The 56,915-nt window shown below is 51.4% G+C and carries 58 protein-coding genes, 1 tRNA gene and 4 pseudogenes (1 of these 63 cut by a window edge); 41 read left to right on the forward strand and 22 right to left on the reverse strand.

What is annotated here, in order from left to right:
- Positions 1-264 precede the first annotated feature (264 nt).
- Complete coding sequence (locus DMB82_RS04790) at positions 265-657, forward strand: VOC family protein (RefSeq protein WP_116164759.1); 393 nt, start codon at positions 265-267, stop codon at positions 655-657.
- A 47-nt stretch (positions 658-704) separates the two neighbouring features.
- Here DMB82_RS04790 and hpxZ read toward each other — a convergent pair whose 3' ends face one another.
- Genes hpxZ through DMB82_RS04810 form a run of 4 tightly spaced genes read right to left on the reverse strand, consistent with a single transcriptional unit; the run spans position 705 to position 4,460 of the window.
- Positions 705-1,091, reverse strand: coding sequence for an oxalurate catabolism protein HpxZ (gene hpxZ, locus DMB82_RS04795; protein ID WP_116164761.1), 387 nt, complete (start codon positions 1,089-1,091; stop codon positions 705-707).
- A 43-nt stretch (positions 1,092-1,134) separates the two neighbouring features.
- A complete protein-coding gene (locus DMB82_RS04800; RefSeq protein WP_116164763.1) occupies positions 1,135-2,625 on the reverse strand; it encodes an AtzE family amidohydrolase in 1,491 nt (496 codons plus the stop codon).
- Complete coding sequence (hpxX, locus tag DMB82_RS04805) at positions 2,622-2,828, reverse strand: oxalurate catabolism protein HpxX (RefSeq protein ID WP_116164765.1); 207 nt, start codon at positions 2,826-2,828, stop codon at positions 2,622-2,624. The genes DMB82_RS04800 and hpxX overlap by 4 nt, the downstream gene beginning before the upstream one ends.
- A gap of 27 nt (positions 2,829-2,855) precedes the next feature.
- Entirely contained in the window at positions 2,856-4,460 is a 1,605-nt protein-coding gene (locus DMB82_RS04810) for a gamma-glutamyltransferase family protein (RefSeq protein ID WP_116164767.1), read from the reverse strand.
- A 197-nt stretch (positions 4,461-4,657) separates the two neighbouring features.
- Between DMB82_RS04810 and DMB82_RS04815 the strand changes: the two genes are divergently transcribed.
- From DMB82_RS04815 to hpxK, 7 genes are all read left to right on the forward strand, one after another.
- Positions 4,658-5,497, forward strand: a complete 840-nt coding sequence (locus tag DMB82_RS04815) for a MurR/RpiR family transcriptional regulator (protein WP_102119165.1) — start codon at positions 4,658-4,660, stop codon at positions 5,495-5,497.
- Between the two features lie 607 nt (positions 5,498-6,104).
- Entirely contained in the window at positions 6,105-6,911 is an 807-nt protein-coding gene (locus tag DMB82_RS04820; RefSeq protein WP_039504765.1) for a transporter substrate-binding domain-containing protein, read from the forward strand.
- Between the two features lie 12 nt (positions 6,912-6,923).
- On the forward strand, positions 6,924-7,589 hold the full coding sequence (locus tag DMB82_RS04825; protein WP_116164769.1) for an amino acid ABC transporter permease: 666 nt from the start codon (positions 6,924-6,926) through the stop codon (positions 7,587-7,589).
- Entirely contained in the window at positions 7,589-8,242 is a 654-nt protein-coding gene (locus DMB82_RS04830) for an amino acid ABC transporter permease (RefSeq protein WP_029368898.1), read from the forward strand. Before DMB82_RS04825 ends, DMB82_RS04830 begins: the two co-directional genes overlap by 1 nt.
- Complete coding sequence (locus DMB82_RS04835) at positions 8,223-8,966, forward strand: amino acid ABC transporter ATP-binding protein (RefSeq protein WP_010306965.1); 744 nt, start codon at positions 8,223-8,225, stop codon at positions 8,964-8,966. Before DMB82_RS04830 ends, DMB82_RS04835 begins: the two co-directional genes overlap by 20 nt.
- A 93-nt stretch (positions 8,967-9,059) precedes the next feature.
- The gene (locus DMB82_RS04840) at positions 9,060-10,304 is read left to right on the forward strand and encodes a pyridoxal-phosphate-dependent aminotransferase family protein (protein WP_116164771.1); all 1,245 of its coding nucleotides are present in this window, start codon (positions 9,060-9,062) and stop codon (positions 10,302-10,304) included.
- Positions 10,301-11,563 carry an allantoate amidohydrolase gene (hpxK, locus tag DMB82_RS04845; RefSeq protein WP_103943398.1) on the forward strand — a complete coding sequence of 421 codons (1,263 nt, stop codon included), beginning with the start codon at positions 10,301-10,303 and terminating at the stop codon, positions 11,561-11,563. The genes DMB82_RS04840 and hpxK overlap by 4 nt, the downstream gene beginning before the upstream one ends.
- A gap of 35 nt (positions 11,564-11,598) precedes the next feature.
- Here hpxK and DMB82_RS04850 read toward each other — a convergent pair whose 3' ends face one another.
- Together DMB82_RS04850 and DMB82_RS04855 are read right to left on the reverse strand one after the other, a co-directional pair.
- Positions 11,599-12,381: an amidohydrolase gene (locus tag DMB82_RS04850; RefSeq protein WP_116164773.1), complete on the reverse strand. Its 783-nt coding sequence runs from the start codon at positions 12,379-12,381 to the stop codon at positions 11,599-11,601.
- Complete coding sequence (locus DMB82_RS04855; protein ID WP_102119138.1) at positions 12,369-13,526, reverse strand: pyridoxal phosphate-dependent aminotransferase; 1,158 nt, start codon at positions 13,524-13,526, stop codon at positions 12,369-12,371. Before DMB82_RS04855 ends, DMB82_RS04850 begins: the two co-directional genes overlap by 13 nt.
- 180 nt (positions 13,527-13,706) lie before the next feature.
- On the opposite strand from DMB82_RS04855, the gene DMB82_RS04860 reads away from it, so the two are divergent.
- The 3 genes from DMB82_RS04860 to DMB82_RS04870 are packed head-to-tail and all read left to right on the forward strand — an operon-like array spanning position 13,707 to position 15,552.
- Positions 13,707-14,324, forward strand: coding sequence for a methylthioribulose 1-phosphate dehydratase (locus DMB82_RS04860; protein WP_102119139.1), 618 nt, complete (start codon positions 13,707-13,709; stop codon positions 14,322-14,324).
- A complete protein-coding gene (mtnC, locus tag DMB82_RS04865; RefSeq protein WP_116164775.1) occupies positions 14,321-15,010 on the forward strand; it encodes an acireductone synthase in 690 nt (229 codons plus the stop codon). Before DMB82_RS04860 ends, mtnC begins: the two co-directional genes overlap by 4 nt.
- The gene (locus DMB82_RS04870; RefSeq protein ID WP_102119141.1) at positions 15,007-15,552 is read left to right on the forward strand and encodes a 1,2-dihydroxy-3-keto-5-methylthiopentene dioxygenase; all 546 of its coding nucleotides are present in this window, start codon (positions 15,007-15,009) and stop codon (positions 15,550-15,552) included. The genes mtnC and DMB82_RS04870 overlap by 4 nt, the downstream gene beginning before the upstream one ends.
- Positions 15,553-15,942: 390 nt before the next feature.
- Here DMB82_RS04870 and mtnA read toward each other — a convergent pair whose 3' ends face one another.
- On the reverse strand, positions 15,943-16,971 hold the full coding sequence (mtnA, locus tag DMB82_RS04875) for an S-methyl-5-thioribose-1-phosphate isomerase (RefSeq protein WP_116164777.1): 1,029 nt from the start codon (positions 16,969-16,971) through the stop codon (positions 15,943-15,945).
- Positions 16,972-17,123: 152 nt separating this feature from the next.
- On the opposite strand from mtnA, the gene mtnK reads away from it, so the two are divergent.
- Complete coding sequence (mtnK, locus tag DMB82_RS04880) at positions 17,124-18,326, forward strand: S-methyl-5-thioribose kinase (protein ID WP_116164779.1); 1,203 nt, start codon at positions 17,124-17,126, stop codon at positions 18,324-18,326.
- A gap of 62 nt (positions 18,327-18,388) precedes the next feature.
- Here the strand turns inward: mtnK and yajD are convergent, their stop codons facing one another.
- Both yajD and fadE read right to left on the reverse strand, forming a co-directional pair.
- A complete protein-coding gene (gene yajD, locus DMB82_RS04885; RefSeq protein WP_010282592.1) occupies positions 18,389-18,739 on the reverse strand; it encodes an HNH nuclease YajD in 351 nt (116 codons plus the stop codon).
- Between the two features lie 264 nt (positions 18,740-19,003).
- The gene (gene fadE / locus DMB82_RS04890; protein WP_116164781.1) at positions 19,004-21,451 is read right to left on the reverse strand and encodes an acyl-CoA dehydrogenase FadE; all 2,448 of its coding nucleotides are present in this window, start codon (positions 21,449-21,451) and stop codon (positions 19,004-19,006) included.
- Between the two features lie 350 nt (positions 21,452-21,801).
- On the opposite strand from fadE, the gene lpcA reads away from it, so the two are divergent.
- Both lpcA and DMB82_RS04900 read left to right on the forward strand, forming a co-directional pair.
- Complete coding sequence (gene lpcA / locus DMB82_RS04895) at positions 21,802-22,383, forward strand: D-sedoheptulose 7-phosphate isomerase (protein ID WP_005975726.1); 582 nt, start codon at positions 21,802-21,804, stop codon at positions 22,381-22,383.
- Positions 22,384-22,433: 50 nt separating this feature from the next.
- Entirely contained in the window at positions 22,434-23,201 is a 768-nt protein-coding gene (locus tag DMB82_RS04900; protein WP_039547089.1) for a class II glutamine amidotransferase, read from the forward strand.
- Here the strand turns inward: DMB82_RS04900 and dpaA are convergent.
- Positions 23,172-23,927, reverse strand: a complete 756-nt coding sequence (gene dpaA, locus DMB82_RS04905) for a peptidoglycan meso-diaminopimelic acid protein amidase (protein WP_116164783.1) — start codon at positions 23,925-23,927, stop codon at positions 23,172-23,174. The genes DMB82_RS04900 and dpaA overlap by 30 nt on opposite strands.
- A gap of 267 nt (positions 23,928-24,194) precedes the next feature.
- Positions 24,195-24,479, reverse strand: a pseudogene (locus DMB82_RS04910) (SAM-dependent methyltransferase); the annotation flags it as partial.
- 43 nt (positions 24,480-24,522) lie between these two features.
- Here DMB82_RS04910 and dinB point away from each other — a divergent pair.
- Positions 24,523-25,581, forward strand: coding sequence for a DNA polymerase IV (dinB, locus tag DMB82_RS04915; RefSeq protein ID WP_116164785.1), 1,059 nt, complete (start codon positions 24,523-24,525; stop codon positions 25,579-25,581).
- Between the two features lie 67 nt (positions 25,582-25,648).
- On the opposite strand, the gene pepD is transcribed toward dinB, so the two are convergent.
- Positions 25,649-27,109 (reverse strand): beta-Ala-His dipeptidase, encoded by a 1,461-nt coding sequence (pepD, locus tag DMB82_RS04920; protein WP_102119153.1) that lies wholly within the window; start codon positions 27,107-27,109, stop codon positions 25,649-25,651.
- 330 nt (positions 27,110-27,439) lie between these two features.
- On the opposite strand from pepD, the gene gpt reads away from it, so the two are divergent.
- Together gpt and frsA are read left to right on the forward strand one after the other, a co-directional pair.
- Positions 27,440-27,898 (forward strand): xanthine phosphoribosyltransferase, encoded by a 459-nt coding sequence (gpt, locus tag DMB82_RS04925; protein WP_010282559.1) that lies wholly within the window; start codon positions 27,440-27,442, stop codon positions 27,896-27,898.
- Positions 27,899-28,139: 241 nt separating this feature from the next.
- Complete coding sequence (gene frsA / locus DMB82_RS04930) at positions 28,140-29,387, forward strand: esterase FrsA (protein ID WP_116164787.1); 1,248 nt, start codon at positions 28,140-28,142, stop codon at positions 29,385-29,387.
- A gap of 80 nt (positions 29,388-29,467) precedes the next feature.
- Here frsA and DMB82_RS04935 read toward each other — a convergent pair whose 3' ends face one another.
- A complete protein-coding gene (locus tag DMB82_RS04935; RefSeq protein ID WP_116164789.1) occupies positions 29,468-29,803 on the reverse strand; it encodes a 5-carboxymethyl-2-hydroxymuconate Delta-isomerase in 336 nt (111 codons plus the stop codon).
- 182 nt (positions 29,804-29,985) lie between these two features.
- On the opposite strand from DMB82_RS04935, the gene crl reads away from it, so the two are divergent.
- From crl to DMB82_RS05005, 14 genes are all read left to right on the forward strand, one after another.
- A complete protein-coding gene (gene crl, locus DMB82_RS04940; RefSeq protein ID WP_039542692.1) occupies positions 29,986-30,360 on the forward strand; it encodes a sigma factor-binding protein Crl in 375 nt (124 codons plus the stop codon).
- Positions 30,361-30,483: 123 nt separating this feature from the next.
- Positions 30,484-31,587: a glutamate 5-kinase gene (gene proB / locus DMB82_RS04945; protein WP_116164791.1), complete on the forward strand. Its 1,104-nt coding sequence runs from the start codon at positions 30,484-30,486 to the stop codon at positions 31,585-31,587.
- A gap of 10 nt (positions 31,588-31,597) precedes the next feature.
- Positions 31,598-32,851 carry a glutamate-5-semialdehyde dehydrogenase gene (proA, locus tag DMB82_RS04950; protein WP_116156034.1) on the forward strand — a complete coding sequence of 418 codons (1,254 nt, stop codon included), beginning with the start codon at positions 31,598-31,600 and terminating at the stop codon, positions 32,849-32,851.
- Positions 32,852-33,040: 189 nt separating this feature from the next.
- Positions 33,041-33,116 (forward strand) — tRNA-Thr (locus DMB82_RS04955).
- A 175-nt stretch (positions 33,117-33,291) separates the two neighbouring features.
- A complete protein-coding gene (locus DMB82_RS04960) occupies positions 33,292-34,506 on the forward strand; it encodes a tyrosine-type recombinase/integrase (RefSeq protein WP_116164793.1) in 1,215 nt (404 codons plus the stop codon).
- Positions 34,507-34,833: 327 nt separating this feature from the next.
- On the forward strand, positions 34,834-35,034 hold the full coding sequence (locus DMB82_RS04965) for a helix-turn-helix transcriptional regulator (protein ID WP_000213227.1): 201 nt from the start codon (positions 34,834-34,836) through the stop codon (positions 35,032-35,034).
- Positions 35,035-35,156: 122 nt separating this feature from the next.
- Positions 35,157-35,432, forward strand: a complete 276-nt coding sequence (locus DMB82_RS04970; protein ID WP_061155636.1) for a hypothetical protein — start codon at positions 35,157-35,159, stop codon at positions 35,430-35,432.
- A 1,438-nt stretch (positions 35,433-36,870) separates the two neighbouring features.
- A complete protein-coding gene (locus tag DMB82_RS04975) occupies positions 36,871-37,998 on the forward strand; it encodes an ISAs1 family transposase (protein WP_102119602.1) in 1,128 nt (375 codons plus the stop codon).
- Between the two features lie 96 nt (positions 37,999-38,094).
- Positions 38,095-38,262: a hypothetical protein gene (locus DMB82_RS04980; RefSeq protein ID WP_228400046.1), complete on the forward strand. Its 168-nt coding sequence runs from the start codon at positions 38,095-38,097 to the stop codon at positions 38,260-38,262.
- 11 nt (positions 38,263-38,273) lie between these two features.
- On the forward strand, positions 38,274-38,549 hold the full coding sequence (locus DMB82_RS04985) for a hypothetical protein (RefSeq protein ID WP_071883304.1): 276 nt from the start codon (positions 38,274-38,276) through the stop codon (positions 38,547-38,549).
- 482 nt (positions 38,550-39,031) lie between these two features.
- Positions 39,032-39,334 (forward strand): hypothetical protein, encoded by a 303-nt coding sequence (locus DMB82_RS04990; protein ID WP_116163938.1) that lies wholly within the window; start codon positions 39,032-39,034, stop codon positions 39,332-39,334.
- Between the two features lie 12 nt (positions 39,335-39,346).
- A complete protein-coding gene (locus DMB82_RS04995) occupies positions 39,347-39,517 on the forward strand; it encodes a hypothetical protein (RefSeq protein WP_167469169.1) in 171 nt (56 codons plus the stop codon).
- The gene (locus DMB82_RS05000) at positions 39,517-39,786 is read left to right on the forward strand and encodes a hypothetical protein (RefSeq protein ID WP_100122017.1); all 270 of its coding nucleotides are present in this window, start codon (positions 39,517-39,519) and stop codon (positions 39,784-39,786) included. The genes DMB82_RS04995 and DMB82_RS05000 overlap by 1 nt, the downstream gene beginning before the upstream one ends.
- Entirely contained in the window at positions 39,773-40,147 is a 375-nt protein-coding gene (locus DMB82_RS05005; RefSeq protein WP_042948916.1) for a plasmid mobilization protein, read from the forward strand. Before DMB82_RS05000 ends, DMB82_RS05005 begins: the two co-directional genes overlap by 14 nt.
- A 164-nt stretch (positions 40,148-40,311) precedes the next feature.
- Here the strand turns inward: DMB82_RS05005 and DMB82_RS05010 are convergent.
- Positions 40,312-41,825 (reverse strand): IS3 family transposase gene (locus tag DMB82_RS05010; RefSeq protein WP_116156697.1). Its coding sequence is split into 2 segments (ribosomal slippage): positions 40,312-41,372 and positions 41,372-41,825, totalling 1,515 coding nucleotides; the frame shifts between segments, so codons are not numbered across the junction.
- Between the two features lie 31 nt (positions 41,826-41,856).
- Between DMB82_RS05010 and DMB82_RS05015 the strand changes: the two genes are divergently transcribed.
- A complete protein-coding gene (locus DMB82_RS05015) occupies positions 41,857-42,501 on the forward strand; it encodes a relaxase/mobilization nuclease domain-containing protein (RefSeq protein ID WP_228400064.1) in 645 nt (214 codons plus the stop codon).
- A 34-nt stretch (positions 42,502-42,535) separates the two neighbouring features.
- Here DMB82_RS05015 and DMB82_RS05020 read toward each other — a convergent pair.
- From DMB82_RS05020 to DMB82_RS05030, 3 genes and pseudogenes are all read right to left on the reverse strand, one after another.
- Positions 42,536-43,129: pseudogene (locus DMB82_RS05020) on the reverse strand (integrase core domain-containing protein); the annotation flags it as partial.
- A 36-nt stretch (positions 43,130-43,165) separates the two neighbouring features.
- Positions 43,166-44,679 (reverse strand): IS3 family transposase gene (locus DMB82_RS05025; protein ID WP_116156697.1). Its coding sequence is split into 2 segments (ribosomal slippage): positions 43,166-44,226 and positions 44,226-44,679, totalling 1,515 coding nucleotides; the frame shifts between segments, so codons are not numbered across the junction.
- A gap of 25 nt (positions 44,680-44,704) precedes the next feature.
- A pseudogene (locus DMB82_RS05030) lies at positions 44,705-45,360 on the reverse strand (transposase); the annotation flags it as partial.
- 70 nt (positions 45,361-45,430) lie between these two features.
- Here DMB82_RS05030 and DMB82_RS05035 point away from each other — a divergent pair.
- Positions 45,431-46,201, forward strand: a complete 771-nt coding sequence (locus DMB82_RS05035; RefSeq protein WP_228400047.1) for a hypothetical protein — start codon at positions 45,431-45,433, stop codon at positions 46,199-46,201.
- A 52-nt stretch (positions 46,202-46,253) separates the two neighbouring features.
- On the opposite strand, the gene DMB82_RS05040 is transcribed toward DMB82_RS05035, so the two are convergent.
- The 5 genes and pseudogenes from DMB82_RS05040 to DMB82_RS05060 form a co-directional block, all read right to left on the reverse strand.
- Positions 46,254-46,667 carry a protein-export chaperone SecB gene (locus tag DMB82_RS05040; protein WP_167469151.1) on the reverse strand — a complete coding sequence of 138 codons (414 nt, stop codon included), beginning with the start codon at positions 46,665-46,667 and terminating at the stop codon, positions 46,254-46,256.
- Between the two features lies 1 nt (position 46,668).
- Positions 46,669-46,968, reverse strand: a complete 300-nt coding sequence (locus tag DMB82_RS05045) for a hypothetical protein (protein ID WP_125176117.1) — start codon at positions 46,966-46,968, stop codon at positions 46,669-46,671.
- A gap of 19 nt (positions 46,969-46,987) precedes the next feature.
- Positions 46,988-47,536 (reverse strand): hypothetical protein, encoded by a 549-nt coding sequence (locus DMB82_RS05050; protein ID WP_116163204.1) that lies wholly within the window; start codon positions 47,534-47,536, stop codon positions 46,988-46,990.
- 663 nt (positions 47,537-48,199) lie between these two features.
- Positions 48,200-48,488, reverse strand: a pseudogene (locus DMB82_RS05055) (tyrosine-type recombinase/integrase); the annotation flags it as partial.
- 65 nt (positions 48,489-48,553) lie between these two features.
- A complete protein-coding gene (locus tag DMB82_RS05060; RefSeq protein ID WP_226887605.1) occupies positions 48,554-48,760 on the reverse strand; it encodes a YhfG family protein in 207 nt (68 codons plus the stop codon).
- A 1,194-nt stretch (positions 48,761-49,954) separates the two neighbouring features.
- Between DMB82_RS05060 and tssB the strand changes: the two genes are divergently transcribed.
- The 8 genes in view from tssB to tssK are tightly spaced (at most 32 nt apart) and all read left to right on the forward strand, a layout consistent with a single transcriptional unit that may run on beyond the window.
- On the forward strand, positions 49,955-50,458 hold the full coding sequence (gene tssB / locus DMB82_RS05065; protein ID WP_010282535.1) for a type VI secretion system contractile sheath small subunit: 504 nt from the start codon (positions 49,955-49,957) through the stop codon (positions 50,456-50,458).
- 32 nt (positions 50,459-50,490) lie between these two features.
- Entirely contained in the window at positions 50,491-51,969 is a 1,479-nt protein-coding gene (gene tssC, locus DMB82_RS05070; RefSeq protein ID WP_095700369.1) for a type VI secretion system contractile sheath large subunit, read from the forward strand.
- A gap of 5 nt (positions 51,970-51,974) precedes the next feature.
- Positions 51,975-52,406 carry a type VI secretion system baseplate subunit TssE gene (gene tssE / locus DMB82_RS05075; RefSeq protein WP_010303156.1) on the forward strand — a complete coding sequence of 144 codons (432 nt, stop codon included), beginning with the start codon at positions 51,975-51,977 and terminating at the stop codon, positions 52,404-52,406.
- A 2-nt stretch (positions 52,407-52,408) separates the two neighbouring features.
- Positions 52,409-54,175: a type VI secretion system baseplate subunit TssF gene (tssF, locus tag DMB82_RS05080; protein ID WP_010303154.1), complete on the forward strand. Its 1,767-nt coding sequence runs from the start codon at positions 52,409-52,411 to the stop codon at positions 54,173-54,175.
- Positions 54,139-55,137, forward strand: a complete 999-nt coding sequence (gene tssG, locus DMB82_RS05085; protein WP_103862912.1) for a type VI secretion system baseplate subunit TssG — start codon at positions 54,139-54,141, stop codon at positions 55,135-55,137. Before tssF ends, tssG begins: the two co-directional genes overlap by 37 nt.
- A 2-nt stretch (positions 55,138-55,139) precedes the next feature.
- A complete protein-coding gene (tagH, locus tag DMB82_RS05090) occupies positions 55,140-56,360 on the forward strand; it encodes a type VI secretion system-associated FHA domain protein TagH (RefSeq protein ID WP_116163206.1) in 1,221 nt (406 codons plus the stop codon).
- Positions 56,360-56,881: a type VI secretion system lipoprotein TssJ gene (gene tssJ / locus DMB82_RS05095; protein ID WP_116163208.1), complete on the forward strand. Its 522-nt coding sequence runs from the start codon at positions 56,360-56,362 to the stop codon at positions 56,879-56,881. The genes tagH and tssJ overlap by 1 nt, the downstream gene beginning before the upstream one ends.
- Before the next feature lie 2 nt (positions 56,882-56,883).
- A protein-coding gene (tssK, locus tag DMB82_RS05100; RefSeq protein ID WP_010303141.1) for a type VI secretion system baseplate subunit TssK crosses the window boundary here: on the forward strand, positions 56,884-56,915 show its beginning. Its footprint extends 1,306 nt past the window's final position; 32 of the gene's 1,338 nt are visible here — the first part of the coding sequence; the start codon lies at positions 56,884-56,886; its stop codon lies off the right edge, out of view.

Here is a 56,915-nt window from a genome sequence, read left to right on the forward strand (position 1 = left end):
TTATCTGTCGGTATTTTATACAGTATAGCAAAGATATTGCAGGTAAAATGATTGCGTTAATTCCCACCAATAAATGAGAGTGTTCTGAATAATATATTTGTCATTTTTGCAGAGTAATAAAAGCGAGGGGCGGGACCAATGTGGTGAGAGGCTTCGTGCGCTATCGTGCATTTCTATTTTGCCGATCGCGATCGCATTATCATTATAAAGTACATGGTTATTATGGTCAAATATCATCCATAGTGATATTCGAAAGAGGCCATCGTGTTAGATCACCTGAGCATCCCGGTACGGGATATTGCCCGTAGCCGACAATTCTATGAAGCGGCGCTCAAGCCGTTGGGTTACTGCCTGATTAAGGACATGTCATTTGCCGTCAGTTTTGCTGTGCGGGAAGGCTATGGGCAGTCAAGCGATCCCGGTGGTGAATTCTGGATTTATCAGTCAAAGGGCGAGCCCTGCCCAGCCGTGCATTTTGCCTTCAGCGCCGCCTCGCGAGAGCGTGTTGATGCTTTTTTTGCTGCTGCTATTGCAGCGGGAGGCGAAGATAATGGTGCTCCGGGGCTGCGGCCGAATTACCATCAGGATTATTACGCCGCATTTGTGCACGACCCCGATGGGTTCAACATTGAAGCGGTGTATCACCGCCAGCCTTAACGTTCGGGGTGGTTAGATGGGGTAATCGTGGGGGAAATCCCCCGTTGTCATTCACTCATCAGGCTGACGTGGGCGGCGACAACGCGCCAGCCTTCGGGCATTTTTACCCAGGTTTGCATTTGGCGGCCGATCTTCGTACTGCCTGCGCGGGTAAACTCCGTGCTGGCGACGGCCATATCATGACCATAGGTGGTGATGACCGTATTACGCAGGGTTCTGTCCAGACCGGCAGAGGGGCGAGCGAGGCGAAAGGCGCGGATTTCCTCTATCCCGTACAAATTTTCTCCTGCACCGTAGCGCACCGTTTTTTCATCGTGCCAGAACAGTTCATCCAGCACCGCAATGTCATTACCTGTTAAGGCTTTCTCATAGCGATAGAACGCGTCAGTCACGTCGGCCAGTACATCCGGCTGATTGATATCGTCAGGCAACATATTTTCTTTCCTCATAAGATAACTACCCTAAATAATTCGAGTTTCAGGCAGGCGGCAAGGGAAGGCATCCCGATGAGCTTACACTGGTAAGTGATTCGGGTGACTGAGCGCAGCCAACGCACATGCAACTTGAAGTATGACGGGTATAAGTGATGCCCTGCTGCTCCAGCGCCCACGCCGTCCGCAGGCAAAGATCCTCGCGCCACGGTGCGGCAATAATCTGCACGCCTATCGGTAGGCCGCTGGCGGTTGCTACCGGCACTGTCACGACGGGCAGACCGACGAAAGAGATCGGCTGTGTCAGCATGCCCATGCTGGCGCGGACGGGCAGATCGGTATCATTAATGCGCATGGTTTCCTGCCCAATGAGCGTGGCGGAGCAGGGCGTCGCCGGTGCGATCAGCAGGTCGGTGTGCTCAAACAGCGCCAGCGTCTGTTGACGGAAGTAATTCCGGAAGCGCTGAGCCTGCACATACCAGGCCGCGGGGATCATTGCGCCTGCCAACAGCCGCTCGCGTGACAGGGGCTCGAAGCGCTCAGGCTGCGTGCGCAAGGCTGGCAAATACTGGTTTCCCCCTTCGCTGGCCGACAGAATAAAGGCGGCGCTACGTGCTAGTGCGGCATCGGTTAGCGTCAGGCTGTCCTGTGCGCCCAGCACCTGTGCGACCTGACGAACGGCGGTGTTGGCTTCCTCGCTGGCCCAGGTGGAGAAATAGCCGTCAAGCACCGCGTAGCGCAATCCGTCACTGCCCGCTTCCAACTGTGCGGCGGTATGCTGCGTTTCCCGCTTGGCTTGAAAACGATCGTGTTCATCACGGCCTTGTAAGGCATCGAACACTAATGCCAGATCGTCTGCGCTACGCGCCAGCGGGCCGATATGGTCGAGGCTGGCGACAAACGGGTGGCTGCCGTGACGTGATAAGCGGCCAAACGTCGGCTTTAGCCCGAAAATGCCGCAGAGCGACGACGGCACGCGGATCGAGCCATTGGTGTCGCTGCCCAGCGTGAAGTTAACCAAGCCTGCTGCGACGGCGGCGGCCGATCCGCCAGACGATCCACCCGCAATGCGCTGTGTATCAAGCGGGTTGCGCGTGGGGCCGTAATGGCTGTTTTCGGTGGTAAAGCCGTAGGCATAGGCATCCATATTCAACATGCCGGACAGCAGTGCGCCCTGACTGGCAAGCTGGCGGATGGCAAAGGCGTTCTGTGCCGCGGGTGGTCGCTGGCTGAAAAGCTCGGCACCTGCCAACGTGGTTTCGCCGCTGACGTCAAACAGGTTCTTGACGGCGTAAGGCACGCCGGCCAACGCGGGTAAGGTTTCTCCGCGTTGACGGCTTGAGTCGATGCGCTCAGCCTCTGCCAACATGCGAGTACTGGTAACCTGGGTATAGGCATTAATGGTGGGGTTGACCTGCTCAATGGCACCCAACGCCTGCTGCGCAAGCTCTCTGGCGGAGAACGTGCCAGCCTGTAAACCTTGCTGAATCTGCCGGATAGATAATGATGAGGACGCGCTTCTGGCGTATAAGCTCATAACGTATAAGCTCCTAGCGTATAAACCCCGGCAATTTCCTGATGCTCATCAAGAGGAAAAGCCATCAGCGGCTGTGCCATGGCGTGAATGCGGCTGAACTGCACAAGCAGCTCCTGACGCCGTTCCTGACTCAGTTGCAGCGCCAGCAGCGTTTCCATCTGTTGCAGATAGGCTGCCAGCGCATCGTGTTCGATCATCGTCATTCTGTTTTCTCCCGGTTAAATAAAAAACTAGAAACCTGCCGCGCTGCCGTTGCTGCGTGGATCGAACGCCCCTTCCAGCATGCCGTTGGTGTGGCGTACGATGGCACCCGCGTGGCCGACCGTTTCACTAAAGCTGCTCAAGAGTTCGACGTCGTGACCGAGCTGACGCAGTGCATCCACGGTCGCGGGTTTAAAGCGATCTTCGATCTTCAGCGTATCGGAGACCTGTCCCCAGGTACGGCCCAACAGCCAGCGCGGGGCGGTAATCGCCTGTTGCAGCGGCAGCCCTTGCTGGACGTGACGGATAAAGATGGCTGCCTGCGTCTGCGGCTGTCCGTCGCCGCCCATCGAACCGTAGACCAGGGTTCGCCCGTCGGACAGGCGTGCAGCGGCAGGGTTTAACGTATGAAACGGCTGCTTACCGGGTTCTAACGCCAGCAGGTGTGCCGGATCGAGGCTGAACGAGGCACCGCGGTTCTGCCAGAGCACGCCGGTTCCCGGCAAGACCACGCCGCTGCCAAACTCGTGGTAAATGCTTTGAATGAAAGACACACACAGGCCGCTGCTATCGCATACGCCCATCCAGACGGTGTCGCCGGGGCCTTTGCCTTCTCCCCACGGCGCGGCTTTGCGGGTATCGATTTGCCGAGCCAGCACGCCGAGCGCATCGTTTTCCAGCAACGCCTGCACGTCCTGCGTCATTTGCTTAGGATCGGTAATGAAGCGGTCGCGCAAACCAAACGCCAATTTGGTCGATTCGACAATGCGATGGATCGTCTGACTATCGTTCAGATCTTCCATGTCTAAATGATCGGTCAGGCCGAGAATGGCGAGCGACACCAGTCCCTGCGTCGGCGGCGCGAGGTTATAGATATCGCCTTTACTGTGCTTCAGCACCAGCGGTGTGGTTCGTTTGGCGCGGTAATTTGCCAGATCGTCCGCCGTTAGCGGCATACCGAGCTGCGCCATCTGTGCCGACAGCCGGGCGGCGACGGAGCCACGATAAAAACTGTCCAGTCCTTCAATACTGAGCGTCGTCAGGGTATCGGCTAAATCCGGCTGCGTGAAACGGCTGCCCGCGCGCGGGATATTCCCCTGCGGCATAAATAGCTGGCTAAAGGCCGGAAAATCGCTCAGCTCGTGATAGCGCTGGGTGAGCGCATCCTCCTGAGATTGTGTGACGGGAATGCCGTCAGCCGCATAGCGGATCGCGTCAGATAGCAGACGAGCCAGCGGCATCGGCGTGCTGTCTATTTCTTGTGAATAGGCCAGTTCTTGTGAATAGGCCAGCGCTTCCTGCCAGCCGCCGACGGTGCCTGCGACCGTCAGCGCCGCTTTGGGGCCACGGTGTGGAATGCGACTTTCACCTTGATACCACTCACGGCAGGCCAGCGACCCCGCTGCCCCGCTGGCATCAATAGCAACGGGTTCGCCGTGTGGGGGCACAATCAGCCAGAAGCCGTCGCCGCCGATCCCGTTCATATGCGGGTACACCACGGCAATCGTTGCCGCCGCCGCGACCATGGCTTCAATGGCGTTTCCACCTTCACGCAGAACGGCCAACGCGCTGGCACTGGCTAAATGATGAGGTGCTACCGCCATACCCAGCGGGGCGGTGTTGCTTTGCATCATCTCAGGATTCCTTGTTTAAATATTATGTAGGGTAAGAGTTATTAACCTTAGCTATAAGCAAACGGCGTTCCAGTTTTTCGGTGCGGTAGAAAGTCCGTATGCGGTGCCGGAAGGGGTATCTATATCATCCTGACAATCCTGTGCTATGTTCTGCGACATGAAACAAACGTTACAGCAAGCGCAATGGATGAGAGATGATGATGCAAATAGATGAACGATTACGGGATCGCTACGGCGAACTCTCACCGCAGGAACAGCGCGTCGCGGATTTCATCTTCGATCACTTTGACGATCTGATTAGCTACAACAGCGCCGAGCTGGCGCGGCTGAGCGGCGTCTCCAAAGCGACCGTCAGCCGATTGTTCAAACGGCTGGGCTACCCCAGCTACCGTGACATGCGCGATGAACTCAGAACGCTGCGCCAAAGCGGGATGCCGCTGGCGGATAACCGGGATGCCGTGCAGGGGAATACGCTGTTGGCGCGGCATTACAAGCAGGAAATGGCGAACCTGACGCAGTGGATAAACCAGATTGACCCCGTGCAATTTGGCGCGGTGATTCAGGCGCTGATGCAGGCGCAGCGCCTGTGTCTGATTGGGCTGCGCAATAGCTATCCGGTGGCGCTGCACCTGCGCCAACAGTTGCTCCAGATTCGCCAACAGGTCACGCTGCTGACGCAGCCGGGGCAGACGTTATCCGAAGAGCTGGTGGATCTTACCGCACAGGATGCCGTGATTGTGGTGGCGTTTCGCCGCCGCCCGCGTCTGATCCAGCCGCTGTTGGCACAGTTGCAAAAGCGCGGTGTGCCTGTGCTGCTGCTGTGCGAACCACAGGCCAGTACGCTAATGTCGCTGGCAACCTGGTCGCTGTGCGTCCCGCTGGACAGCGTCTCGGCGTTTGACAGCTATTCGTCCGCGATGAGTTTAGTGAACGTGATCAGCAATGCATTGCTGCATGAAATGCTGCGTGACGGACGCCAACGTATCCACCAGATCGTGGATCTTTATGGTGAACTGGATGAGCTTGAGCAACGCTAATGGTGCGTTGGGATGGTGCTAATGCACCAATTCAGTGCAGTATAGTTGATGTTTGGTGCTATTCTGATGCCCTTATGTGTCATGCCGTCATGTGGATCTGTCATATAGTCATGCAGATCGTTTCGGGCGTGATAGCACCGGATTATTTTTGTGACGCAGCGCCACGCCCGACATAGGGCAGCTCAAACGCCGCTTGCCCTATGAACCCAGGCTTTTTGCGAGGAATCACGCCGCTTCGCGGTACCTTCGGCGTTTATGCCCGCAACCCGGACCGTCAGCGACGCGCTCCCGACGCGGCGCTGACTTTCGCGGCGTCCATGCCGCTCATCCGGCGGTCATGCTCACCTCAGCGTAATTCTTGACGCGAATAAAGCATGAAAACCATAAGGTTCAGCCCTGAGTATTACGCACGAAATTTTTCACAAATATTTCATATCCATAGCTATGCCTTGTTTTAGCAAAATCATTTGACCTTCTACGCTGTTCCTCATCGCCAAGAGTACCCATGCGATCTGGCATGCTCCTTGCTTAATTCCTGCAACGATGGTTTCAATTTTTGTTTTTAAAGAATCTTTCGTTTCAATTATACTAACCGGGGGCAGAGACGATGTTGATCAATAAACTGGGCATCAAAAAAGGGTTACTGGCGGTGATGGGCGCGGCAATGTTACTGGTTCAGGCCGGTAGTGCGATGGCCGATCAGTTGCAGGATATCGAGAAGCGCGGCGTGCTGCGTGTCGCTGTCCCGCAGGATTTCCCGCCGTTTGGATCGGTGGGGACGGATCTGCAACCGCAGGGGTATGACATCGATATCGCTCGCTATCTGGCGAAAGAGATGAAACTAAAGTTGCAGTTGGTTCCGGTAACCAGTGCTAACCGCGTACCGTATCTGCAAACCAACAAAGTTGACCTGGTGATCTCCAGTCTGGGCAAAAACGCCGAGCGTGAAAAGGTGATCGATTTCAGCCGCGCCTATGCGCCGTTTTTCCTCGGCGTATTTGGGCCGAAAGACAGCACGCTGACATCGTCTGAAGCGCTGGAAGGCAAGAGCATTGGCGTCACGCGCGGTGCGGTAGAAGACATGGTGCTGACGGATATCGCACCGAAGGCCGCACAGATTAAGCGCTACGAAGATAACAACACCACGCTGTCGGCGTACCTGTCCGGGCAGGTGGAATATGTTGCAACGGGTAACCTGGTTGTAGCCGCTATCGCCGAGCAGAATCCGACGAAAGCACCGGTAGCGAAGTTTATGCTGAAAGATTCGCCGTGCTACATCGGGCTGAAAAAAGATGAGCCCGCGCTGAAAGCGAAAGTCGATGCGTTGATTGAGCAGGCACTGAAAGACAACACGCTCAATACCCTGTCGGAAAAATGGCTGAAAGCGCCGCTGCCGGCCAGCATTAAGGCTTAACGGGATCACGCCATGACCTATCAGCTTAATTTTTCCGCGCTATTTCCGTTCTGGCCTGAGTTGCTGGAGGGGTTGTGGGTCACCATTGAGCTGACGGTCATGGCAACCCTCGGCGGCATTGCTATCGGCATCTTCGGTGCGGCCTTCCGCAGTGGCAAGCCCACCTTGCTGAGTCGGCTATGGGGTGTCTACGTCGAGTTGATCCGCAATACGCCGTTTGTGGTTCAGCTGTTCTTCATCGTCTTCGGCTTGCCGAGTCTGGGCTTGAAGCTCACCGCCGGACAGGCCGCGCTGTTGGCGATGCTGATTAATCTGGGGGCGTACAGCACCGAGATTATCCGCGCGGGGATTCAGGTGACGCCGAAAGGCCAGTGGGAAGCCGCTCGCGTGCTGGGGCTGACGCGGATGCAGACCTTCCTGCGTGTGATTCTACCGCCCGCGCTCCAGCGGATTTATCCGGCGCTGGTTAGCCAATGCATCATCGTCATGCTGGGATCGTCAGTGGTGTCGCAGGTGTCTTACGAAGAACTGACTTTTGCTGCCAACCTGATTCAGTCTCGTACGTTTTTGAGCTTTGAAGTGTATCTGGCAACCACGCTGTGTTACCTGATGCTGTCTGTTCTGATGCGACAACTCTTACTGCTGGCGGGTCGGCGCTTTCTGGGGAATCAGTCATGATGACATTTACCGACTGGGATATTGTGCGCAACCTGCTGCTGGCGGCACGTTGGACGCTACTGCTGTCGCTGACGGCTTTCATTGGCGGCGCGATAGTGACCTTTCCGCTGATGCTGCTGCGGCTGACTAAACGCAAATGGCCGACGCGCCTTGTCCACCTGTATTCCGAGCTGTTTCAGGGGACGCCGCTGCTGATGCAGCTGTTTCTCGCCTTTTTCGGGTTGGCGCTGTTCGGCATCGATGTGAGCCCGTGGACGGCGGCGGCACTGGCGCTGACGCTCTTTACCAGCGCCTTTCTGGTAGATATCTGGTGTGGCAGCGTGGAAGCCTTGCCAAAAGGGCAGTGGGAAGCATCGCGCTGTCTCGGACTGGATTTCGGCCAGACGCTCTATCGGGTGATTGCGCCGCAGGCGATGCGTATCGCCATCGCGCCTACCGTGGGGTTTTCCGTGCAGGTGATTAAAGGTACCGCGCTGGCATCAATCATCGGATTTATCGAACTGACCAAGGCGGGAACCATGTTGAATAACGTGACCTATCAGCCGTTTAAAGTGTTCGGATTGGTGGCGCTGGGCTATTTCCTGATGTGCTATCCGCTCTCTTACTACAGCCGCTATCTGGAGAAGAAATTCAATGCCGCTCATCACCATTAATCAGGTTCAAAAATATTACGGCCAGAACCATGTCCTGAAAGGCGTGGATTTGGATATCGAAATGGGCGAAGTCATTTCGATCATCGGGCGCAGCGGCTCCGGTAAGAGCACGCTATTGCGCTGCATGAACGGTTTGGAAGGCTATCAGGACGGCAGCATCAAGCTGGGTGGGATGACCGTTACCGACAGGGATTCGCAGGCGCGGGAAATCAGCCGCTCGGTCGGGATGGTGTTCCAGAACTTCAATCTGTTTCCGCACATGACGGCGCTGGAAAACGTGATGCTGGCACCGCGCCGCGTGCTGGGCAAAAGCGCAGCGGAGTGCCGTGAGCTGGGTGAACAGATGCTCAATAAGGTCGGGCTGGGTGAACGCCTTCACTACTATCCCGCCAATCTGTCGGGTGGTCAGCAGCAGCGCGTCGCGATTGCCCGCGCGCTGGCGATGAGCCCAAAAGTCCTGCTGTGCGACGAAATTACTTCGGCACTCGATCCTGAATTAGTCGGCGAAGTGCTGAAAGTGCTGGAACAGCTGGCTGCCGAAGGCATGACGCTGATTCTGGTGACGCATGAAATGAATTTTGCCCGTGAAGTGGGCGACCGCGTGGTGTTTATGCATCAGGGCACGGTCTGGGAGCAGGGCGACAGCAAAACACTGTTCGCCAACCCGCAGACCCGCGAACTGAAACAGTTCATCGCCTCCGTCCGGGGACTATCGGAAGCGTAAGGCTTCCCTCTTTTGAGCTAATCACGCACGGAAACGCGCATCAAATCATTCGATTAGCAGACCAGTAACGTAAAGAATCTGGAGCACATAACCATGAACAGCGAACTGTACGCGCAAATCAATCCCCCTCATCGCCTGCTGATGGGGCCGGGGCCGATCAATGCCGATCCGCGCGTATTACGGGCAATGGCCAGCCAGTTGGTGGGGCAATATGATCCCGCGATGACCAACTACATGAATCAGGTCATGGAGCTCTACCGTCAGCTTTTCCGTACGGAAAACCGCTGGACGATGCTGGTAGATGGCACCTCGCGAGCGGGGATCGAAGCGATTCTGCTGTCGGCGATCCGCCCCGGTGACAAGGTGCTGGTGCCGGTATTTGGCCGTTTTGGTCATCTGCTGTGCGAGATTGCCCGCCGCTGTCGTGCTGACGTTCATACCATCGAAGTGCCGTGGGGCGAGGTGTTTTCACCAGACCAGATCGAAGACGCGATCAAAACGGTACGCCCGCGTTTGCTGCTGACGGTGCAGGGCGATACATCGACTACCATGCTGCAACCGCTAGAGGAACTGGGTGAGATTTGCCGCCGCTACGGCGTACTGTTCTATACCGATGCTACCGCCTCTTTTGGCGGTAACCCGCTGGAAACGGATAAATGGGGACTGGATGCGGTTTCCGCAGGGTTGCAGAAATGCCTCGGCGGGCCGTCCGGCAGTTCACCGATCACGCTTAGTCCGCAGATGGAAGCGGTGATCCGCCGGCGTAAATGCGTCGAACAGGGGATCAGAACGGACGCGCATCAGGACGGCGACGACGAGATGATCTATTCCAACTATTTCGATCTGGGCATGGTGATGGATTACTGGGGGCCGGAGCGCCTGAACCACCATACCGAGGCGACGAGCATGCTGTTCGCCGCACGCGAATGTGCCCGAACGATCCTCGAAGAAGGGCTGGATCGCAGTATTGCTCGCCATGCGCTGCACGGTAGTGCACTGGTGGCGGGGATTCAGGGAATGGGGCTGGACACCTTTGGTTCGCTGACCCACAAAATGAATAACGTGCTGGGCGTGGTGATTCCTGACGGCGTTCACGGCGAGCAGGTGCGTAAGCTGCTGCTGGAAGATTTTGCCATCGAGATCGGCACCTCGTTTGGCCCGCTTCAGGGCAAGATATGGCGCATCGGTACGATGGGCTACAACGCGCGTAAAGACTGCGTGATGCAAACGCTGACGGCGCTGGAGGCGGTGCTGAATCGACTTGGCTTCCGTACCGTGCAGGGTGAAGCCTTGCAGGCCGCCTGGAATTGCTACGCGGCGGATGAGGGACGTGCATGAGTGAAATGTTGATGTTGCCCGCTGCCGCACAGGCCGCCGCTGAGCAGATTATGTTGCGCTGCGATGCGCTGGCTGAAATTAGCGAAACGCCCGGCCAGCTGACCCGCGTTTATCTGTCGCTGGAACACCTGCGTGCCAATGCGCAGGTGGGGGAATGGATGCGCGAAGCGGGCATGAACGTCTGGCAGGATAGCGTTGGCAACATTTGTGGTCGCTATGAAGGATTAACACCGGATGCGCCAGCGCTGCTGCTCGGTTCGCATCTGGATACGGTGCGCAATGCTGGACGGTATGACGGCATGCTGGGCGTATTGACGGCGATTGAAGTCGTGCGTGCCTTCCATCAGCAGGGGACGCGTTTGCCCGTGGCGCTGGAAATCATCGGCTTCGGCGATGAGGAAGGTACGCGTTTTGGCATTACGCTGCTGGGCAGTCGAGGGCTAACGGGTACCTGGCCGGAGAACTGGCTGGATTGTCAGGATGCAGAAGGCACCAGCGTGGCGCAGGCGTTGACCATTGCGGGGCTGGATCCGCTTGAGGTGGCGCTGGCGGCACGTCCGGTCAGTGATATCACCGCCTATCTGGAGTTGCACATCGAACAAGGGCCGTGTCTGGAACAGCAGGATCTGGCGCTGGGCGTGGTCACCGCGATTAACGGGGCGCGGCGGCTCAACTGCACGTTCCTCGGTCTGGCGGGGCATGCGGGCACGGTACCGATGACGCAGCGGCAGGATGCGCTGGCGGCGGCGGCTGACTGGATGGCGCAGGCAGAACGGGTAACGCGAGAAAGCGATCCTCATCTGGTCGCTACGTTTGGTACGTTGCAGTGTTTACCGGGCGCGGCGAACGTCATCCCCGGCGAGGTGAAAATGACGCTGGATATTCGCGGGCCGGAGGATGCGCCGCTGGATGCGTTGCTGGAAAGACTCCTGACGCTGGGACAGGCTATCGCGCACCAGCGCGGCTGCCAGTTCAGCGCCGAAGAGTATTATCGTATTGCGGCAACCCGCTGCGATCCCGCGTTGCAGTCGGTATTAAATGAGGCGGTGACGCAGGTACAGGGGAAAACGCTGATGCTGCCAAGCGGTGCGGGGCACGACGCCATCGCCATCGCCGAACGCTGGCCAGTAGCGATGTTGTTTGTCCGCTGTCGCGGTGGTATCAGCCACCATCCTGATGAATCTGTTACCACGGCAGATGTGGCGCTGGCGCTACAGGCGTTCTATCAGGCGGTGTTCTACCACGCCTCTGCACAGTAACGACAGCTACATCTATTACAGCTACAGCACAACCACTACAGCGTAAAGCGATCGGCATCGCGCCAGGCGGGGAAGGATTCCCGGTAGCTTTGCAACGCTTCCAGCGACAGTTCGGCGTCCAGACAGGCAGGCTGATTGGGGGCGGCAGAGGCCAGAATTTCCCCTTGAGCATTAATAATCAGGCTATCGCCACGGTAGCTGTGGCCGTTGCCGTCGGTACCGACGCGGTTACAGCCTGCAACGTAGGCCTGATTCTCAATGGCGCGCGCTGCTAGCAGCGTCTGCCAGTGTGCCGCGCGAGGCGCAGGCCAGTTGGCGACATACAGCGCCAGATCGTAATCCTGTCGATTGCGCGACCATACGGGGAAACGCAGGTCATAGCAGATCATCGGGCAGATGCGCCAGCCGCGCCATTCAATGGTGACTCGCTCTGTGCCTGCCTGATAGTGGTGATGTTCATCCGCCATGCGGAACAGGTGACGTTTATCGTAGTGATACACCTCGCCGTGCGGATCGACCAGCAGGAACCGGTTCACCGCACCTTTTGGCGTATTTACCGCGACGCTGCCGCCGATCAGCGCATTCGTCTTCTGCGCCCACTGGTGCAGCCACGCTTCTACGACTGACTGATCCAGACTGCCTTTGGCGGCCTCCATCGCAAAGCCAGTGGTGAACATCTCCGGCAGCACAATCAGATCGCGTCCTGCCACATCACGCCCGCTCATCTCCGCTAATAAGGTATCGAAGTGGCGCAGGTTGGCTTCGCCATCGCGCCAGACCAGAGGCTGTTGCAGTAATGAAATCTTTAAAGTCGACATAAACGCTCCGCAGCGGCATCCAACGTCACTTCCTGTTTAGCAAAGCATAGTCGAATCAGCGTATGTGGGAACGGATCGGCACAAAAGACGGACAGCGGAATGGCGGCAACGCCAACGTGCTCGGTCAGCCAGCGGCAGAAGCTGACATCGTCCAGGTCGGAAATCGCCCGATAGTCCGCCAGCAGGAAGTAAGTGCCTTCGCAGGGCAGAATGTCAAAACGGCTGCCCGCCAGCGCCTTGATGAAACGATCGCGCTTGGCACGGTAAAAATCGGGTAGTTCGCGCCAGTGTTGCGGCTGTTCGCGCAGCATATCGGCGATGGCGAACTGCGCAGGCGTGTTCACGGAGAACGTCAGATACTGGTGAACCTTACGGATTTCCGCACTCAATGCGGCTGGCGCGACGCAGTAGCCGACTTTCCAGCCGGTCATGTGGAACGTTTTGCCAAACGATGAAACGGCGATAGCGCGTTGACGCAGCGACGGATGTGCCAGCACGCTGGCGTGTCCTTCACTGTCGAAACAGATGTGTTCGTAGACTTCATCGCTCAGTACGAAGATGTTACGTGTGGCAATTGCCTGCCACAGTTGCTCAAAATCGGCCTTCTGCCAGACGGTAGCGGACGGGTTATGTGGTGTATTCAGGATGACCAAACGAGTACGGTCGCTCAGCAAACTGGTAAAATGCGACCAGTCCACGCGAAATGCAGGCGGCTGCAAGGCGATGCGTTTGAGTACGCCGCCAGCCAGCGTAACGGCAGGCGCATAGCTGTCATAGCTGGGATCGAAGCAAATCACTTCGTCGCCGGGTCGTACCAGCGCGGCAATGGCGGCAAACAGCGCTTCGGTCGCCCCCGCCGTGACGGTCACTTCGCTATCGGCATCCGGTCGCCAGCCGTACAGTTCTTGCGTTTTTTCAGCAATCGCCTGACGCAGCGGTGCAACACCGGTCATCGGCGCATATTGGTTTGCGCCCTGACTGACATGATACGCCAGCCGCTGTTGTAAATAATCCGGGCCGTCAAAATCAGGGAAACCTTGTGATAGATTGATGGCCTGATGCTGTTGGGCCAGTGCACTCATCTGGGTAAAGATGGTGGTGCCCAGCGAAGGCAGTTTACTGTCGGGGATCAGAGCGGCGCTCATAGCGGGGTGGAACTCCTGCAAGCCTGTATTGCTTGGTAATATAACATGCTGTTAGTATTTGGCAATCAAGACGCTTGGACGTTTAAACGGCTAAATGCCTTTGCGTGCTAAGACATAATGAAAAAATCTAAACCTGCAACTGCATGCTTTGAAACAGAGAGACCAAAAACGGGAAGCCTCATGACTGAAAATCAACAATTGACGGCGCTGCTTGCGGCCTGCCACTGGATAGGCGAGAAGGGCTGGTGTCCGGCGACGGGCGGCAATATGTCCGTACGCCTTGATGAAGCGCAGTGCCTGATTACCGAATCGGGTAAAGATAAAGGCAGTCTTCAGGCAGAGGATTTCCTGCTGGTGGAGATTGCCACTAACCATGTGCCGAGCGGTCGTACGCCGTCGGCGGAAACGGGGCTGCATACGCTGCTGTATCGCCGTGAGCCGACTATCGGCGCAGTGCTGCATACGCATTCGGTGAACGCGACGGTGCTGTCTCGGGTAGAGAAGGGCGCTGAGCTGGTGCTGCACGGCTATGAAATGCAAAAGTCGTTGGCGGGGCAAACCACCCATTTGGATCGCGTGGCGATCCCGATTTTCGATAACGATCAGGATATTCCGGCGTTGGCGCAGCGGGTAACCGAGTACGCCAGCCAGACGCCGCTACGTTACGGTTTTCTGGTGCGCGGCCACGGTCTTTACTGCTGGGGCGCGACGGTGAAAGAAGCACGTCGTCATCTGGAAGGGCTGGAGTTCCTGTTCCAGTGCGAATTGCAGCGTCGACTATTGGAGGCGAAAGCATGATTAAGGCCATTGTGACGGATATTGAAGGTACCACCAGCGACATCCGTTTTGTTCACAGCGTGCTGTTCCCTTATGCCCGCGAACGTCTGGCCGACACCGTTCGGCAGCACGGTAGCGATCCTGAGATTGCGCAGGCGCTGGACGTGTTGCGTCAGGAGTTAGGTCAGCCGGATGCGGATAGCGAGACGCTGATTACCGCGCTGAACCAGTTTATGGATGAAGATCGTAAATCCACCGCGCTGAAGCAGTTGCAAGGCATTATCTGGCGTACGGGCTATCGTAACGGCGATTTTCAGGGGCATCTGTACCCTGAAGTGGCCGCACAACTCGCCGCATGGCAGCAGCAGGGCCTGCGCCTGTACGTGTACTCGTCAGGCTCGGTAGAAGCGCAGCAACTGCTGTTCGGCTATAGCAACGCGGGCGATCTGCGCCCGCTGTTCAGCGACTATTTTGATACCCGCGTCGGTGCGAAGCGGGAGACCGATTCTTATCGCACGATTGCGCAAGCCATCGGGCTACCTGCTGAGCAACTGTTGTTCCTGTCGGACATTCGTCAGGAACTGGATGCCGCGCAGGAGGCCGGCTGGCACACCTGCCAGCTTATTCGTGATGATGCGGATAACGTAAGCCGTCACCGTCAGGTGGCACGTTTTGACCAGATCGACTTACCGGAGTACGCCCAATGAGTGGATTAACCATTTTTAGCGACAGCGATGCAAGCCAGCCGATTTGGCAAAGTCAGGATGCCGAGGCGATTCAGAAACAGCTGAACGACATCGGCGTACGTTTTGAACGCTGGGAAGCCAGCCAGAAGCTGAGCGATGCGCCGTCGTCTGAAGAAGTGCTGGCGGCCTATCAGCATGAAATCAATAAGCTGGTGGCAGAAAAAGGCTATCAGAGCTGGGATGTCATCAGCATGCGTTCCGATAATCCGCAGCGCGCGGAGCTACGCACCAAGTTTTTATCCGAGCATGTGCATCATGAAGACGAAGTGCGCTTTTTCGTGGAAGGCGCGGGGCTGTTCTGTCTGCACCTGAACGGCAAGATTTACCAGATTCTGTGTGAGAAGAACGATCTGCTGTCCGTCCCCGCGGGCACCGCGCACTGGTTTGATATGGGACCGGAACCACACTTCACCGCCATCCGACTGTTCGATAACCCGGAAGGGTGGATAGCGCATTTCACTGGCGATAAAATCGCGGATGCGTATCCGAAATTGGAGCGATAGCTCGTTTGTTGTAAACGAACGCTCTGTGAATGAATGAGTATGTTTCGTGCGTTTCGATATTTTCCGCTCTATGTTGCATGTTACGAAACGCCCGACCCAGGGCGGCTCAATCGCCGTCGCCCTGGGAACCCTGGCTTTTGGCGAGAAATATGCCGCTGACGCGGTCCCCTCGTCGCTAATGTTCTTCTGATGGACCGCCAGTGACGCGTTTACTCGTCCCATAAATGGGACTCGCCCTTCGGGCCAGCACTAGTGCTGTTCAAAAACGTCACTGACGTTTTTGTCCGACGCGGCACTGGCTTTCGCCGCGTCCGTGCGGCTCATCCAGAAGCCCATCATCTCCTCGGCCTATTTACGCCAAGAAGAATCGCATCACTGGAACTTATTTTCCTATTTCAACGCCTTCTGAAATATCCCTTCTTTGACGTCTTGTGGCGTGACCACGCCGGTGTCGAGCACCCAGCCGCTGATTAAGGCGGCGGGGGTGACGTCGAATGCCGGGTTGTAGACGGCGGCGTTCTGCGGTGCCCACTGGCAGTGGCCGAAGCTGCCGGAGACACCGGTGACTTCGGCGGCGGCACGCTGTTCGATAGGGATGGCTCGACCGTCTGGGCACGCGGGATCGTGCGTGGTGTGCGGTGCCGCGACGTAAAACGGAATCTGGTGATAGTGCGCCAGCACCGCGATGCTGTAAGTGCCGATCTTGTTGGCGACGTCGCCATTAGCCGCAATGCGGTCTGCACCGACCCAAATTGCATCGACCTGACCCTGCGCCATCAGGCTGGCGGCCATCGAATCACAGATGAGCTGATAAGGAATGCCTAGTTCACCCAGTTCCCAGGCCGTGAGGCGTCCGCCCTGCAAGAGCGGGCGCGTTTCATCGACCCACACCTGTGTGACCTTTCCCTGCTGGTGCGCACGCCGCAGCACGCCGATGGCGGTGCCGATCCCTGCCGTTGCCAGCCCGCCAGTGTTGCAGTGGGTCAGTAAGCGGCTATTGGGTTTTACCAGCGCAGCGCCGCGATCGGCAATGCGTTCGCACAGAGCACGATCTTCTTCTACCAGGCGCAGGGCTTCCTGCACCAGCACCTCAACAAACTGCGGCTGTGCCAACGCCAGCTTCATGCGATCCAGATTGTTCATCAGGTTTACGGCGGTAGGGCGCGATGCTCTCAGCGTCTCCAGCGCCTGCGCCAGTTCGGCTTGTGATAACCCTTTCTCGGCCAGCAGCGCGAGTAGCAGGCTGGCGGACAGGCCAATCAACGGCGCGCCGCGTACCCGCAGCGTCTGGATATGCTCAACCAGTGACGCGACATCCGGACACGGGCTCCAGCGTTTTTCTTGCGGTAGCGCCTGCTGGTCGAGGATCCACAGTTGGTTATCAACAATTTTCAGGCTGGTTGTGTTAAGTGTCTGCATAGGTCGTTAAATCCATGTTGCATCGATATTCTTATTCTGCCAATATGCCTGATAGATGTATAGACGTCCGAACGTTTTTATGTCCATATATTTATTTCAAAAATAGTTTTAATTTAAGAACAGTTTTGATTTCAGAATAGCGAGGAGTTGGAATGTCACTTTACCGCACTTTTACGGCGGATGACGCTGTTGAATATGCCCGCCAGTACGGTGGTGTCAGTCAGCCGCAAACGCTGGTAGCCGCAGAAGAGATCGGCGATGGCAATCTGAATCTGGTGTTTAAAATTAAAGATGAAGCGGGCGTCAGTCGGGTAATCGTTAAACAGGCGCTGCCCTACGTGCGCTGTGTCGGGGAATCCTGGCCGCTGACACTTGACCGCGCCCGCATTGAAGCCGAAACGTTGCTGACGCACGCGCGTTTTTGTCCGCAACATACCGTGACCGTGTTATATCACGATCCTGAACTGGCAGTGATGGTGCAGGAAGATCTCTCCGATCATCGTATCTGGCGCAGCGAGCTGGTTAATGGCGCGGATTATCCTCAGGCGGCGGCACAACTGGGAGAATATCTGGCGCAGACGTTATTCCACACCTCTGATTTCTATCAGCACCCGCATGAGAAGAAAGCGGCGGTCAGCCAGTTCACTAACCCCGAACTGTGTCAGATTACTGAAGATCTTTTCTTTACCGACCCTTATGTCGATCATGAAAGAAACCAGTTTGATGCCGCGCTGACGCCGGATGTGCTGGCCTTGCGTGACGATCGGGCGCTGAAGCTGACGGTTGCCGGGCTGAAGCATGGCTTCCTGAGCAAAGCGGAGGCGCTGCTGCACGGCGATATCCACAGTGGATCGATCTTTGTGGCAGAAGGGCGCTTAAAGGCGATTGATGCTGAATTCGGTTTCTACGGGCCGATTGGCTTTGATGTCGGCACCGCAGTCGGCAATCTGCTGCTGAATTATTGCGGTCTACCGGGGCTGCTGGCACCGCGCGAGGCGGCCGCTGGACGCGAACGACGTTTGGAAGATATCCGTACTCTGTGGCAGACCTTTTCCGCCCGTTTTCTGGCATTGAGCGAAAGCGAAAGTCGCGATCCTGCGCTGGCGGAATCGGGCTATGCCGCGCTGTTTTTACAGCAGGTCTGGCGGGATGCCGTTGGCTACTGTGGCACCGAATTGATTCGCCGCACGATTGGGCTGGCGCACGTCGCCGATCTGGACAACATTCAGGAGACGGAAGCGCGTTTAGCGTGCCAGCGACATGCGATTTCACTGGGCAGAACGCTGGTGCTGGCGGCTCCGCATATTGCGGATGTGGATGCGCTGCTGGCGCGTGTGCGACAGAGCGGCGCCTAACTCGTTAACCACGTCTGCGATAACCGCTCCCGTCAATGAACCTGATGGGAGCGGCAAACCGATTATTTCTTCCCTTTATTCATCATGGCCTGCAAATTCGCGAAAGGGTTATGGGTGGCAACACCGACATCCTTCTGCGCATCTTCACCTGCAACGACGGTCGAACCGTACATATCCGCATCGGTATATTTTGAATGCTCATGGTCGTGGCAGTAGAGGCACAGCATTTCCCAATTACTGCCATCTTCCGGATTATTGCTGTGATCGTGATCGATGTGGTGAACGGTTAATTCACGCAGGTTGGAATAGACGAATTCGCGTGAACAGCGACCACATACCCACGGGAAAAGTTTGAGCGCTTTTTCGCGGTAGCCGCTTTCAAGTCTGGCATAGTTCTTGGGGATGTAAGCCATGTGTCAGGTTTCATTCAGAAGGAAAGATGATGTGGATTTTACAACTGCTTGACCTGCAAAGGAAGAATAGGAAGAGCCTTAACGAACCTATTTGCCGAACGGGAACGGTAGTAACGGAATAGAAGAGTAAAGCGTTTGCGCCATGGATGGCGCAAGCCGAGCGCACATGGACGTGTTTACAGCGTCTTTACGATCTATCCGTTACTACCGCTCAATGGTTTTTATCGGTAGGAACAGGCCGCCATATTGGCGGCCTGTTTCTGTTTATGCTGCTTCGGTTTTTCTTTCCGGTTGCGGTACGGGCGCGGGCTTGTTGGCGGCCAGTGCATCGAATGCAAAGTCATCCACGTTGATTGAACGTAAGCGGCTGGCTTCCGCTTTGGTCAGAATATCCGCTTCTTCTGCGGTAATCTGACCTTCGATCAGCGCCTGCTCTGCCAACTGATCCAATCGCATGAACGGCAGCGGTTTGTCGCTGGCCTTCGACAGGCGTTGGTAAATTGGCTCGGCGGCCATGATATCCAGCAGTGCCTCTTCCAGCAGCCCGATAGGGTTGTGTTCGCTGGTAACCAGATATTGACCGCGCCCCAAACGGCTGCGCGTTTCTGACGGCGTTTGCAGAATCTTCGCGACCTCATGGTCGAGGCGGTCAGACGGTGCTGGGCAGCGCAGACCCAGCGGGAAGATAATAAAGGTCAGCAACCCTGCGACGGCACGATTCGGGAAGTTACGCAGCAGATCGTCCAGCGCCTGCTCAGCCTGATGCAGACTGTCCTGCACGCCCCAGTGCACCAGCGGTAAATCTGCTTTCTGACGCCCTTCATCCTCATAGCGTTTCAGCGTCGCGGAAGCCAGATAAAGCTGGCTGAGAATATCCCCGAGACGCGCGGAGATACGCTCACGACGTTTCAGACTGCCGCCGAGTACCGCCATCGACACATCCGCCAGCAGCGCCAGGTTCGCGCTGAGTCGGTTGAGCTGCTGATAGTAGCGACGTGTTTTGTCGTTCACTGGCGCACGGCTTAGAAGGCCGTTGGTCAACCCAAGCCAGAAGCTGCGCACTGTGTTGCTACCGACGTGGCCGATGTGACCCACCAGCGAGCGGTCAAAGCGTGATACGTCGTTTTCCTGCGCGGCTGCCATTTCTTCCAGCACATAAGGGTGACAGCGGATGGCGCCTTGTCCGAAGATGATCATACTGCGCGTCAGAATATTCGCCCCTTCCACGGTGATCGCAATCGGTGCGCCCTGATAGCTGCGCGCCAGGAAGTTGGACGGGCCAAGACAGATGCCTTTACCGCCGGCGATATCCATCGCATCCATCACGCTGCGCTGACCGCGGTGGGTACAGTGATATTTGACGATAGCGGAGAGCACCGCCGGTTTTTCACCCTGCATGATGCCGCTGGTAATCAGCGTCGCGGCGGCGTCCATCACGTAAGCGTTACCCGCAATGCGTGCCAGCGGTTCTTCGATGCCTTCCATCTTACCGATGGAGATTTTGAACTGGCGGCGAATGTGCGCGTAAGCACCGATGCCGAGGGCAATCGACTTCAGTCCGCCGGTAGAGTTAGACGGCAGCGTAATGCCGCGTCCGACCGACAGGCACTCCATCAGCATACGCCATCCCTGACCCGCCATCTTCGCGCCGCCGATGATGTAATCCAGCGGAACAAAAATATTCTCCCCCTGCGTTGGCCCGTTCTGGAACGGCACGTTCAGTGGGAAATGGCGGCGGCCGATTTTAACGCCGTCGGTGTCCGTCGGAATCAACGCACAGGTAATGCCTACATCGTCTTGATCGCCTAACAGATGGTCGGGATCGTACAGCTTAAAGGCCAGCCCCAGCACGGTGGCGACGGGGGCGAGTGTGATATAGCGTTTATTCCAAGTCAGGCGCATGCCCACGACCTGTTCGCCGTGCCAGTTGCCGTAGCAGACTATGCCAGTATCGGGAATCGAGCCTGCATCAGAGCCCGCTTCCGGGCTGGTTAGCGCAAAGCAGGGGACTTCCTGACCGCGTGCCAGACGTGGCAGATAGTGATCTTTTTGCGCATCCGTACCGTAATGTTGCAGCAGTTCACCGGGGCCGAGTGAGTTAGGCACGCCGACGGTGATTGCCACAATGCTGGAAACGCCCGCCAGTTTTTGCAGCACCTGTGCCTGTGCATAGGCCGAGAATTCCAGCCCGCCGTACTGCTTCTTGATGATCATGGCGAAGAAGCGGTGTTCTTTTAAATATTCCCACAGTTCTGGCGGGATATCGGCGCGTTCGTGGGTGATTTCAAAGTCGTTTGCCATTCGGCAGGCTTCAGCAACTGGCCCGTCGATAAACGCTTGCTCTTCGGCGGTCAACTGCGGACGCGGATAGTTATGCAGCTTTTTCCAGTCCGGCGCGCCGCGAAACAGGTCGCCTTCCCACCAGGTTGTCCCAGCATCAATCGCTTCTTTCTCTGTGTTCGACATCGGCGGCATGACTTTCTGGAACATGCGCAGCGCGGAAGCAGAAACCAGCTTTTGGCGCAGGGTCGGAACCGTAATCGGAATCAGCAGAATCACGAGTGGAATCATCAGCCAGACGGGCCACAGTAACATGGCGGACATGGCCGCGAAGTAGGCTAGTAGGATGGCACTGCTGAGCAGCAAACTGAGCCGATGGTAAAACATCGCGCCGATGATAATCAGTAGGAGGAGGATACTGACAGCAACCATAACGTGTCTCCAGCATTGTGATCGAATGGAGGGTTTTCACCTTACCACCAAGCGTTACGTGGTAGTGGAAAGTGAGAACCGTTTTTATCAGTGAAATAAGGCGTAATAGGTCAATGTTATAAGAGGTCTGACCTGTTGCTTATATTCGTTGTAGTTTATCTGATTATTTTTATCAATTCGTTTACATCATAATTACAACTCACTTCACAAACCGAGCGGCAGCCGTGTGTTTTCTGACGGGCATCAGCGATCCTCTCAATCCCGTGATTACGCGCTTCTCGCTGTTGGCACGATCCGCTACACTGCTGAACAGAAAAGAATGTTGTCACCAGACAAAATGAGAGGACTCCATGTATCAGGATTTAATCCGTAGTGAACTGAAAGAAGCGGCAGAAACACTGAATAATTTCTTGAGTGATGACGCGAACATTCAGTCGATTCAAAATGCTGCGGTACTGCTGGCTAACGCGTTTAAAGCGGGCGGTAAAGTGATCTCCTGCGGTAACGGTGGTTCACACTGTGATGCCATGCACTTTGCCGAAGAGCTGACGGGCCGCTACCGCGAGAATCGACCGGGCTATCCGGCCATTGCGATTTCCGATCCGAGCCACCTGTCCTGCGTCAGCAACGATTTTGGCTATGACTTTGTCTTCTCTCGCTATGTTGAATCGCTGGGGCGTGAAGGCGATGTGCTGCTGGGGATTTCCACTTCGGGTAACTCTGGCAACATTATTAAAGCCATTGCGGCGGCAAAAGCGAAAGGCATGAAGGTCATTACGCTGACTGGGAAAGACGGCGGTAAAATGGCAGGTTCGGCCGATGTGGAAATTCGTGTTCCGCATTTCGGTTATGCCGACCGTATTCAGGAAATCCATATCAAAGCGATTCACATCCTGATTCAACTGATTGAAAAAGAGATGGCGGATCAGTAAGCCACATTAATTCGCTCTAAACGGGCAAGAAGGGAAGGGTAGGAAGTCAGATGTGTGAATTGCTGGGGATGAGCGCGAATGTGCCGACGGATATCTGCTTTAGCTTTACCGGGCTGATACAGCGCGGTGGGAAAACGGGACCGCATCGGGATGGCTGGGGAATTACCTTTTATGAAGGGAACGGCTGTCGTACGTTCAAAGACCCTCTGCCAAGCTATAATTCGCCGATTGCCCGGCTAGTGCAGGATTACCCTATCAAATCGTGTGCGGTGGTTTCACACATCCGGCAAGCCAATCGCGGTGCGGTGTCGCTGGAAAATACCCATCCCTTTACGCGTGAGCTGTGGGGGCGGAACTGGACGTTCGCCCACAACGGGCAACTGAAAGGCTACCATTCCCTGAAAACAGGCATGTTTCGCCCTGTTGGCCAGACGGACAGCGAATTTGCTTTCTGCTGGCTGCTGTCCCAACTGGCTGAACGCTACCCGCGTACGCCGGGCAACTGGCCAGCGGTATTCCGCTATATCGCCAAGCAGGCCGATGTCTTGCGGGAGAAAGGCGTGTTTAACATGCTGCTGTCGGACGGGCGCTTTGTGATGGGGTATTGCTCAACCAAACTCTACTGGATCACTCGCCGCGCGCCGTTTGGTAAAGCGACGCTGTTGGATCAGGATGTGGAGATTGATTTCCAGCAGCAGACGACACCCAATGATGTCGTCACCGTGCTGGCGACGCAGCCGCTAACGGGCAACGAAACCTGGCATCAGATTATGCCAGGTGAATTCGTTCTATTTTGTTTCGGCGAGCGCGTACTTTAAGCTCGGCTGGCTGGTCATCAACGGTGGGTTAACGACGTATTGTCCGTTAAACACTGTGATAGCCGGTGGCTGATTGTGCTGATTAAAATAGGCGTACCCCGGCTGAAGCTGTTTCCAGAAGCTGGCGTAGGTGGAATTACGGTGGCGCTGCATGTTCTGTTCCGTCATACGGAACGGGTAGATGGCGATATCAATTTTCGCCTGCCCGTTGCGTAGCGCCGCTTCGGCATAGCGATAAATCTCATCCATATAGGTGTTGGTCATGGCATAGCAGCCAACCGACACACACTCACCGTGGATCATCAAATAACGACCGGAATATCCCTGTGATTTATCATAGTCATTGGGGAAGCCGATATTGATCGCGCGATAATAGTGGCTGTCTGGCTTGAGCTGACGCAGGTCAACCTGATAGAAACCTTCCGGGCTTTTTAAATCGCCCTCAACGCGTTTTGGCCCTAACCCGCCTGAATATTTACAGATGGGGTATTGTTCCAATAAACGATAGTCGTTACCGACTTTCGCATAAAGTTCGAATATCCGCTCTTCTTTAAAGATCTGAATATAGATCGGAGAGCCTAATAATTGCTGTTTTAATTCTTTTGCTATCGGCGCTAGCGGCGGTGCGGTCTCGCTGGCGGCGCTGGTAACAACACTGGCTTCGCTGGTAATAACAAGAGAAGGCAAAAAAAACAACATCGCAAACGACAGCGCGATTTTTTGCATTATGGTTCCTGATAATAAAATTGCTTGCTACATGCGGCATCCGCGTCGCGCGACTGGTGTTTTAGCGAAAGCGTTGGGACTGCCGTTATCGGTATCTATTTCGTCGGCGAATAGGCAGCGACGAAAACGAAATCACATTATCATTGGTTTCGTATTAATCAAGCGTTGAAAAGCGCTAAAAAATAACATTTACAAAAAACGGCCCGAAAGGCTGCGGGCCGTTCAAATTTGAGGTCGTTTTGAGGTCGTTAATTGCGGGAAAGTGCGTCAGGCGCGGCTGGCTTCTATCATCATAATGTCGGTGACAAAGGAACCATCTGCCTGTACGTCAAAATGCTGTACCACCTCATCCGGCAACGTTTTTTGCAGTTCACGAATCGCAACAGCGAAATGCTCTGGCGTGCGCATACGGGCGATCCAACTGCTGAATTCCAGCGTCAGCCTGTCGCTGGTGATGTTACGCACGATAAACCCTGCGTCGGTAAAGAAGCTCAGCCATTCGCCCGGTGCGTAATTACGCACGTGTGAGGTATCGCGCAGCTTGTCTATACTGACTTTGGTCTGTATATTTATACAGTATTGTCGGAGGGCCAGTATGCGCAAAATCATTCATGTTGATATGGACTGCTTCTACGCAGCAATTGAGATGCGTGATAACCCGCGCCTGCGCGATATTCCTCTGGCGATTGGTGGAAGCGCCGATCGCCGTGGCGTCATTAGCACCGCGAACTATCCTGCCCGACGCTACGGTGTCCGCAGTGCGATGGCAACGGCAACCGCCTTGCGTCTCTGTCCACACCTCACGTTGTTGCCGGGTCGCATGGAGGTGTATAAGTCCACCTCGCGCCAAATCCGCGAGATCTTCGCCCGCTACACGTCGCTGATCGAACCGCTTTCTCTGGATGAAGCCTATCTGGATGTCACCGATAGCCCGTACTGCAACGGTTCGGCGACGCGTATCGCTGAAGAAATCCGTCGAACCATCGCCGATGAATTGAATCTGACAGCCTCGGCGGGGATTGCACCCATCAAGTTTCTGGCGAAGATCGCGTCTGAATTAAATAAGCCGAATGGACAATATGTGATTACACCGGAGCAGGTGGATGATTTCCTGCTGATGCTACCGCTGGAGAAGATACCCGGCGTTGGGAAGGTGACGGCGAAGCGGCTGGAGGAACGTGGCCTGCATACCTGTGCCGATGTTCGGGTGTATGCGCTGGCGGACCTGCTTAAAGAATTCGGTAAGTTTGGCCGTGTGCTGTGGGAGCGATGTCAGGGGATCGATGAGCGACGGATTTCACCCGATCGGCTGAGGAAGTCGGTCGGTGTGGAGAAGACGCTGGCACAGGATATCCACGACTGGGAACAGTGTGAAAACCTGATCGAACAGCTCTATGAGGAGCTGGAAGTCCGCCTGAAAAGGGTGAAGCCCGATCTGCATATTGCGCGTCAGGGTGTCAAACTCAAGTTTGATGATTTTCAGCAAACCACGCAGGAGCATGTGTGGCCGGTGCTGAATAAACAGGATCTGTTGAAGATTGCGCAGCAAACCTGGCAGGAGCGGCGTAAATCCAGAGGTGTCCGACTGGTCGGACTGCATGTGACACTGCTCGACCCGCAAATTGAGCGACAGCTGGTGTTTGATTGGGGATAAGGCTGTTGAGTTGAGGATAAAAACAGGGCGACGTCTATGCGCCGCCCTGTTTTTTATGACTACGCGATTAAGCGCGTGGCGGAATCGCTTTCAGCAGCGCTGTCAGCAATTTCCAGTACAGATCGACGCTGCCGATATGCACTTGTTCATCCGGCGAGTGTGGCCCGGTGATGGTCGGCCCGATGGAAACCATATCCATGTCTGGGTACGGTTTTTTGAACAGACCGCATTCCAGACCGGCGTGAATCACCATGATGTTCGGCGTCTTGTTGAACAGCTTCTGATACGTTTCACGCACCAGCGCCATGACCGGCGAATGCGCATCCGGCTGCCAGCCTGGGTAACCGCCTTTCGGTGACGTTTTCGCGCCAGCCAACTGGCCCAGCGACGTCAGCGTACCGACGACGGCGTCTTTACCGCTGTCGATCAGCGAACGAATCAGGCAGATAATTTCCGCGTGGTCGTCTTCCATCGTGACAACACCGAGGTTCAATGACGTTTCTACTACGCCTTTGACTTCGTCGCTCATGCGGATCACGCCGTTCGGCGTGGCGTTGAGCAGCGCCAGCAGACGATCGCGGCTGTCTTGCGTCAGCGGGTGCTCGTTGCTGTCGCTGGCTTCCACCAGTACGGTCACGTTTTTCTCAACGGCGGACAGTTCATTTTTCAGCACGGCCAAATAGTCTTGGCTCAGCGCTTTCAACTGCTCGACGTTAGCGGCAGGCAGTAACAGCGTGGCGAAGGCTTCACGCGGAATCGCGTTACGCAGCGTCCCACCGTTCAGATCGAGAATGCGGATATCCAGCGCTTGCGCCTGCTCGAACAGGAAACGAGCCAGCAGTTTATTGGCGTTGCCCAGCCCTAAATGGATGTCACCACCGGAGTGGCCGCCTTTCAGCCCTTTAATCGTCAGCTTCAGCGTTTGATAACCGACAGGTGGCAGTTCGCGCACCAGCGGCAGATGGGTGATGAAATCAATACCGCCAGCGCAACCCATGTAGATCTCGCCTTCTTCTTCCGAATCGGTATTGATCAGGATTTCGCCCTGAAGCCAGTTAGGCTGCAGACCAAACGCGCCATCCATACCGGCTTCTTCCGTCATGGTCAGCAGCACTTCCAGCGGACCGTGCTCGACGCTCGGATCGGCCAGCACCGCCAGCGCAGAGGCCATACCGATGCCGTTATCTGCGCCCAGCGTGGTGCCGCGTGCTTTCAGCCACTCACCGTCAACGTAAGGCTGGATCGGATCGGTAGTGAAATCGTGTACGGTATCGTTGTTTTTCTGCGGCACCATGTCCAGATGCGCCTGCAACACGACAGGTTTGCGATTTTCCATGCCTGCGGTTGCCGCTTTGCGCAGCAGAATATTGCCGACCTGATCGCGCTCGGTATAGATGCCTTTTTCTTTAGCCCATTCCAGAATGTGCTCGGCCAGCGCTTCTTCATGATAAGACGGGTGCGGAATGGAACAGATCTTGGCGAAAATATCCCACAGAGGTTGGGGGGACAGTTGAGACAATTCAGACACTATTTCAGTCTCCTTTTTAGCGGCCTGTCTTCGCGTTCTGGCAGGCAGGGCTACAGGTTTAAAGTTGATCGCAGTTAGCCACGGAACATGGCGTGTGACAACAGAATATCATTTTCCATCAAAGCAGGGGAATTGCCGTCGGCTTTGCCTTATTTTTCCTGCTGCAATATGAACCCATGGGCTTGCCAGGGCGCAGGTTGTCAGGAAAAACTCGATTCTCAGGTTGAGAAAAACTGGTTTTTATGTTGTTGGCTATCTATAATCTCGCGCAACCTTTTTCCCCCCTCAGACTCAACTTAAGCCGTTTTTTATTCGGCTGGGATATATTTTATGAGCGAAAAGTACGTCGTAACCTGGGATATGTTGCAAATTCATGCCCGCAAACTGGCACAGCGTTTACTGCCTGCCGATCAATGGAAAGGCATCATTGCCGTTAGCCGCGGTGGTCTGGTGCCCAGCGCACTGCTGGCGCGTGAGCTGGGCATTCGTCACGTTGATACCGTTTGCATCTCCAGTTATGACCACGACAACCAGCGCGAAATGAAAGTGCTGAAGCGTGCCGAGGGAGATGGCGAAGGGTTTATCGTGATTGACGATCTGGTTGACACGGGCGGTACGGCGAAAGCGATTCGTGATATGTACCCGAAAGCGCACTTTGTGACCATTTTCGCGAAACCTGCTGGTAAACCACTGGTTGATGACTACGTGATTGATATCCCGCAGGACACCTGGATTGAACAGCCGTGGGATATGGGCGTGGTGTTTGTTCCGCCTTTGTCTGGCCGTTAATCGTCAGAGCGAATATTCGTTTCCATCAATGCTCGGTTTAGCCGGGCATTGTTGTTTTTGACGATTGTTGTTGATGATTATTGCTTCTTATCTCTCGTCATTTCTAGCGCAGGCTTTGATCCGATCGTGTGTTTCTGCCGTTGATGTTTGTCTTCCCTAGCCTGAGTTCGTTACACTTTAACGGGTGACGAAGAAGTCGTCTGATGTCCGCTAACAGCGGTTTACATTAACGGAGGCTGCTGTGGCGCAAGCTAACCTGTCTGAAACGCTATTCAAACCATCCTTTAAACATCCAGAAACCTCGACGTTGGTCAGACGTACGCGGAATAATGAGGATGTGCAGGGGCTGCATTCTACGCTGGAAGGGGAGAAGACCCGCAGTTGGTATCGGATGATTAACCGGCTGATGTGGATTTGGCGTGGTGTCGACCCGTGGGAGATCGAAGACGTGCTGTCGCGCATCGCTGCCAGTAAGGCCGACAGAAGCAACGAGCAACTGCTCGATACGGTGATCGGCTACCGAGGCGGTAACTGGATTTATGAATGGGCTAAGCAGGGCGCAGACTGGCAGCAGCGGGCAACCGAAAGTGGTGATGATGCGCAAACTGGGCTGTTCTGGCTGAACGCAGCCAACCTCTACAGCATTGCTGCTTATCCGCATATTAAAGGCGATGAACTGGCAGAACAGGCGCAAACGCTGGCAAACCGCGCCTATGAAGAAGCCGCCAAGTACCTGCCTTACGAACTCAAAGAACTGACCTTCCCGATTGCTGGCGGCGGTACGCTGACCGGTTTTCTGCATATGCCAGCGCAGGCGAAAGCGCCTTTCCCTACTGTGCTTATGTGCGGCAGCCTGGAAATGTTGCAGAGTGATTATCAGCGCCTGTTTCAGGACTATTTTGCGCCAGCGGGCATGGCAATGCTGACGATTGATGTCCCCTCCGTTGGATTTTCTTCCCGCTGGAAGCTGACTCAGGATTCCAGTTTCCTGCATCAGCAGGTCTTGCGTGCGCTGCCGGATGTCCCGTGGGTCGATCACACCCGCGTTGCCGCGTTTGGCTTCCGCTTTGGCGCCAATATTGCCGTTCGGCTGGCGTATTTGGAATCGCAGCGCTTGCGCGGTGTGGCCTGCCTTGGCCCGGTAGTACACCATCTGTTAAGCGATCCGAATCGCCAACAGCAGGTGCCGGATATGTTTATGGATGTGCTAGCGAGTCGGCTGGGTATGCCGTTCTCGACGGATGCCTCGCTGAAAACCGAGCTGGGGCGCTATTCGCTGAAAACGCAGGGGCTGCTAGGACGCCGCTGCCCGACGCCGATGCTGGCAGGCTACTGGGATAACGATCCGCTCTGCCCGAAAGAAGAGGCGAGCCTGATTGTGAATTCATCCGCACAAGGGAAGCTGCTGGCAGTTAATTTTTCGCCGGTATACCAGAACTTCCATCGCGCACTACAGCAAATCAGCAGATGGTTGCAGGATAAAGTGTAGAAGAGCAGGTGTAACGCACGGTCTGTGCAGGCGAGTATCTGCTACACGGACCGTTGTTCCTGCTAGACGATAACCGCCGATCACAGGATCTTTTTGGCATAGCAAAGCCTGTCCATATCAATCACTTCAACCGTAACTGACAGGTTCTTCAATCCCAGCGCTTCGATCTTCTGAAGTACCAGATTGGAGAGGTTACTTTTCTGCTCCTCCGTCCGCCCAGAAAGCACCTTGATTGCCACATGAATGAAACTGGCTCGTTCGCCACCGGTCGTGTAGCTATCGTAAGCAAGAGATCTGACTTTGATGTCACTACCGTCACTGGCAAACAAGCCAGATTCGAGTGCACCGTGATAGATTGCAGGGAGCAGGGCATTGACATCAATGTTTGACGAATGTTCAGCGATACAATGTGGCATAAGGTGTCACTTCTCAATTAACGGAAACGAAGAGACCAGAGTATTGAATACTCCGTGTCGGGCGGCAATGCTTTTTCAGGAAAGCCAGCGCGAACAAGAGGGAGAGACATGAGTTGTCATGCAGGTGGTTGATAAATTGCTATTCTCTGCTAAAAAGAAGGTTCAACCAGAGGAGATCGTAAATGATGTTACCGAGTGGACACCCCAAAAGCCGACTCATGAAAAATTTTACGTCGTTGGGGCCTTATATCCGTGAAGCGCAGTGCGAGGATACCGCGTTCTTCTTTGATTGCCTGGCGGTTTGCGTCAACATCAAACCCGCGCCAGAACAACGGGAGTTTTGGGGCTGGTGGCTGAATTTGGAAGATACCGGCAAAGGCTTTACCTATGAATATCACTACGGTCTGTTTGATAAAAAGGGCAACTGGCGTGAGGAAAAAATCAAGGACAAAGCCGTGATGGAGCAGGTGGAAAATGCCAAACAGGCTTTCCATGTTCGATTGGAGAAGCAAATTAACGCGCTGGAACCCGCCTGTACCCTCGTCGCCCGACCGTGATATTTCCCTGACGATCCCCGATTTATTCGCAGGTTTTCGCGTTGTGCCTGTTGGCATAACGCGTCTGGCCTGCTACAACGTTTTCCTTATTCTTATTTTTTGACATCCAACGGCAGAAAAATTATGAGCGGCAGCCAGACTTTGGTTGTGAAACTGGGCACCAGCGTGCTAACCGGCGGTTCGCGCCGTCTTAACCGCGCCCACATTGTTGAACTGGTGCGCCAGTGCGCGCAGCAACATGCGGCAGGGCATCGGATTGTTATTGTCACTTCTGGGGCGATTGCCGCCGGGCGTGAACATTTGGGTTACCCCGAACTCCCGGCCACGATTGCGACCAAACAACTGCTGGCCGCCGTGGGTCAAAGCCGCCTGATTCAATTGTGGGAACAGCTGTTTTCCATCTACGGTATCCACGTCGGGCAGATGCTGCTGACACGTGCGGATATGGAAGATCGTGAGCGTTTCCTCAATGCGCGCGACACCATGCGGGCGCTACTGGATAACAACATCGTTCCGGTGATTAATGAAAATGATGCGGTTGCGACCGCTGAGATCAAGGTCGGCGACAACGACAACCTGTCTGCGCTGGTGGCGATTCTGGCCGATGCAGATAAGCTGCTGTTGTTGACCGATCAGGCAGGGCTGTTTACCGCCGATCCGCGTAATAATCCCGATGCGGAGCTGATCCGTGAAGTGACCGGCATCAACGATGCGCTGCGCAGCATTGCGGGTGATAGCGTATCAGGCCTCGGGACGGGCGGCATGTCGACCAAATTGCAAGCGGCCGATGTGGCCTGCCGCGCCGGTATCGATGTGGTGATCGCCGCAGGCAGCAAACCGGGCGTGATTGGCGATGTGATTGCGGATATTTCTGTCGGAACGCGTTTTCATGCATTGGACGCGCCGCTGGAAAGCCGCAAACACTGGATTTTCGGTGCCCCGCCGGCGGGGGAAATCACCGTTGATGACGGCGCGCTCTCTGCGATCCTCGAACGCGGCAGTTCGCTGCTGCCTAAAGGCATCCGCACCGTAGAAGGGAACTTCTCTCGTGGTGAAGTGATCCGCGTGCGTAGTCTGGCGGGCCGCGATGTGGCGCATGCGGTGACGCGCTATAACAGCGATGCGCTGCGTATGATTGCCGGACACCATTCTCAACAGATTGCCGATATTCTTGGCTACGAATACGGTCCGGTGGCTATCCATCGCGACGATATGATTATCAATTAAGGAGTTCGCGATGCTTGAACAAATGGGTAAAGCGGCAAAAGCGGCCTCTTATCAGTTGGCGGTCTTGAGCACGGCTCAGAAAGATCGCGCGCTGCTGACGATTGCGGATTTGCTGGAAGCCGAGAGCGAGACGATCCTCGCGGCTAACGCGCTGGATTTAGCCGATGCGCGCCAAAATGGCATGAGTGAGGCGTTGCAGGATCGCCTGCTCTTAACGCAGGAACGACTGAGCGCGATCGCCAGCGATGTGCGTCAGGTCTGTCGCCTGACCGATCCGGTAGGGCAGGTGATTGACGGCAGTATGCTGGATAACGGCCTGAAGCTGGAACGTCGCCGCGTGCCGCTGGGCGTGGTCGGGGTGATTTATGAAGCGCGCCCGAACGTCACCATTGATGTGGCGTCCCTGTGCCTGAAAACCGGTAACGCGGTGATTCTGCGCGGTGGCAAAGAGACGTATCGCACCAACGCGGCGACGGTAAAAGTGATTCAGCAGGCGCTTTCACAGTGCGGCCTGCCTGCTGCTGCGGTGCAGGCGATTGAAAGCCCGGATCGTGAGCTGGTCAATCAACTGCTGAAGCTGGATCGCTACGTGGATATGCTGATTCCGCGCGGTGGTGCAGGTCTGCATAAGCTGTGTCGTGAACAATCGACGATTCCGGTCATCACTGGGGGGATTGGCGTTTGTCACATCTATGCTGACGACAGCATCGATTTCGACAACGCGTTGACGGTCATTGAAAGCGCCAAAGTGCAGCGCCCTAGCGCCTGCAACAGCCTGGAAACGCTGCTGGTCAATCAACATATCGCCGATCGTTTCCTGCCAGCGCTGAGCAAGAAAATGGCGGCGGCAGGCGTTACGCTCCACGCCAGCCCTTCAGCGATGCCTTATCTGACCGATGGCCCGGCAAGCGTCGTTGCGGTGGAAGAGGCCAACTACAACGATGAATGGCTCTCTAACGACCTGAACGTCACGCTGGTTGACTCTCTGGATGCGGCGGTTGCCCATATTCGCGAACACGGTACACAGCACTCTGATGCGATTCTGACGCGCTCCTTGAGCAATGCGGAACGCTTCGTGCGTGAAGTGGATTCTTCTGCGGTGTATGTCAACGCGAGTACGCGCTTCACCGACGGCGGCCAGTTTGGTCTGGGGGCGGAAGTGGCCGTCAGTACCCAGAAACTGCATGCGCGCGGCCCAATGGGGCTGGAAGCGCTGACCACCTATAAGTGGATTGGTTATGGTGACGATTTGATTCGCGCTTAATCACAGCGTTAAGCCTGAAAGTTATAGGATTCTCCGTTATTAGCAGAGAAAATAATGAGAGAATCCTGTCATTGCGTTGGTCGTTTACAAAACCAGCAAATGGACAGTAAAGCTATTGACTTGACCCCATGTTTTCACTACTTTGTCACCCCGTAGTTCACGTCTGGCTCTCGCCACGACGATCCCAAAGCCGATATAGCTCAGTTGGTAGAGCAGCGCATTCGTAATGCGAAGGTCGTAGGTTCGACTCCTATTATCGGCACCATCCTACCTATTTTAACGTCTCCCCAAGTCTACTCAAATACCCTTTAAAGCCCTATAATGCGCGGTTTAACGGCCCTTATTGTCTCTGCTCGTCTACTCACGTTCACAGAAATCTACGGTGATTTGGGGGTATCAATGGGGGTATTCGCTGTTCGGTCTAAAGGAGATACCCCCAGATGAAGCTCAATGCCAGACAAGTCGAGACTGCCAAGCCCAAAGAGAAACCCTACAAGATGGCTGATGGCGGTGGCCTCTACTTATTGGTTAAAACTAACGGGTCACGCTACTGGCGTTTAAAGTATCGTATCGATGGAAAGGAAAAGTTATTGGCGCTGGGGGTATATCCCGATGTGTCTTTGGCTGATGCCAGAGCAAAACGTGATGAAGCTCGTAAAGGTATCGCTGGGGGTATCGATCCTTTAGAGCTTAAGAAAGAACATAAAGCTGAACGTGAAGCGCAGGTCAAAAACACCTTTCAGCAAATTGCGCTCGAATGGCACAGCATGAAAGTGAAAAAATGGTCAGTGGGGTATGCCTCTGACATTCTCGAAGCTTTCAATAAAGATATTTTTCCTTTTCTTGGTCAACGGCCTGTTGCGGACATTAAGCCATTAGAGCTTCTTAATGTGCTTAAAAAAATCGAAGCAAGAGGTGCAACAGAGAAAGCAAAGAAAGTGCGCCAACGATGTGGTGAAGTGTTTCGCTATGCCATCGTGACAGGCAGAGCTGAGTATAATCCTGCGCCAGATCTCACCAGTGCCATGCAAGGGCATGAGTCTACACATTACCCGTTCCTGACCACCGAAGAGCTTCCTGCCTTCTTTAAAGCCCTTGCTGGCTACTCTGGTAGTGAATTGATGGTGTTGGCTGCGAGATTGCTAATCATTACCGGCCTGAGAACAGGTGAATTGCGTGGTGCGTTATGGTCAGAAATCGATACCAAGAAAGCGCTATGGGAAATTTCTGCTGAACGCATGAAAATGCGCCGTCCCCATATCATCCCGCTATCTACCCAAGCGTTAGCTATTATCGAACAGATCAGAGCAATGACGGGGCAATTTCCTTTACTGTTTCCGGGCCGCAATGACCCAAGTAAGACCATGAGCGAAGCCAGTATCAATCAGGTATTTAAGCGAATTGGCTATACAGGCCGGGTTACGGGTCACGGCTTCCGTCATACCATGAGTACCATTCTTCATGAACAGGGCTACAACACCGAATGGATTGAAACCCAACTGGCGCATGTTGATAAGAATGCTATCCGTGGCACCTACAACCATGCGCAATACCTCGATGGCAGACGTGAGATGCTGCAATGGTATGCCGACTACATGGTAAGCCTTGAGAACGGAAGCAATGTGGTGCAGGGAGCGTTTAATCGGCGTGGGTAAGGATAACTGCTGATGAAAGAAGGGTTATGTCTTAACGGGCATAGCCCTTTTTCTTGGCTAAAGCAGATAAGAATTAAGTCAGAATTTAAACTAATATTGATTAACTAATTGATTAATATGAAAATTATAAAATACCTTAAAATAGGAAAATAAATAGCACTTATTGCTAAATCGCTCTACACCCCCGCCCAGTGACAGCTCTCCCGCCATTTCATCTGTTTTTGTATGAAAAACACTCAATTCGAGTTCAATTCTGATTTTCCGAGGGTTGAACGTCATAAGCGATCTGCAGATACTACATTCATCAAAACAACAACGGAGAAATATATGACAACAAGAAAACTTATTCGCTTGCCAGAAGTGATGAATAAAACAGGATTTAGCAAAGCATGGATCTATAGACTTATTAGTAAGGGTGATTTTCCTAAGCCGATTAAGATTGGAATAAGAGCCTGTGCCTTTGTTGAAAGTGAGATTGATGAATGGATTGAACAACTGATCTATTCATCACGCAATACAGCAGCATAATAATATATGGGTAGTATGTGAAAGCAATATAAACATATATTTATAAAACACAACAATCCCTTTTAAATAATACATGAAAGTGTAGGGGGATATTTACTTAACGATTAAATAAGGAACCAAAAGTGAAAAAAGAAAATAAATGTAATAGCCAGAACTCAGCAGAACTTACAGCATTGTTAGAATACTCTCGCTTTACCAAGAAAGTGCTTGCGAAGCCTGCTAATGAAGTATTCGATCTATTTACTGACAAATATTATATGGAAACCGTTTACGATGATATTATTGATAAAACGAAGAAGAGTATTGATCAAAGTCAGCATAGATACATAGATTTTGAAGAGGTTAGAATAAATATAATGTGCATGCATACAGAGGCCATTATGATTTGTTATATGTGAAAATAAAACAGCTCAAAATGGATTGTATAGCGTTTAGAGATTTTACATGAATAATCTTGATATCTTAAGCAAAAGGTCAGATATATGTCTGACCTTTATTATGTTTGCTATCATTAATCAATAATGATTTCGTGAAATATTTTCTCTCTTCCTATTGACTAATAAAATATAAGTCTTATAAAAAGTAAAGATACAAAAAAGGCCAGATGTTAAATCTGACTTTTTAAGGACTAAAAAAGTTTTCGCTGACTTTTTTAAGTCTTGTAATCAGTTAGAGGATTAACGTGATTACAAATATAATAAAGTATTAAATAATCTTTTCATATTTGTCAAATCTAAATCTGAGCTTTTTACAAGTCTTTTAAATACCACTTCCAGAATCTTTAATGTCCTCGAAAGCAATCTAATTATAAACCTTTGTATCAGGTCTGCATATGTGGAGCAATTGAGCGCGAGTCGCTAATGAGAGATGTCCGTATGTTTTGTTGATTGTAGGTATAGAAGGGGAAGCGACGTAATACCAACCCGAAGCGAAGTTCTAAACAGATAATTGAAGTTGTATATGGAATAGCTATGAGAAAGCCCTACCTTTGTTGACAGCATAAATAGGGGATAACAATACATTAATCTGCATGAACGAATCTGGGGGTGTCGTAGGGTGTCCTACATTGGAAACGATGTAGAGCTTTAAGCCAGATCAACTTGGGTGAAGTCATATTTTTCATCTTGGTTTTCGCCAATCTTGATAGATTTTCAACAAAATAAGTTGAAAATTTCAGGAGGCGAAGCCTTGGGTGAAGTCCCATTTTCGGGGGCGAACACAAGGCAGTATATAGCTCCCAGTAAAGCTAAGTTTATTTATAGTAAAGGTGCCTTGTTTCATATGGCACTAATAAAATATAAAGCAGAGCTAGATCAAAAAAACTATAAAACGTAGGCTAATAAAGTAAAAAGGAAAATATATCTAAAAAATATAAAAAAAGTCTCGTTCCAGATATCCCACCATAGAACTTTTCCCGCTGTTGTCCGTTCAAGATCCAAATCCTTAACAGGAATAGATCGGTATAAAAGATCGATATGATAATATTGATAGGTCTTAACAATCAAAAGGCACTAAATCGATCGTTATTAATTGATTAAAACGATCGGTTACTTGATTTTAATAGCCTTTATCTATCATTGTTTGTTTTTTCGATCGGTACAAACGATATGACTAGACATGAAAATAATTGAATCCTAAGGCGTTTACAGGTCAATCGTAGATCTGTGCTATTGGTGAAGGAAAAGGTATGCGGAAATTTATGTTAGTGGCAGGTCTTGCCGTCCTGCTAGCAGGGTGTGGTCAGGGCAAGATCATGAACGTTTTTTGCACAATTCGACGTCAACATTGACCTGACGAGTCGACTATGATCTTATGCTCCTCTTTTGAGGAGTGACCATGAATTTAGATACCATCAAAGCGCATTTCAGTATCATCCGCGATGAACGACAAAGCGCAAAAGTGGATTACCCACTGTTTGATATTTTGTTTGCTTCAATCTGCGCAGTGATAGCGGGAGGCCAGGGCTGGACTGACATTCGTGAGTACGTTCTCGGCCATCATGACTGGTTCCTTAAACAGGGCTTATTTGAAAAAGGTGTGCCCGTTGATGATACCTTTGCTCGCCTAATTTCAAATATTGAGCCCGCTGAATTCCGCGATTGTTTTCTCGCCTGGATGAAAGCCGTGCACAAGTTAACCTGTGGTGAAGTCGTCGCTATTGATGGCAAGACTTTGCGCGGCTCTTATGACAGAGACGACAGGCAAAGCACCATCCATATGGTAAGTGCCTATGCCAGCGCCAACCAACTCGTATTGGGCCAGCTTAAAACTGATGCTAAAAGCAATGAAATCACCGCGATACCCGCGCTGATTCAGATGTTGGACTTGCGAGGTGCCATCGTGACAATTGATGCGATGGCCTGTCAGACCAAGATTGCCAAGGCGATTACGAGCAAAGGTGGCGACTACTTATTGGCAGTTAAGGGCAATCAAGGCAAGTTAGCGGCAGCGATACAGGCCGCTTTTACCCCACATCGGCGCGCGCCAATTGACAGGGGCATATCTCAAGTTGAGAAGCAGAAAAGCCGAGTGGAGGCACGCACTTACCATGTACTGGATGCCAGTGATATGGTTGGGGATTTCTCTGCCTGGCTCGGGCTAACCAGCATAGTCATGGTCGAAAGTTACCGCGCAGCAAAAGGCAAAGCGCCAGAGTTGGAGTACCGCTACTACATCAGTTCAGCCAAACTAACCCCAGAGCAGGCCGGAGATGCGATACGGGCCCATTGGGGTATCGAGTCCATGCATTGGATTTTAGATGTCAGTATGCGAGAGGATGCTTGCCAGATTTACCGAGAAAACGCCGCAGAAAACTTGGCAGGGTTAAGGCACATGGCGCTGAACATGCTCAGAGCCGAGCCAACGAAGATTAGCGTACCGATGAAACAAAAACGCTGCATGATGAAACCCGTGTTCTTGGAGCAAGTTCTTATGGCTGGATTAACGTCAATGGTTAAATGTTGATCACTCATGCGGACGCCCTGAGGGTGTGGTGATGATGGCATCTATGGCAACTATGTTAATCAACAGTTCGGCGTCAGGCTTGATATTCAGAAAGATGTGATCAAGTTTCGCGATGGTGTTTTTACCGTTAAAAGCTGGGATGAAAGCAAGAAACCCATCTATATCGCCAAAACGCAAAACAAAAATATTGGATCTTGGACTTTTAAAATCGAAAAAGTCAAAGATGGAGTTGTTTACCAAGGTGCGGTTTTTAAGAAAGATTAGAGGAGTAGGAAATGGAAAATAATACCATTCAATGCCCATACTGTCTAAAAGAAAGTCAGAAAGGGGTTCACGTATGCACTGGTTGTCAAGCAACTGTATTATACGGTGCTCCACCGGGTTGGTGTGTGTTTTTAATAGTATTCAGCACCTTAATATTATCAGTTTTGATCGGTATGAGTTCAGGAATAATGGCTGGTAATATTAGTTTATTTGTCATTGCGATTGTTGGGTTTATTATTAGCAAGTTGGCTTTTTCTGACAGAATTTCTTTCAGAAGGAGAATGTAAAATATGTCTTCCAAGGTGATGGCTCGAAGTGTCGAACCATCACCCATATAAATTTTATTTCCTCCTCTATATCATCAAGCACTAAATCGGAACCCGCAAGCGGGACCCCACGATTTAGCCCTTGACGATTTCCCCCCAAAGTTGCCATAAAGACAATATATTATTTACCCTATCTTTTATTTGCATTTTATTTATCGTGCTATGTATTTATTTATGTAGCCGCTATTGACTAGTTTTTTAGATCGGATATTTATTTAAATATAAGTTGAGTTCAGCTTTTATTTTTTAGCTTTCGGAAACTGAGGCAAGGTGTAATAGCGTATCCGCTATTTACCCAATCCTTCGGATTGCCCTATCTCGCTTTGCTCGTAGGGTTGAAAAAGATCTACCCTTCCGCCTGTTCCCCTTATCAAATGGGAGGCGGTAAATCAAACACCAAAGATTTACTTTGGATATTATAAATAATATTAGGAGTTATACATATGTCGCACGATTTTAGTATTGAAAGAAAAAAAGATAAAAAAGTAGCTTTCTTTTTTGGTTATGCTGACGCTGTTTTTTATAAAAGTTTTCATTGTGAAGAGTATAATAATCATTTTTCAGGTAGCAATGAAGGTAAAACAATAAGTAAAAAAGGAGCAGAAAGCGCATTAAATAAAATAATAAATAGCGAAGAAATAAAAAACTATCCAGATCCTGAACGTATCAATGACATTAAAGATTTTTATAACAATGTTGTTATAAAATCAAAAGAAGAAGATAAGTTTTATATTCATTTTAGTTGAGGAGATTAATATATGATTATAGCAATAGCAATGATGCTTCTTTGTATTCTTTTAGGTGCGTTTATGATCCGTAGTTGTATGGGTAAAACAAACACATCAAGCGAAGCAAAGCAAGCAATATCAGATGTAAGAAAAATAATAGATAAAAAAGAGCTTATAAAATACAAAAAGAGGCATCAATAATGATTATGGAATATGAAATAAAACTTAATATATTAGCGCGTTTTTTCTATTATATTGAACAAGCTAAAGATATACCTTTTGATTACTCTAGCTATGAGGAACAAAGCTTATGTTATTTTGTTGCCAATAGATACATTAACGAAAATAAAGCTGACGAGCTTATACAAGCATTGATAGATACTAATGATGATGATTATATAAAAGCTATAAGTGATTATGTTCAGTATACAGCTTTTAATGAAGTGAGAAAGAAATATGAAGACAGATAGAAAGAGAGGACGTATAGAATTAAATCACGAAGAACGCAGAGATATATCTATACAGTTTAGAGTAAACAAAGCAGAGTTTGGGTATTTAAAAGAGCTTGTTGAAGCATCCGGCCTTGAAAGAGGCCATTACATCCGAAAAGAGATTTTAAACGCTGAACCCATCATTAAGAGAAAGATGCCAGAAGTTAATCAAAAAACATACTTACAGATGTCAGCTCTTGGTAATAACATAAATCAGGCCGTTAAAAAGTTAAATGGTAATGAACATTTTAATAAAAATGATGTTGATAAGATAATGTTTAATATAAAGCAGGTTGGCAGAAGATTGACAGAAATTAATAAAGATCTGGGGTATATATGAAAGGGAATGTGGCTAAAACAGGGAGATCATTTAAAAATAGAGTTGAGTATATATTAAAAGACGATCACAGTTTTATTTGTAGCAATATGTCAGCAGATAAAAATAATGTTAGTGATTTAACTGATGAGCGGTAAGTGTCAAGGTAGTTGTCACCCCTGGTTAAGTTAAGCGGCCTGTGTTTCCCGCTCCGGATTCAGTGTTACCGGACCTTCCGACTGCCAGTTTCTCGTTTTGCCTGACCAGCGCTCCGGGTGCGCTTTCTGTGCCGTCCGGTACAGGTCATCACGCTGCTTCAGCAGGACATTATCTTCGCCACGGTGACGCTGTCCCGGCGTCACATATCGTATCCCGCTGTGACGATGCTCTTCGTTGTACCAGCGGGTAAATTTATCCACCCACTGACGAGCTTCAATCAGCGTTCTGAACCCCGACGACGGCCACTGTGGAACATATTTCAGTGTCCTGAACAACGACTCTGAATATGCGTTATCATTACTGACACGGGGTCTGCTATGAGACGGCGTGATATTTAGCTCATGCAGTTTCATCTGCAGGGTCTGTGATTTCATCGCTGCCCCATTATCTGCGTGCAGTACCAGTGGCTGACGCCAGCATCCCTCACGCATCACACTGCGTTGCATTAACGCTGCTGCCTGTTCGCCACTTTCCGTTTCATGCACTTCGTAACCCGTGATTTTCCGGCTGTACAGGTCGATTATCATATACAGATAAAACCAGCGACCGCGCACTACCGAAGGTAACCAGGTGATGTCCCAGGACCACACCTGGCAAGGCCCGGTTGCCGTGAATGTTGTCGGAACTGATACCTTTTGTTGCCGTATCTGACGCCCCCTGCGATGCACTTCACCTGACCGCCGTAGTATCCGATAAAACGTTGACTCACTGGCAAGATAAAGACCTTTATCAGCCAACCGTGGCACAATTTGGGACGGTGGAAGGCTGGCATATTCCGGTTCATGGCAGACATCCCTTATCCTGCTTTCTTCCTCAGCACTCAGTTGGTTAAGCGGTACCGGCCTTATCGCATCGGGTCGCCGGTCACGGGAAGAACGCTGCCAGCGACGCAAGGTCCGCAGACTCAGATTGACTTCACGACAGGCAATCATCAGCCGTGCGCCCGATGCTACCGCTTCATTGATCCAGATGATGAACTGTTTCCGTTCATCTTCCGGCGTCAGTCGTCCTCGTCGGTTTCCCCGTAGTAGTCCGTGAGCTTTTTTCGCAGTACCAGTATGGCAGCCGCCTCCGCAAGGGCTTTTTCTTTACGGAGAAGCTCTTTCTTTAGCTGTTTGTTTTCTTTCTGACTTTGCTTTAAGGCTGCTTTATCACCGGGATTTTCAGTTTGCATAAACCCCTGTTTCCACTGAACAAGTTGCTCCGGATAAAGTCCTTTTTTACGGCAATATTCTGCTACTTCGGCCTCACTGAGCGTGGCCGTTTCGACTATCACGGCAAAGCGCGCTTCTGGTGACCACTGGTCTGTTGTTTTCTCTGCACCGGGCACGGGTTTTCCCTCTGATTTGGCCTGATTACGCCAGTTATAAAGGGTAGCTTCGGATATTCCTTCCATCTGTGCAACAGCAGCAACGGTCATATTGTAGGGGGGTAGCAGTTTTGCCAGTATGCTGGCTTTTCGTTCAGGGTAAACACGTTTCATTTGTCATTCCATCACCCTCGGTTTCTTTTTCATAGAGGGTGACAACTATGCTGACACTGAGGGTGAGTTCAAAGCTGTAAGCAGCTTTAGACACGATATAAAAAAACCAGTGTTTCATGCATTTATATCTCTTCCCAAGAATGAACATTTAACAGATCAGGAATGGGAAGAAATAGCAAAAGACTATTTGAAAGAAATGAATATCGATATAGAAAAACATCAATATATTTGTGTGCGTCATAAAGATACTGATAAAGACCATATCCATATAGTAGCGAATCGTGTCGGCCTTGATGGTTCTGTATGGCACGGTCAGCACTCAGCATTTAATACAATAGCAGCTTGTGAACGTTTAGAAGTAAAGCACGGCTTAACCATTACACAGGGGCTTAAAGGTCAAAAATCAGACGTATCAGCACCAACCAAGAACGAGATCGAGCAAGCTCTCCGTATAGGTGAAAAACCAGCTCGAATCGTGCTACAGAACGCACTACAAGCGGCTTTAGTCGGTAAGCCTGATTTGTCCACGTTCGTAGAACGTCTGCAGGCTGTAGGCATCGAGCCAGCCTTCAACGTTGCTTCTACTGGCACCGTCTCTGGGGTGTCATTTGGTATCAAAAATAATGAAAAAAATATTTATTTTAAAGGCTCTCAGTTAGGCAAAAAATTTAGGTGATCTTGACCCGCCATCTACGGACAGCTTTTGTATCTTAAGTTAACGATGCCCGCTGTTGCCGGTATTCTCGTGGAGAGAGATATCCCAGCGCACTGTGCGGGTGATTTTCATTGTAATGCGTGAATGCTGCTGCAAGGTTTTGCAGCGCTGTTCTCACATCCGGTTTTGGCATGAACGCGATATAGTCTTCCTTCATCGTCTTCACGAACCGTTCCGCCATGCCATTACTCTGCGGGCTGCTCACCGCTGTTGTACACGGCTCCAGATTCAGCTCTCTGGCGAACCTCCGCGTTTCATGCGCGGTATACGCGGAACCGTTGTCCGTCAGCCACTGCACCGCTGTGTCCGGCAACTTATCGCCGAAGCGCTTTTCTACCGACCCCAGCATGACATCCTGCACGGTCGAGCTGTCATAGCCTCCCGTGCTTGCTGCCCAGTCTATGGCCTCGCGGTCGCAGCAGTCCAGCGCGAACGTTACACGCAGTTTTTCACCATTATCGCAGCCGAACTCAAAGCCATCTGAACACCAGCGCATATCGCTTTCCGCAACTGCGATTTTACCTTTATGTTCACGCGTCGGCCGCTCTGGTTTGTCATGCAGTAACAGCAGGTTATGCTCGTTCATGATCGGTAAGTGTCAAGGTAGTTGTCACCCCTGGTTAAGTTAAGCGGCCTGTGTTTCCCGCTCCGGATTCAGTGTTACCGGACCTTCCGACTGCCAGTTTCTCGTTTTGCCTGACCAGCGCTCCGGGTGCGCTTTCTGTGCCGTCCGGTACAGGTCATCACGCTGCTTCAGCAGGACATTATCTTCGCCACGGTGACGCTGTCCCGGCGTCACATATCGTATCCCGCTGTGACGATGCTCTTCGTTGTACCAGCGGGTAAATTTATCCACCCACTGACGAGCTTCAATCAGCGTTCTGAACCCCGACGACGGCCACTGTGGAACATATTTCAGTGTCCTGAACAACGACTCTGAATATGCGTTATCATTACTGACACGGGGTCTGCTATGAGACGGCGTGATATTTAGCTCATGCAGTTTCATCTGCAGGGTCTGTGATTTCATCGCTGCCCCATTATCTGCGTGCAGTACCAGTGGCTGACGCCAGCATCCCTCACGCATCACACTGCGTTGCATTAACGCTGCTGCCTGTTCGCCACTTTCCGTTTCATGCACTTCGTAACCCGTGATTTTCCGGCTGTACAGGTCGATTATCATATACAGATAAAACCAGCGACCGCGCACTACCGAAGGTAACCAGGTGATGTCCCAGGACCACACCTGGCAAGGCCCGGTTGCCGTGAATGTTGTCGGAACTGATACCTTTTGTTGCCGTATCTGACGCCCCCTGCGATGCACTTCACCTGACCGCCGTAGTATCCGATAAAACGTTGACTCACTGGCAAGATAAAGACCTTTATCAGCCAACCGTGGCACAATTTGGGACGGTGGAAGGCTGGCATATTCCGGTTCATGGCAGACATCCCTTATCCTGCTTTCTTCCTCAGCACTCAGTTGGTTAAGCGGTACCGGCCTTATCGCATCGGGTCGCCGGTCACGGGAAGAACGCTGCCAGCGACGCAAGGTCCGCAGACTCAGATTGACTTCACGACAGGCAATCATCAGCCGTGCGCCCGATGCTACCGCTTCATTGATCCAGATGATGAACTGTTTCCGTTCATCTTCCGGCGTCAGTCGTCCTCGTCGGTTTCCCCGTAGTAGTCCGTGAGCTTTTTTCGCAGTACCAGTATGGCAGCCGCCTCCGCAAGGGCTTTTTCTTTACGGAGAAGCTCTTTCTTTAGCTGTTTGTTTTCTTTCTGACTTTGCTTTAAGGCTGCTTTATCACCGGGATTTTCAGTTTGCATAAACCCCTGTTTCCACTGAACAAGTTGCTCCGGATAAAGTCCTTTTTTACGGCAATATTCTGCTACTTCGGCCTCACTGAGCGTGGCCGTTTCGACTATCACGGCAAAGCGCGCTTCTGGTGACCACTGGTCTGTTGTTTTCTCTGCACCGGGCACGGGTTTTCCCTCTGATTTGGCCTGATTACGCCAGTTATAAAGGGTAGCTTCGGATATTCCTTCCATCTGTGCAACAGCAGCAACGGTCATATTGTAGGGGGGTAGCAGTTTTGCCAGTATGCTGGCTTTTCGTTCAGGGTAAACACGTTTCATTTGTCATTCCATCACCCTCGGTTTCTTTTTCATAGAGGGTGACAACTATGCTGACACTGAGGGTGATCCTGTAAAGCCGTTTGGCATTGACCGGCGGCAGCCCCTCAGTACGACGTTGCTTACGCAGGATGCCCCACACGCGGCGATAGCCATAACTCGGCATATCGCTGATGATATCGAGGATACCCGACAGTATTTCTGCGTCTGCTTCGTCATTACGCCGGTTACAGCGCCTGTCCTGCCAGTCGGCAGAACGCTTAATCCGCAGTGACAGTTGCGCACGCGACACGCTCATGGTGCGGCTGACCAGAGCTATTCCCCATCCTTTGGCAACAAGGGCGCGTGCGCTATCCATTTTCGCGACTGACCGTACTCCACGGCTTCTTTCAGGATCTCAACTTCCATCGTCTTCTTGCCCAGAAGGCGCTGAAGCTCCCGAACCTGCTTCAGCGCTGCGGTGAGTTCAGAGGCTGGCACAACTTCTTCTCCGGCCGCTACGGCGGTGAGGCTGCCTTCCTGATATTGCTTCTTCCACTTAAACAGCAGGCTGGGCTGGATACCATGCAGGCGGGCGACATGGGAGACATTCATGCCGGGCTCCATCGTCTGCTGGATAATGGCGATTTTCTCCTGAGGAGTCTTACGTTTACGGACTACTTGCCCTAAAAGGATCCCGTTCATCTTAAAATTGGCGTTAGTGTTAGACATATATTCAAGCCTATCTCTTATCTGGAGATACAGCTACTGTCTGGTGTTTCAGGGGGCTACATCAGGCAAAAAATTTAGTTGGAACACTATAAAAAATAAGGTGAAATATGACAAAAATAGAGATGATGAACTCGTTAGAAGATTCTCAGCAAGAAAAACAGATGACGAAAATAGTATTAGACGATCACTTATTGAATCAGATTTCAATGACAGTAGAGCCGTTGACGGAATCGATGATGATATTATCCGAATCAGTCAGCACAGCATTAAATCAGACACAACAGACACTTACCAGAGTGAACAACTCATTAGAAGCAACAACCACAGCTTTAAACTCAGCGAAAAATATAATAGACCAACAAGCACAAAAGTTAGAAGAACATCACAAAAAGCTGCACAAATACTCAACAGAGTTAAAAAGCAACACAATAAAAAATCAATCAAAACTTATAATAAAAGTGGCTTCAATAGTTGGCGTGATAAATCTGATAGCGGTTCTATCAGTAGGATACTTGATCATGCAGAAACAGCCAACGCAGCCACAAATAAATTTAGACTCAAGAGCGGTAGCCGTTTCAATAGTAGAGCAACTAAGATTGAAGAGATAAGAGAGCGTTTAGGTATTAAAAAAATTGTTATTCAAAACAGATGCTTAGTAAAAATAAATAATGAAACAATAATAAAAAAAGCATTATGTATGAACGAGTATGGGAGTGTATTTAAATCGCGGTTAAAAGAAAGGCTTAGAAAAGAACCGATGAAGGGAGATGCTCTGCTACAGGTAAAAAAACATCTAAAATCAAATGATATTTAACCTTCGAATACTCAAAGGTTAAATAATCAAAAGGGATGAGTCGTTGCGCACATTATTGGCTTAATGTGTTTACTATCTCTTTTTTATTGTCATTATATAGTTTTTGAAAGTTTACGGTTGGAAGCATTATAGGATCATAACCAGAAAGCAACATAATATTCGCAATATAAGCTCTTAGGAAAGGATAGGCTATTGCTGGTGAGTTTACAAAAATAAAAGGCGACTTTTTGAAACTTGAGGTTATATCATCATCTGTTGAAAATCTCGATCGATAAACAACGTCAAAAGTAGCCCCTTCCTTATGCTTGAACTGTATGCTGAAAAGAATGGAATAACTACGAAGTTCATCTTCTAGAAATTCAGGTTTAAAACCAAATGAAAGCTCATCCTTATGTTCATCGATTACAGATTCTTTTTTTTCAAGTCGGAATGAATCTAATATATTATCTTTTAATTGTATATTCATATTATGCAGCCAAAGAATAATTTTCATCATTTACAGCTTGACTGGATAGAGAGTATCCATCTGAAATGATTACATTATAATTCAAGTTGTTTATATTAGGGGATATATTAGATTGAACTGGCTTTACATAAAAACCATATGACAGCACATCCCCCTTGGAATAACCTTTGATAAAAATCTCAATGGTAGGACCGACGCTTGAATATTCTTTAATTTTTTCATATTCGCTGTAGAATGTTTTGTCATCAACACTGTCTAACCAAGCTTTAGCTAATGCTAATGATTTTTCAAGTGTATTCATGGTATTACCTTAATAAATTTTACGAGAAATGATATATTTCTTTTGATGTAATAGCGTTTCTTGAAGACTGAAATAAGCAGAACTGTAATCGAGGTATAGTAGTCATAAAGCCCATAGCATCAGGAGCGAATTTTAATTTAGGAGCAGTAGGCGAGCAATCAACTGCTCTTATTGCTTCAAAGGGAAATATTTCTTTATTTTTTTCCGCTGCTTTTCTATAATGCTCTATTACTGTAGAAACTGTTGGCATTTCATTTGGATTAACTTTTTGTATTTTTTTCTGATACGCTTCTGCAAGTCCTTTGAAATATAGACTATGTTCAACGTTGGCAGCTAAGTCTAAAACTATATCAGAGTTAATCGTAATTTGGCAGCGAACTATAGCATAATCATTATTATATGAATCTCGCCCCCAAATATGGGCAAAGTAATCTACATCGGTCCAAAAGTAATAACCTTGGGATAACCATTGCCATTTTTTCGGACCATTTGCCCTACTTAGAAAAGGAGCGTTTTGCTCAACAAATCTTCGCCCACTCGTGGTCTTGCATGTGTGGAAATAGAACATTAGGTATGTATCCGTCAATCTTATCGAGATTATTGTGTATAGCGCTAAAGCCATACCAAAAAATTAAATCTATTGGATATGTAAACGACCATGTAGCAATATGGCGTTAGCAAAAATATTAAAGGGGGAAGGTAATGAAAATATTATACGGTTACGTTTTGTTGCAATCTTTTCCCTTGGGGAAGTGAGCAGATAAGTCCCTAAGTGCTGTTTACACGCTACCGCCCCTGACTATAGCTGCCAGAACGCTCATTCAACCTTCTTCTGTGAGGGATTGTAATCCATCAACGCTTACAAAAACAGTATCTACGATATGATCCCTGCTACCAAAGATGGTAGAAGGGGGGATTTACATACATCATACAACATTACCACGCAAACGGGCTATCAAGGGATGCGTTCCATCATCTTCACTGGCTTTGCTTGTGGCACAAACTCACCTGTAGAAACTTGAAGGCCTTGAACGGTGAAAATGTCATCTTAGACATTTGTCAATGTAAATTTATGATAGCAGTTGATCCATTCAAGTTGAAAGTTCAAGACTGTAACAACCACATTCATATGGACGAAAACCCATTGGGGGTACTTTTGGGGGTACAGTAAAGTGTTGAATAGACATATTTTATTATAAATCAATACCATGAGCCTCGTGTTCTGTTCCTATTATCGCACCATAAAAATCAATAAATTATCTATAATTTTGCGTAAACTACATTCTTCTCTTGTGCCATATTTGTGTCGTTTGCGTTCTAAAATTGCGTCAATTTTGCTCACGTGCTCTGTGAGATGGTCAGCGGATAAATGCGCATATCCTCGAACCATTTCGATACTTTCCCAGACTCCCATTTATTGTAACACCGATATTGGCACTCCTCACCTGCACTAGCCAGCTTGCCTATGTATGTCTCAGGTCATGGAATCTAAAATCGTCTACCCAAGTGCGAAATAGCGAGGTAGATAGCAGGAACGACAAAACCGGCTCCGGCTAGTTTTTTACGTCAATGCCGAGCTTATTTATCAGACACAACCATCCGCTTTATACATGGCAATCAAATTTTTTCTCAGTGCTTCCCTTTCCTGTTTGTCAGGGGGAAGTGGCGTATCCTCAACGTTGAATCCCTCAAGGCGCATACTGTCCCGATAGTTTTTGAGTTTCACCTGGTTGTAGTAATCACGCTTTTCTTCCAGCGCCACTATGAGTGAGGGGCGCGTGTTGTTTGGCAATGTCGAGTCCTGACTAAAACCCCAAACATAATCGAGATACTCTCGCAGTAGCGGGAATCGTTTGGGCAAGAACGAGGTGCGCAACACACTGTGTCCGCAGCTCATTCGTATCGGTGAACTTTTCCCTGCATGCTGCTTTGAGCGCGTCGTATCTGTTCTGTCATTTCGTCTTTCCATCGGACACAGAGAATCATGTTCAGCCTGGAATCGTCTTCTACCGAATAACTGCCATTTTTAACCTGAAAATGGCGTAAAAAAGATCATTTCACTACACCTTGTGGTTTTTTTTTGTTATGAAATAACGCAAAAACACAATGGTAAGTAATTTGTTCTTTGTTTGTGTTTTTTGATAGTATAAAAACCTATTAATTTTCATTAGGAAATCAATGATTGCTAAACTATCTAATATTTATTTCTTAACAGGGAAATAGTTTATCTATGTAATGGAGGTATTTATTCTGGCAAAAGTAAAAAATAGAGGGTAAATGGTTTCACTAAATTAAAATTAATGTTTTTTTATAATTTTCACCATTTGTTAGCATATTAAGTATTTCGTTTCTAACGAAATTAAAAGGCATAAAACGTATTCCTTTTCCTCTAATTGAAAATCAGAGATGTATTATTTTTTATGCCGTTTATTTTTACTTAAGATTAATTTAATTTATTGTTTTTAATGTGTTTTGTTTTTTAGTGGTTCCATTTAGTTGCTCTGCTATATAAACATTGACCGTGTGTTTGTGTTGTGTGTATGATCTAAACTCAAAATATAAATGTATTTAATTCCTTCTTGGTGTGATTCTTTTTACGCCGATATAAGCCGTAATATTACGGTTTTATTATTTTTTTTAATTCGGTTTTTAATTTATTTCATCTCGCTGGTCGAAAAACAAATACGCTATACCCTAAATAATTCGAGTTTCAGGACAAACGTTAACGTTTGAACAACGCAAAGCGTTGGCCCGCTAGGGCAAGGCTTATTTATAAGCCTTGTAATGCGGCAAGAGAAGGAATCCCGATGAGCTTACTCAGGTAAGTGATTCGGGTGACTGAACGCAGCCAACGTACATGCAACTTGAAGTATGACGGGGATATTTGTTTGCCGAATCGCTGCCGTTCTTATGGATTACGGCGGGCTTTTGGTAGGAATCGACTTTACTTCTCCGGGCCCGAGTGCCCTTACGTTGGTATAGACACATGGCAAAAGGAACTGATGGTGCATCTGTCGCACCAAAGGAACGTATTAATATCAAATATGTTCCGGCCACTGGTGGTCAGCAGGCGGAAATAGAATTGCCGTTGACGCTGATGATCGTGGGAAATATGAAAGGCCGCACAGAGGAAACGCCGATCGAAGAACGTCAGACCGTATCGATCGATAAGAACAACTTTACCTCAGTGATGAAAGAAGCAAATCTGGAATTGAATTTCAGTGTGCCAAACCGCCTTGAAGAAGAAAGCCAGGACGACCTGCCAGTGAAACTGAGCATCGGCGGTCTGAATGATTTCTCCCCTGACCGCATTGCCCAGCAGGTGCCTGAATTACGTAAGTTGCTTGATTTACGTGAAGCGCTGGTCGCGCTGAAAGGCCCCCTCGGCAATATTCCCTCATTCCGTAATCGTTTGCAGGATCTGTTGTCCAGCGAAGAAGCCAGAGAGCAGCTTTTGAAAGAGCTCGATCTGGTAAAACCCGCCGAATAATTGATGTTTATTGACGAAATAGGGAAACGAATATGTCAATAGTTGAAGAACAGGTTCAGGCAGGAGCCGCCAGTGCTTCTGGATCGCTGCTTGATGACATCATGGCTCAAGCGCGTATCAGCCCGGTTGATGAAGGCTACAGCGTGGCTAAACAGGGCATTGCCGCGCTGGTTGCTAACATTCTTGATAGCGGTAACGCAGCAGAACCCGTGAACAAAGCGCTGGTCGATAGCATGATCGTCGAACTGGACAAAAAGCTCAGCAAGCAGATTGACGTTATTCTGCATGCGAAAGAATTACAGGAACTGGAATCTTCCTGGCGTTCGATGAAACTGCTTATCGATCGCACCGATTTCCGTGAAAACATCAAACTGTTGGTGTTGCATGCGACGAAAGAAGAGCTGTTGGAAGATTTCGAATTCGCGCCTGAAATCTCACAGTCTGGCTTCTACAAGCACGTGTATTCCAGCGGTTATGGCCAGTTTGGTGGTCAGCCTATCGGTGGCGTGATCGGTGACTATGCGCTGACGCAAAGCTCACCAGACATTAAGCTGATGCAGTATGTCAGCGCCGTTGGTGCGATGGCGCATGCGCCGTTCATCTCTTCCGTTGCTCCAACCTTCTTTGGCGTGGATCGCTTCACCGATCTGCCTTCCATCAAAGATCTGAAGTCCGTTTTCGAAGGCCCGGCCTACACGAAATGGCGCTCGCTGCGTGAGTCTGAAGATGGCCGCTATCTGGGGCTGACGGCACCGCGCTTCCTGGCTCGCCTGCCTTATGACCCAGTAGAGAACCCGATTAAGGGCTTCAACTACAAGGAAGATATCAGCACCAATCACGAACACTATCTGTGGGGCAATACCGCCTATCTGATGGGAACGGCGCTGACGGACAGCTTCGCGAAATACCGCTGGTGTCCGAACATCATTGGCCCGCAGAGCGGTGGTGCGATTACCGACCTGCCAGTACATGTTTATGAAGCCATGGGCCAACTTCAGGCCAAGATCCCGACTGAAGTCCTGATCACCGATCGTCGCGAATATGAAATGGCCGAAGAAGGCTTTATCACGCTGACGATGCGTAAAGACAGCGACAATGCGGCCTTCTTCTCGGCTAACTCGGTGCAGAAGCCGAAGGTGTTCCCAAACACCAAAGAAGGCAAAGAAGCGGAAACCAACTACAAGCTGGGTACGCAACTGCCGTACATGTTCATCATCAACCGTCTGGCGCACTACATCAAAGTGCTACAGCGTGAACAGATTGGTTCATGGAAAGAGCGTCAGGATCTTGAGCGTGAGTTGAATACCTGGATTAAACAGTACATCGCCGATCAGGAAAACCCGCCGGCAGATGTTCGTAGCCGTCGTCCTCTGCGTGCCGCACAAATCAAAGTGTTGGATGTAGAAGGAGAACCAGGTTGGTATCAGGTCACCATGTCTGTGCGCCCGCACTTCAAGTACATGGGGGCGAACTTTGAGCTGTCGCTGGTAGGGCGTTTGGATAAGGAATAAGACTGATGCCGTCTCTTTCTGCCTGGGAAAGGGGAAACGCGGCAAGTCTGTTTGATCGTATCCGTGGGGAGGAGCGTCGCTCCTCCCCTGAAACGGAAGTTGAAGCACTGATCGAGTCCGTTAAGCGTCAACTGGACAACGTGCTCAACACCCGGCCCGGAAATTGCCGCAGCGCACCTGAGCTTGGCGTGATTGATTTTAATGACGCGACGCAGGGTGGTGCGGACATTCGGGGGAAAATCCGGGAGGCGATCCGACAGTGTATCTGTCGCTTTGAACCTCGAATTGTTCATGTGGATGTCAACACATCGGACTATTTATCGAATCCGATGGAGATGTCGTTTCAGGTTACCGCCCGGGTCAGATTGGAAGATCTGGAGCAGGTTGCCTCTTTCAATATCCACATGGATAGCCACCGCCATTACAGAATGATCTGATTATGTCACTGGAACATTTTTTCAGGGATGAGCTGACCTACTTGCGCCTGCAAGGGCGTGAATTCGCCAAGGCGCACCCTGAGCTTACCCGATTTTTGTCAGAACAAACCACGGATCCAGACGTCGAGCGTTTGCTGGAAGGGTTCGCCTTTTTGACAGGGAGCCTGCGGGCGAAGATCGAGGATGAATTTCCGGAACTGACACACGGTCTGCTGGGCATGCTGTGGCCTAATTACCTGCGCCCCGTACCGAGCATGACGATTATGCAGTTTTCGGTACTCCCCGGCGCGATTGCCCAACCCGCGTTTGTTGAGCGCGGCTGTGAGCTTGATAGCCTGCCGATTGATGATGTGGTTTGCCATTTTCAGACCTGTCACGATGCCTGGATTTATCCGGCGGATATCCGTGAAATCAAGGTACAGAGCGGCAACGATCTTTCCACCATTACGCTGGACGTTGGGCTGCATGGCCCGCTATCGCTAAGCGACCTGCAACTCGACAAACTGCGCTTTTATCTGGGCGGTGATACTTATACAGCCTACGAGCTCTATTTCTGGATCGCCAGTCAGCTGTCGCACATTGAGCTGGAAATCGATGGTCAGCGCTTCCGTCAGGAAGCCAGCGTGCTGAAGACGGTCGGCTTTGAGCGGGAAGATGCACTATTGCCGTATCCCGGTAACGTTTATTCGGGCTACCGCATCTTGCAGGAATACTTCTGCTTTCCTGAAAGTTTTCTCTTTTTCCAACTCGCGGGCGCGGTATGGCCTGATCTCCCGCTGACGGTAACGGAATTCCGTCTGCATTTTTGCTTTGACCGCCCGCTGCCGGCGGAACTGAAGATCCGTCCTGATTCGTTCATGCTCAACTGCGTGCCGGCAATCAATCTCTTCCAGCATGATAGCGAACCGATCAATCTCAGCGGACGCCAGACGGATTACCCGCTGAAAGCCAGCTACCGCAACGCCGATAGCTTTGAAATCTTCTCTGTGGACAAGGTTGAAGGCTGGGTTGAAGGGAATTCAGGCCGTGCTCGGGGGATTCCACGTACCTATCAGCCTTTTGAGAGTTTTCAGCACCAAATCGAACGTGCCAAAGGACGGCTCGCGCTCTATTACCGTATTCGGGTAAGAGAAGCGGTGAACGGCAACGGGTTTGATCACATGCTCTCTTTTGTCCGTGGCGATGAGCAGGAAGTGATTGATTTGGATGAATCCATCTCGGTGACCCTGACCTGTACCAACCGATCGCGTGCGGCGAAACTGCCCGTTGGGTCGATCTGCGTACCCACCGGCAATTCACCGTCTTTCGCGACGTTTCGCAATCTGGTGCGGCCGACGCGACCGCTGCGGCCTGCGATGGATGGCAGCCTGCACTGGACGCTGATCTCCAACCTGTCGCTGAACTATGTGTCGCTGCTGCGGCGCGATGCGCTGGTGCAGATCCTGCGTACTTATGATTTCCCGGCGCTGCACGACAAGCAGGCAGAACAAGCCTCGCGTAAGCGTCTGGCAGGGATCGAATCTATCGAAACCACCCCTATCGACCGTCTGGTTCAGGGGATGCCGGTTCGTGGCTTGAAATCCATCCTGTCAGTACGGCAATCCGCGTTTTCCAGTGAAGGAGAACTCTATCTGTTTAGCACGGTGCTGGCGCACTTCTTCTCGCTATACGCCAGCGTCAACGCCTTCCACCTGTTGGAAGTCGTCAACATCGATAACAAGGAGCGCTACCGATGGCCGGTACAGATAGGTCAACACTCAATGATGTGACGTTCCGTCAGGATGTCTCACGCTTTAATTTTTTCCAATTGGTGGAGTTGCTTAACCAGTTGGAAGGCGTGGATCTGGAACAAGAGCTGGATTTCCGACCTGAACAAGAACGCCTGCGCTTTCGCTCTACGGCGTCCATCGGTTTTCATCCCAGCGATGTCTTGCAGGTGGGATGCGATGAAGATGGCCGTCAGGAGCTGGAAGTCGCGTTTCTTGGCCTGCACGGCAGCCAGTCACCGATGCCCGGTTATTACCTCGAAGAGCTGGCCTGGGAATACGCGCAGGGCGAACAGAAGCTGGGCGTGTTTCTCGACTTCTTTCACCACCGCTTACTCACGCTGCTGCACCGTGCATGGCGTAAATACCGTTATCACGTCCGCTTTCAGAATGAGGGTGAGGATGGATTCTCCCGCCTGATGTTTGCGCTCGTGGGGTTAGGGAATGACGCCGTACGTGACAGCCTGCCGGTTAACCGCGCCAAGATGCTGTCCTACGCTGGGGTGCTCGCCAGCCCCAGCCGTTCCCCGGAAGTGGTCGCGGGCTTGGTTATTCACTGTTTTGATCTGGATGACGTCGCCGTTCTGGCCTGGCAGCACCGTCGCGTGCCCATTCACGAAGGGCAGCAGAACCGTCTGGGCAAAGCAAACATGATGCTGGGCGGTGATTTTGTTATCGGTGACAAAGTGAATGACTGCGCCGGCAAGTTTTTGCTCAAGGTCGGCAATCTCAGCTTTAGCCGCTTTCTCAGCTTTTTGCCCAACGGTGAGCATTTTCAGCCGCTGGTGCGCTTTGTCTCTTTCATTCTTCGCGATCAGTTGGCCTGGGATCTGCGTCTGGGCTTTGCGGAAGGCGAAGCCAAGGGCTTAAGCCTGGGCAGTGAGCAAAGCAGCCGGTTGGGATGGAGCAGCTTTCTCGGGCAGCCGCCCGCGGATCCCTATGTGACGATTTGTGTGCAGGAGTAAATGTGAACGTAACCCATCCACTCACGTTGGTTGTGCTCAACAGTGAGCAGCTCGATATCAATTCTCAGGTGCAGCACCAGTTCGATCATCGTGGTGGCACGCTGGGCGCGTCGGAAAAAGACCAATGGCAACTGCGGGATCGGCTTGGCTCCGTGGTGCCGGAGCACGCCCGTATCGACATGACCGACGGCTATTTCAGCCTGTGCGATCTGAGCGGTCAGTCTTTTATTAACGGATCGCTGTCGCCGATTGGGCGCGATCGCAAAGTCATTTTGTCGCACGGCGATGAACTGGTGATTGGGCCTTTCCGACTGGGCGTTTATATCGGCGATCCCACCACGGAACAGGATATCGATCAGATATTAGGGCAGGGCACGGTCGATGTGCTGGGCGATTGGTTAACGGAAGATAAAAAAAAGCGCTCAACCGATCTGGCCGATCCCACGGTTGTGCTGAATGACCCGCTGTGGGCACTACAAAAAGAGCAGAGCCAGCCACTCTTGCCATCAGACAGTGAGACGGTCGGCGCATCGCTCACGACCTCTCTTTCTTCTTTTTCTTCTGCTGAGGACACCATGGATCAGAAATTTGTGGAATTACCGACCATCAACACACCGTACGCGGGAGAAGGGCTGGAGGGCTACAACGATGGCACGTCTCTGGCGCCGCTGATGCGCGGGCTGGGGCTGTCGCTTCAGCCGGGCGATGATGCACGATTGCGCGAAATGCTGGAAGAGATGGGGAAAAGCCTGCGCGCGATGGTGGAAGGCCTGCTGGCATTACAGACGGAACAGGCTGCAATGGCGGACACGCATTTACGCCCGATTGAAGATAACCCACTGCGTCTGGGGCTGGGCTATGCCGATACGCTGTCGGTGCTGTTTGCCGAAGGGAAAAGCCCAGTGCACCTGTCTGCGCCCGCCGCCGTGGAAGAAGTGTTGAACAATGTGCGGGTGCATCACATCGCGAATCAGCAGGCGATTGCCGTGGCGTTGGAAAATATTCTTCAGGCCTTCTCGCCTGCCGCGCTGCTCAGCCGCTTTGAGCACTATCGCCGCAGTGGCGAACCGCTGGCGGCCGATGACGGCTGGGCGTGGCAGATGTATCAGCACTACTACCGAGAATTAACGTCACCGCGCCAGCAGGGCTTCCAGAAACTGTTCCATCAGGTGTATGCACAGGCGTATGACCGTTCCGTGCGTCAACAGCAGGAGCAAAAATAATGCTGCGGGCTCTGTGCTTATGTTCCCTGATGTTCCTGCTGTCGGGGTGTACCACGCTGGGCAAGATGGCGCAGGTGGCGGCGAATCCCGACATTCAGGTAGGCAATAATAATCATCAGCCTTCTACCGTGGGGTTTAGCCTGCTGGCGGAACCGGACGTTAACCCGAACGACAGCGGTGAAGCCGCGCCTATCGAATTCCAACTGGTTCTGTTGGCGGAAGATTCGCGTCTGTTAGCTACCGATTACGACCAGATCACGACGGATATCGAAAAGGCGTTAACCAAAAATTACCTCAGCCATCAGGACTACACGCTGTTGCCGGGGCAGTTCAAATACCTGCCGCCCGAAGCGCTGGATGAAAAGGTGCACTACCTCGGCGTGGTGGCGCGCTATGCGGACTCGGAAAGCGCCGAATGGCGCAAAGTCATCAAGCTAAAGAATACCGGGCAGACGTATCAGATCCTCGTGCACCTGCGCAGGGATGAAGTCGAAATCAAAAAAGACCAAGAAGAAGAATAACTATGTCGAGTCGCAATCGCATTATCTGGCGGGA

Source organism: Pectobacterium aquaticum, from assembly GCF_003382565.3.
GTDB lineage: Bacteria > Pseudomonadota > Gammaproteobacteria > Enterobacterales > Enterobacteriaceae > Pectobacterium > Pectobacterium aquaticum.

Bases quoted from the DNA above. Each gene is read 5' to 3' on its own strand.
- yajD (WP_010282592.1), bottom strand. From the start codon at position 18,739: ATGGCTTACATCCCCAAGAACTATGCCAGACTTGAAAGCGGCTACCGC.
- DMB82_RS04850 (WP_116164773.1), bottom strand. From the start codon at position 12,381: ATGTCGACTTTAAAGATTTCATTACTGCAACAGCCTCTGGTCTGGCGC.
- DMB82_RS04990 (WP_116163938.1), top strand. From the start codon at position 39,032: ATGTCGCACGATTTTAGTATTGAAAGAAAAAAAGATAAAAAAGTAGCT.
- DMB82_RS05045 (WP_125176117.1), bottom strand. From the start codon at position 46,968: ATGAATACACTTGAAAAATCATTAGCATTAGCTAAAGCTTGGTTAGAC.
- gpt (WP_010282559.1), top strand. From the start codon at position 27,440: ATGAGCGAAAAGTACGTCGTAACCTGGGATATGTTGCAAATTCATGCC.
- lpcA (WP_005975726.1), top strand. From the start codon at position 21,802: ATGTATCAGGATTTAATCCGTAGTGAACTGAAAGAAGCGGCAGAAACA.
- tssB (WP_010282535.1), top strand. From the start codon at position 49,955: ATGGCAAAAGGAACTGATGGTGCATCTGTCGCACCAAAGGAACGTATT.
- hpxX (WP_116164765.1), bottom strand. From the start codon at position 2,828: ATGACGATGATCGAACACGATGCGCTGGCAGCCTATCTGCAACAGATG.
- DMB82_RS04965 (WP_000213227.1), top strand. From the start codon at position 34,834: ATGACAACAAGAAAACTTATTCGCTTGCCAGAAGTGATGAATAAAACA.
- DMB82_RS04860 (WP_102119139.1), top strand. From the start codon at position 13,707: ATGACTGAAAATCAACAATTGACGGCGCTGCTTGCGGCCTGCCACTGG.
- DMB82_RS05040 (WP_167469151.1), bottom strand. From the start codon at position 46,667: ATGAATATACAATTAAAAGATAATATATTAGATTCATTCCGACTTGAA.
- crl (WP_039542692.1), top strand. From the start codon at position 29,986: ATGATGTTACCGAGTGGACACCCCAAAAGCCGACTCATGAAAAATTTT.
- dinB (WP_116164785.1), top strand. From the start codon at position 24,523: ATGCGCAAAATCATTCATGTTGATATGGACTGCTTCTACGCAGCAATT.
- DMB82_RS04825 (WP_116164769.1), top strand. From the start codon at position 6,924: ATGACCTATCAGCTTAATTTTTCCGCGCTATTTCCGTTCTGGCCTGAG.
- DMB82_RS05050 (WP_116163204.1), bottom strand. From the start codon at position 47,536: ATGTTCTATTTCCACACATGCAAGACCACGAGTGGGCGAAGATTTGTT.
- proA (WP_116156034.1), top strand. From the start codon at position 31,598: ATGCTTGAACAAATGGGTAAAGCGGCAAAAGCGGCCTCTTATCAGTTG.
- hpxK (WP_103943398.1), top strand. From the start codon at position 10,301: ATGAGTGAAATGTTGATGTTGCCCGCTGCCGCACAGGCCGCCGCTGAG.
- DMB82_RS04985 (WP_071883304.1), top strand. From the start codon at position 38,274: ATGGAAAATAATACCATTCAATGCCCATACTGTCTAAAAGAAAGTCAG.
- DMB82_RS04840 (WP_116164771.1), top strand. From the start codon at position 9,060: ATGAACAGCGAACTGTACGCGCAAATCAATCCCCCTCATCGCCTGCTG.
- DMB82_RS04815 (WP_102119165.1), top strand. From the start codon at position 4,658: ATGATGCAAATAGATGAACGATTACGGGATCGCTACGGCGAACTCTCA.
- tssC (WP_095700369.1), top strand. From the start codon at position 50,491: ATGTCAATAGTTGAAGAACAGGTTCAGGCAGGAGCCGCCAGTGCTTCT.
- hpxZ (WP_116164761.1), bottom strand. From the start codon at position 1,091: ATGTTGCCTGACGATATCAATCAGCCGGATGTACTGGCCGACGTGACT.
- DMB82_RS04810 (WP_116164767.1), bottom strand. From the start codon at position 4,460: ATGATGCAAAGCAACACCGCCCCGCTGGGTATGGCGGTAGCACCTCAT.
- mtnA (WP_116164777.1), bottom strand. From the start codon at position 16,971: ATGCAGACACTTAACACAACCAGCCTGAAAATTGTTGATAACCAACTG.
- DMB82_RS05000 (WP_100122017.1), top strand. From the start codon at position 39,517: ATGATTATGGAATATGAAATAAAACTTAATATATTAGCGCGTTTTTTC.
- DMB82_RS04830 (WP_029368898.1), top strand. From the start codon at position 7,589: ATGACATTTACCGACTGGGATATTGTGCGCAACCTGCTGCTGGCGGCA.
- tssE (WP_010303156.1), top strand. From the start codon at position 51,975: ATGCCGTCTCTTTCTGCCTGGGAAAGGGGAAACGCGGCAAGTCTGTTT.
- fadE (WP_116164781.1), bottom strand. From the start codon at position 21,451: ATGGTTGCTGTCAGTATCCTCCTCCTACTGATTATCATCGGCGCGATG.
- DMB82_RS04820 (WP_039504765.1), top strand. From the start codon at position 6,105: ATGTTGATCAATAAACTGGGCATCAAAAAAGGGTTACTGGCGGTGATG.
- DMB82_RS04900 (WP_039547089.1), top strand. From the start codon at position 22,434: ATGTGTGAATTGCTGGGGATGAGCGCGAATGTGCCGACGGATATCTGC.
- DMB82_RS04870 (WP_102119141.1), top strand. From the start codon at position 15,007: ATGAGTGGATTAACCATTTTTAGCGACAGCGATGCAAGCCAGCCGATT.
- DMB82_RS04935 (WP_116164789.1), bottom strand. From the start codon at position 29,803: ATGCCACATTGTATCGCTGAACATTCGTCAAACATTGATGTCAATGCC.
- DMB82_RS04855 (WP_102119138.1), bottom strand. From the start codon at position 13,526: ATGAGCGCCGCTCTGATCCCCGACAGTAAACTGCCTTCGCTGGGCACC.
- mtnK (WP_116164779.1), top strand. From the start codon at position 17,124: ATGTCACTTTACCGCACTTTTACGGCGGATGACGCTGTTGAATATGCC.
- tssJ (WP_116163208.1), top strand. From the start codon at position 56,360: ATGCTGCGGGCTCTGTGCTTATGTTCCCTGATGTTCCTGCTGTCGGGG.
- DMB82_RS04800 (WP_116164763.1), bottom strand. From the start codon at position 2,625: ATGAGCTTATACGCCAGAAGCGCGTCCTCATCATTATCTATCCGGCAG.
- DMB82_RS04835 (WP_010306965.1), top strand. From the start codon at position 8,223: ATGCCGCTCATCACCATTAATCAGGTTCAAAAATATTACGGCCAGAAC.
- proB (WP_116164791.1), top strand. From the start codon at position 30,484: ATGAGCGGCAGCCAGACTTTGGTTGTGAAACTGGGCACCAGCGTGCTA.
- tssF (WP_010303154.1), top strand. From the start codon at position 52,409: ATGTCACTGGAACATTTTTTCAGGGATGAGCTGACCTACTTGCGCCTG.
- mtnC (WP_116164775.1), top strand. From the start codon at position 14,321: ATGATTAAGGCCATTGTGACGGATATTGAAGGTACCACCAGCGACATC.
- tssG (WP_103862912.1), top strand. From the start codon at position 54,139: ATGGCCGGTACAGATAGGTCAACACTCAATGATGTGACGTTCCGTCAG.
- dpaA (WP_116164783.1), bottom strand. From the start codon at position 23,927: ATGCAAAAAATCGCGCTGTCGTTTGCGATGTTGTTTTTTTTGCCTTCT.
- DMB82_RS04975 (WP_102119602.1), top strand. From the start codon at position 36,871: ATGAATTTAGATACCATCAAAGCGCATTTCAGTATCATCCGCGATGAA.
- DMB82_RS05005 (WP_042948916.1), top strand. From the start codon at position 39,773: ATGAAGACAGATAGAAAGAGAGGACGTATAGAATTAAATCACGAAGAA.
- DMB82_RS04995 (WP_167469169.1), top strand. From the start codon at position 39,347: ATGATTATAGCAATAGCAATGATGCTTCTTTGTATTCTTTTAGGTGCG.
- DMB82_RS04960 (WP_116164793.1), top strand. From the start codon at position 33,292: ATGAAGCTCAATGCCAGACAAGTCGAGACTGCCAAGCCCAAAGAGAAA.